42 protein-coding genes are annotated in these 47,350 nt (G+C 71.5%); 22 read left to right on the top strand and 20 right to left on the bottom strand.

The window, feature by feature from the left end; translation table 11 throughout:
• The first annotated feature begins 171 nt into the window (after positions 1-171).
• A complete protein-coding gene (locus ACYVLP_RS18220) occupies positions 172-1,350 on the top strand; it encodes a CaiB/BaiF CoA transferase family protein (protein ID WP_460628752.1) in 1,179 nt (392 codons plus the stop codon).
• A gap of 129 nt (positions 1,351-1,479) precedes the next feature.
• Here the strand turns inward: ACYVLP_RS18220 and ACYVLP_RS18215 are convergent, their stop codons facing one another.
• Both ACYVLP_RS18215 and ACYVLP_RS18210 read right to left on the bottom strand, forming a co-directional pair.
• Positions 1,480-2,169, bottom strand: coding sequence for a response regulator (locus ACYVLP_RS18215; protein ID WP_460628751.1), 690 nt, complete (start codon positions 2,167-2,169; stop codon positions 1,480-1,482).
• Positions 2,166-3,770, bottom strand: a complete 1,605-nt coding sequence (locus ACYVLP_RS18210; RefSeq protein WP_460628750.1) for a sensor histidine kinase — start codon at positions 3,768-3,770, stop codon at positions 2,166-2,168. The genes ACYVLP_RS18215 and ACYVLP_RS18210 overlap by 4 nt, the downstream gene beginning before the upstream one ends.
• An 85-nt stretch (positions 3,771-3,855) precedes the next feature.
• Here ACYVLP_RS18210 and ACYVLP_RS18205 point away from each other — a divergent pair, with 85 nt between their 5' ends.
• Positions 3,856-5,259: a cation:dicarboxylate symporter family transporter gene (locus ACYVLP_RS18205; protein ID WP_460628749.1), complete on the top strand. Its 1,404-nt coding sequence runs from the start codon at positions 3,856-3,858 to the stop codon at positions 5,257-5,259.
• 174 nt (positions 5,260-5,433) lie between these two features.
• Here the strand turns inward: ACYVLP_RS18205 and ACYVLP_RS18200 are convergent, their stop codons facing one another.
• Together ACYVLP_RS18200 and ACYVLP_RS18195 are read right to left on the bottom strand one after the other, a co-directional pair.
• A complete protein-coding gene (locus ACYVLP_RS18200) occupies positions 5,434-6,075 on the bottom strand; it encodes a response regulator (RefSeq protein WP_460628748.1) in 642 nt (213 codons plus the stop codon).
• On the bottom strand, positions 6,072-7,253 hold the full coding sequence (locus ACYVLP_RS18195; protein ID WP_460628747.1) for a sensor histidine kinase: 1,182 nt from the start codon (positions 7,251-7,253) through the stop codon (positions 6,072-6,074). The genes ACYVLP_RS18200 and ACYVLP_RS18195 overlap by 4 nt, the downstream gene beginning before the upstream one ends.
• Positions 7,254-7,404: 151 nt before the next feature.
• Between ACYVLP_RS18195 and ACYVLP_RS18190 the strand changes: the two genes are divergently transcribed.
• Both ACYVLP_RS18190 and ACYVLP_RS18185 read left to right on the top strand, forming a co-directional pair.
• A complete protein-coding gene (locus ACYVLP_RS18190) occupies positions 7,405-8,367 on the top strand; it encodes an SMP-30/gluconolactonase/LRE family protein (RefSeq protein WP_460628746.1) in 963 nt (320 codons plus the stop codon).
• 236 nt (positions 8,368-8,603) lie between these two features.
• Positions 8,604-9,731, top strand: a complete 1,128-nt coding sequence (locus tag ACYVLP_RS18185; RefSeq protein WP_460628745.1) for an ankyrin repeat domain-containing protein — start codon at positions 8,604-8,606, stop codon at positions 9,729-9,731.
• A gap of 11 nt (positions 9,732-9,742) precedes the next feature.
• Here the strand turns inward: ACYVLP_RS18185 and ACYVLP_RS18180 are convergent, their stop codons facing one another.
• A complete protein-coding gene (locus tag ACYVLP_RS18180; RefSeq protein ID WP_460628744.1) occupies positions 9,743-11,260 on the bottom strand; it encodes a PH domain-containing protein in 1,518 nt (505 codons plus the stop codon).
• Positions 11,257-11,742, bottom strand: coding sequence for a PH domain-containing protein (locus ACYVLP_RS18175; protein WP_460628743.1), 486 nt, complete (start codon positions 11,740-11,742; stop codon positions 11,257-11,259). The genes ACYVLP_RS18180 and ACYVLP_RS18175 overlap by 4 nt, the downstream gene beginning before the upstream one ends.
• A gap of 60 nt (positions 11,743-11,802) precedes the next feature.
• Between ACYVLP_RS18175 and ACYVLP_RS18170 the strand changes: the two genes are divergently transcribed.
• Positions 11,803-12,345, top strand: coding sequence for a dihydrofolate reductase family protein (locus ACYVLP_RS18170; RefSeq protein ID WP_460628742.1), 543 nt, complete (start codon positions 11,803-11,805; stop codon positions 12,343-12,345).
• 300 nt (positions 12,346-12,645) lie between these two features.
• Here the strand turns inward: ACYVLP_RS18170 and ACYVLP_RS18165 are convergent, their stop codons facing one another.
• Complete coding sequence (locus ACYVLP_RS18165; RefSeq protein ID WP_460628741.1) at positions 12,646-14,466, bottom strand: ABC transporter ATP-binding protein; 1,821 nt, start codon at positions 14,464-14,466, stop codon at positions 12,646-12,648.
• 83 nt (positions 14,467-14,549) lie between these two features.
• On the opposite strand from ACYVLP_RS18165, the gene ACYVLP_RS18160 reads away from it, so the two are divergent.
• The 4 genes from ACYVLP_RS18160 (at position 14,550) to ACYVLP_RS18145 (ending at position 17,579) form a co-directional block, all read left to right on the top strand.
• Positions 14,550-15,023, top strand: coding sequence for a MarR family winged helix-turn-helix transcriptional regulator (locus tag ACYVLP_RS18160; RefSeq protein WP_460628740.1), 474 nt, complete (start codon positions 14,550-14,552; stop codon positions 15,021-15,023).
• Position 15,024: 1 nt separating this feature from the next.
• Positions 15,025-15,885, top strand: coding sequence for a P-loop NTPase family protein (locus ACYVLP_RS18155; RefSeq protein WP_460628739.1), 861 nt, complete (start codon positions 15,025-15,027; stop codon positions 15,883-15,885).
• Between the two features lie 4 nt (positions 15,886-15,889).
• Complete coding sequence (locus ACYVLP_RS18150; protein WP_460628738.1) at positions 15,890-16,414, top strand: 2'-5' RNA ligase family protein; 525 nt, start codon at positions 15,890-15,892, stop codon at positions 16,412-16,414.
• A gap of 136 nt (positions 16,415-16,550) precedes the next feature.
• Positions 16,551-17,579: an LLM class flavin-dependent oxidoreductase gene (locus tag ACYVLP_RS18145; protein WP_460628737.1), complete on the top strand. Its 1,029-nt coding sequence runs from the start codon at positions 16,551-16,553 to the stop codon at positions 17,577-17,579.
• Here ACYVLP_RS18145 and ACYVLP_RS18140 read toward each other — a convergent pair.
• Together ACYVLP_RS18140 and ACYVLP_RS18135 are read right to left on the bottom strand one after the other, a co-directional pair.
• Positions 17,534-18,247: a response regulator transcription factor gene (locus ACYVLP_RS18140; protein ID WP_460628736.1), complete on the bottom strand. Its 714-nt coding sequence runs from the start codon at positions 18,245-18,247 to the stop codon at positions 17,534-17,536. The genes ACYVLP_RS18145 and ACYVLP_RS18140 overlap by 46 nt on opposite strands.
• Entirely contained in the window at positions 18,240-20,333 is a 2,094-nt protein-coding gene (locus tag ACYVLP_RS18135) for a sensor histidine kinase (RefSeq protein ID WP_460628735.1), read from the bottom strand. Before ACYVLP_RS18135 ends, ACYVLP_RS18140 begins: the two co-directional genes overlap by 8 nt.
• 166 nt (positions 20,334-20,499) lie before the next feature.
• Here ACYVLP_RS18135 and ACYVLP_RS18130 point away from each other — a divergent pair, with 166 nt between their 5' ends.
• From ACYVLP_RS18130 to ACYVLP_RS18120, 3 genes are read left to right on the top strand one after another with little or no spacing between them, the layout of a single operon-like run.
• A complete protein-coding gene (locus ACYVLP_RS18130) occupies positions 20,500-20,970 on the top strand; it encodes a hypothetical protein (protein WP_460628734.1) in 471 nt (156 codons plus the stop codon).
• Entirely contained in the window at positions 20,957-22,480 is a 1,524-nt protein-coding gene (locus ACYVLP_RS18125; protein WP_460628733.1) for a multicopper oxidase family protein, read from the top strand. Before ACYVLP_RS18130 ends, ACYVLP_RS18125 begins: the two co-directional genes overlap by 14 nt.
• An 18-nt stretch (positions 22,481-22,498) precedes the next feature.
• The gene (locus ACYVLP_RS18120; RefSeq protein ID WP_460628732.1) at positions 22,499-23,941 is read left to right on the top strand and encodes a flavin-containing monooxygenase; all 1,443 of its coding nucleotides are present in this window, start codon (positions 22,499-22,501) and stop codon (positions 23,939-23,941) included.
• Between the two features lie 3 nt (positions 23,942-23,944).
• Here the strand turns inward: ACYVLP_RS18120 and ACYVLP_RS18115 are convergent, their stop codons facing one another.
• Both ACYVLP_RS18115 and ACYVLP_RS18110 read right to left on the bottom strand, forming a co-directional pair.
• Positions 23,945-25,210, bottom strand: a complete 1,266-nt coding sequence (locus tag ACYVLP_RS18115) for a DUF4921 family protein (RefSeq protein ID WP_460628731.1) — start codon at positions 25,208-25,210, stop codon at positions 23,945-23,947.
• A gap of 9 nt (positions 25,211-25,219) precedes the next feature.
• Positions 25,220-25,678 carry a nitroreductase family deazaflavin-dependent oxidoreductase gene (locus ACYVLP_RS18110; protein ID WP_460628730.1) on the bottom strand — a complete coding sequence of 153 codons (459 nt, stop codon included), beginning with the start codon at positions 25,676-25,678 and terminating at the stop codon, positions 25,220-25,222.
• Positions 25,679-25,735: 57 nt separating this feature from the next.
• On the opposite strand from ACYVLP_RS18110, the gene ACYVLP_RS18105 reads away from it, so the two are divergent.
• Together ACYVLP_RS18105 and ACYVLP_RS18100 are read left to right on the top strand one after the other, a co-directional pair.
• Positions 25,736-26,704, top strand: a complete 969-nt coding sequence (locus ACYVLP_RS18105; protein WP_460628729.1) for an NADPH:quinone oxidoreductase family protein — start codon at positions 25,736-25,738, stop codon at positions 26,702-26,704.
• Positions 26,705-26,751: 47 nt separating this feature from the next.
• Positions 26,752-27,612: an SDR family NAD(P)-dependent oxidoreductase gene (locus ACYVLP_RS18100; protein WP_460628728.1), complete on the top strand. Its 861-nt coding sequence runs from the start codon at positions 26,752-26,754 to the stop codon at positions 27,610-27,612.
• Here ACYVLP_RS18100 and ACYVLP_RS18095 read toward each other — a convergent pair.
• Positions 27,609-28,001 (bottom strand): TY-Chap domain-containing protein, encoded by a 393-nt coding sequence (locus ACYVLP_RS18095; RefSeq protein ID WP_452270264.1) that lies wholly within the window; start codon positions 27,999-28,001, stop codon positions 27,609-27,611. The genes ACYVLP_RS18100 and ACYVLP_RS18095 overlap by 4 nt on opposite strands.
• A 181-nt stretch (positions 28,002-28,182) precedes the next feature.
• On the opposite strand from ACYVLP_RS18095, the gene ACYVLP_RS18090 reads away from it, so the two are divergent.
• The gene (locus tag ACYVLP_RS18090; RefSeq protein ID WP_452270265.1) at positions 28,183-28,677 is read left to right on the top strand and encodes a SigE family RNA polymerase sigma factor; all 495 of its coding nucleotides are present in this window, start codon (positions 28,183-28,185) and stop codon (positions 28,675-28,677) included.
• Positions 28,674-29,930, top strand: coding sequence for a hypothetical protein (locus ACYVLP_RS18085; protein ID WP_460628727.1), 1,257 nt, complete (start codon positions 28,674-28,676; stop codon positions 29,928-29,930). The genes ACYVLP_RS18090 and ACYVLP_RS18085 overlap by 4 nt, the downstream gene beginning before the upstream one ends.
• A gap of 10 nt (positions 29,931-29,940) precedes the next feature.
• Here the strand turns inward: ACYVLP_RS18085 and ACYVLP_RS18080 are convergent, their stop codons facing one another.
• The gene (locus ACYVLP_RS18080; protein ID WP_460628726.1) at positions 29,941-30,429 is read right to left on the bottom strand and encodes an acyl-CoA thioesterase; all 489 of its coding nucleotides are present in this window, start codon (positions 30,427-30,429) and stop codon (positions 29,941-29,943) included.
• Between the two features lie 76 nt (positions 30,430-30,505).
• On the opposite strand from ACYVLP_RS18080, the gene ACYVLP_RS18075 reads away from it, so the two are divergent.
• From ACYVLP_RS18075 to ACYVLP_RS18065, 3 genes are all read left to right on the top strand, one after another.
• Positions 30,506-34,015 carry a DEAD/DEAH box helicase gene (locus ACYVLP_RS18075; protein WP_460628725.1) on the top strand — a complete coding sequence of 1,170 codons (3,510 nt, stop codon included), beginning with the start codon at positions 30,506-30,508 and terminating at the stop codon, positions 34,013-34,015.
• Between the two features lie 149 nt (positions 34,016-34,164).
• On the top strand, positions 34,165-34,626 hold the full coding sequence (locus tag ACYVLP_RS18070; RefSeq protein WP_460628724.1) for an aromatic ring-opening dioxygenase LigA: 462 nt from the start codon (positions 34,165-34,167) through the stop codon (positions 34,624-34,626).
• 139 nt (positions 34,627-34,765) lie between these two features.
• Positions 34,766-35,386, top strand: a complete 621-nt coding sequence (locus tag ACYVLP_RS18065) for a superoxide dismutase (protein ID WP_460628723.1) — start codon at positions 34,766-34,768, stop codon at positions 35,384-35,386.
• 146 nt (positions 35,387-35,532) lie between these two features.
• Here the strand turns inward: ACYVLP_RS18065 and ACYVLP_RS18060 are convergent, their stop codons facing one another.
• On the bottom strand, positions 35,533-36,552 hold the full coding sequence (locus ACYVLP_RS18060; RefSeq protein WP_460628722.1) for a TetR/AcrR family transcriptional regulator: 1,020 nt from the start codon (positions 36,550-36,552) through the stop codon (positions 35,533-35,535).
• 59 nt (positions 36,553-36,611) lie between these two features.
• On the opposite strand from ACYVLP_RS18060, the gene ACYVLP_RS18055 reads away from it, so the two are divergent.
• The gene (locus tag ACYVLP_RS18055) at positions 36,612-37,541 is read left to right on the top strand and encodes an ATP-binding cassette domain-containing protein (RefSeq protein WP_460628721.1); all 930 of its coding nucleotides are present in this window, start codon (positions 36,612-36,614) and stop codon (positions 37,539-37,541) included.
• A complete protein-coding gene (locus tag ACYVLP_RS18050; RefSeq protein WP_460628720.1) occupies positions 37,538-38,332 on the top strand; it encodes an ABC transporter permease in 795 nt (264 codons plus the stop codon). The genes ACYVLP_RS18055 and ACYVLP_RS18050 overlap by 4 nt, the downstream gene beginning before the upstream one ends.
• On the opposite strand, the gene ACYVLP_RS18045 is transcribed toward ACYVLP_RS18050, so the two are convergent.
• From ACYVLP_RS18045 to ACYVLP_RS18025, 5 genes are all read right to left on the bottom strand, one after another.
• Entirely contained in the window at positions 38,280-39,728 is a 1,449-nt protein-coding gene (locus ACYVLP_RS18045; RefSeq protein ID WP_460628719.1) for a pyridoxal phosphate-dependent decarboxylase family protein, read from the bottom strand. The genes ACYVLP_RS18050 and ACYVLP_RS18045 overlap by 53 nt on opposite strands.
• Positions 39,721-41,106 (bottom strand): MFS transporter, encoded by a 1,386-nt coding sequence (locus ACYVLP_RS18040; RefSeq protein WP_460628718.1) that lies wholly within the window; start codon positions 41,104-41,106, stop codon positions 39,721-39,723. Before ACYVLP_RS18040 ends, ACYVLP_RS18045 begins: the two co-directional genes overlap by 8 nt.
• Positions 41,107-41,330: 224 nt before the next feature.
• Positions 41,331-42,560 carry a galactokinase gene (galK, locus tag ACYVLP_RS18035; protein WP_460628717.1) on the bottom strand — a complete coding sequence of 410 codons (1,230 nt, stop codon included), beginning with the start codon at positions 42,558-42,560 and terminating at the stop codon, positions 41,331-41,333.
• Complete coding sequence (gene galT / locus ACYVLP_RS18030; RefSeq protein ID WP_460628716.1) at positions 42,557-43,678, bottom strand: galactose-1-phosphate uridylyltransferase; 1,122 nt, start codon at positions 43,676-43,678, stop codon at positions 42,557-42,559. The genes galK and galT overlap by 4 nt, the downstream gene beginning before the upstream one ends.
• Positions 43,678-44,463 (bottom strand): DeoR/GlpR family DNA-binding transcription regulator, encoded by a 786-nt coding sequence (locus tag ACYVLP_RS18025; protein WP_460628715.1) that lies wholly within the window; start codon positions 44,461-44,463, stop codon positions 43,678-43,680. The genes galT and ACYVLP_RS18025 overlap by 1 nt, the downstream gene beginning before the upstream one ends.
• Positions 44,464-44,594: 131 nt before the next feature.
• On the opposite strand from ACYVLP_RS18025, the gene ACYVLP_RS18020 reads away from it, so the two are divergent.
• Positions 44,595-46,769 (top strand): alpha-galactosidase, encoded by a 2,175-nt coding sequence (locus tag ACYVLP_RS18020; protein ID WP_460628714.1) that lies wholly within the window; start codon positions 44,595-44,597, stop codon positions 46,767-46,769.
• A gap of 42 nt (positions 46,770-46,811) precedes the next feature.
• Here the strand turns inward: ACYVLP_RS18020 and ACYVLP_RS18015 are convergent, their stop codons facing one another.
• The gene (locus ACYVLP_RS18015; RefSeq protein ID WP_460628753.1) at positions 46,812-47,309 is read right to left on the bottom strand and encodes a transposase; all 498 of its coding nucleotides are present in this window, start codon (positions 47,307-47,309) and stop codon (positions 46,812-46,814) included.
• Positions 47,310-47,350 lie beyond the last annotated feature (41 nt).

Below are 47,350 nucleotides of genomic sequence, written 5' to 3'. Positions count from 1 at the left end.
AGTGAAGAGTCACGCCCGGGATCGTCGAACACAGCCCACCACCAACCAGGCCGCGACGCCATCCTCACAGTCGAGTGAGCGCCCCGTCCCACCAGCCCCACCTCAGCCTGGATGGGAATGGGAGGGGGCGGGGCGGTGCTCGCGGACGGGGGCTGACGGCATACTGACCGCGTGACCGGACCCCTCTCGGACGTACTCGTCGTCGACCTCTCCCGAGCGCTCGCCGGCCCGCACTCGACGATGATGCTCGCCGACCTCGGCGCCCGCGTCATCAAGGTCGAGGCACCTGGGCACGGCGATGACACCCGCGGCTGGGGGCCGCCGTTCGTCGGGCCCGACGAGGCACGCGAGGCCACGTACTTCCTCTCGGCGAACCGCAACAAGGAGTCGATCACCCTCGACCTCAAGGAGCCCGCCGACAAGGACGTGCTGCTCGCCCTCGTCGACCGCGCCGACGTGCTCGTCGAGAACTTCCGCACCGGGGTCCTCGAGCGGCTCGGCCTTGGCATCGACGAGCTGATGCAGCGCAACCCTCGCCTCGTTGTCCTGTCGATCACCGGGTTCGGGCACGACGGACCGGAGGGCGGGCGGGCCGGCTACGACCAGATCGCGCAAGGCGAGGCAGGACTCATGTCACTGACCGGTTCCGGCCCGGACGACCCGCAGCGAGTCGGCGTGCCCATCGCGGACCTGCTGTCCGGGATGTACGGCGCCTATGGCGTTGTCGCCGCGCTGCACGAGCGCAACCGCACGGGTCGCGGTGGCGTCGTCCGCACGTCGCTGCTCGCAGCCGTCGTCGGCGTCCACGCCTTCCAGGGGACGCGGTGGACCGTGGCCGGCGAGGTCGGCCGTTCCGCTGGCAACCACCATCCCTCGATCGCTCCGTACGGCCTCTTCCACTGCCGCGACGGGTTGGTGCAGATCGCGGTCGGGAGTGAGGGACTGTGGCAGCGGTTCTGCACGGCGTTCGGGCTGGACCCCGCGGCCGACGGGCTCGCTACCAACGCGTTCCGGGTGGCGAACCGCGCCGACGTCATCGAGGTGGTCGAGCGGGCCTTCGCCGACTGGGACGCCGAGCCGCTGCTCGCTCGGCTCGCCGAGGTCGGCGTGCCCGCGGGCAGGGTGCGCAGCCTCGACGAGGTGTACGCGTGGGACCAGACCGCGAGCCAGGGGCTGGTCATCGAGGTCGACCACCCGACCCTCGGCCGTCTCACGTTGCCTGGGCCACCGTTGCGGTTCTTCGACGGCGACGGTGCCGAGGTCACCCGCCGCGACCACGCCGCACCGCCGAGGCTCGACGAGGACGGCGCCGCCATCCGCCGGTGGCTCGCTGAAGAGCCTCCCGCCTGACCCAGCCACCCGGATGTCCCGACGCCACCCTTGAGGCCCGACGCCACTCGTCCACGGGTGGCTCGAAGCCCTAGGCGCGGCTCCAACGGGTCAAGGTGGTTCGGAGCTCGCTCCGCGGGACGGGGGAGATCAGCGGCTCCAGAGGTACTCGACCTCGGGGCGGCCGGCGCCGGCATACCTCGAGCGCCGGACGGCCAGCTTGGCGTCGCAGAGGTGCTCGGCGTACCGCCGCGCGGTCACCCGACTGACTCCGAGCGCCTCGCCGATCTCCGACGCCGACCGCCCGCTCGAGGACTCGCGGAGCAGCTTCGACACCCGTGCGAGGAGCTCCTCGCCCATGCCCTTGGGCAGCCGTGGCTCCGTGGCGGCGTGGGCGCCGGCGAACACCTCGTCGACCTCGGCCTGGGTGCCCAGCTGCGCACCGCCGCTGACCTGGTCGCGGTAGGCGCGGTACGCAAGCAGCCGGTCGCGCAGCGTCGCGAACACGAACGGCTTCAGGACGTACTGCACGACCCCCAGCGACACGGCCGCCCGCACGACCTCGAGGTCGCGCGCGGAGGTGACCGCGATGACATCCGCCCGGTGCCCGGCAGCGCGCATCGCGCGGACGACGTCGAGGCCGTGCCGGTCCGGGAGGTTCATGTCGAGGAGGACGACGTCGATCTGCTTGTCCTGCAACGCTTTCAGCGCAGCTTGGGTGGTGCCGACCGTGGCCGCGACGGCGAAGCCGTCGACCCGCGAGACGTATGCCGTGTGCGCGTCGGCCGCGACCGGCTCGTCCTCGACGACGAGGACCCGCAGCACCTTCGGCCCGGTCACGATGACACCCGCACCGGCAGCCGCACCGTGAACGTCGCTCCCGGCGGCCCGGAGACCTCGAGCGAGCCGCCGAGCCGGTCGACGGTCTGGGCCACGAGCGCCAGGCCGATGCCACGCCTCCCGGCGCTGCCCTGGTCCTTGGTCGACCAGCCGCGCCGGAAGGCGTCGGCGACGGCACCGGGCGGCAGTCCCGGCCCGTTGTCGGAGACGTCGAGGACGGCATACCCGTGGTCGACCCGGGAGCCGAAGACGACCCGCCGGTCGGCGCTCAGCCCGGCTCCGTCGCTCGACACGGCGTCGAGGGCGTTGTCGATGAGGTTGCCGACGATGGTGACCACGTCGCGGGTCGGCGCGACGTCGCGTGGCCAGTGTGCCCCCGGCTCGATCTCGAAGGCGATCCCGCGCTCGTGGGCCTCGGCCGCCTTGCCGAGCAGCAGCGCCGTGAGGGCGGGCTCGTCGACGGAGCCGACCACCCGGTCGGTCAGCACCTGGGACACCCTGAGCTCGTCGGTCGCGAACTCGAGCGCCCGGTCGGTGTGGCCGAGCTCGATGAGGCTGACGATGGTGTGGAGCCGGTTGGCCGACTCGTGCGCCTGCGAACGCAGGGCCTCGGTGAGCCCACGAGCCGAGTCGAGCTCTCCCGTCAGGGCCTCGAGGTCGGTGCGGTCGCGCAGCGTCGCGACGTGACCGAGCCGGCGCCCGCGCCACATGGCCGGGCCTCGGTTGAGCACGAGCACGCGCGCAGCGGTCACGTGCAGCTCGTCCTCGTGGGGCTCGTCGTCGGTCAGGGCTGCGGCCAGCGCCGGCGCGAGCCCGAGGTCGGCGACCTTGCGTCCCACCGCGTCCGGTGCGAGCCCGAGCAGGCGGACGGCCTCGTCGTTGGCGAGCCGGAGCGTGCCGTCGAGGTCGGTGATGACGAGCCCCTCGGTGACGGCGTGGAGGACGGCGTCGTAGTACTCGTACATCTCGCGGAGCTGCCGCTCGCCGAGGCCGTGCGTCTGACGCCGGATGCGGCGGGCGACGAGCGCGGTCCCGAGGCCGGACAAGAGGGCGGCGACCAAACCGGCGAGCAGGATGCCCGGCAGCTGGGCGCGGACGCGCTCGCCTACCGCAGCCTTGCGGATGCCGACCGAGACGAGGGCGACGACGCCAGCGCCGTCCTTCACCGGGACCACGACGCGCGACGACGGGCCCAGAGTGCCGGTGTAGTCCTCGACGACCACACCGCCGGCGAGCGCCTCTGCCGTGTGGCCCAGGAACTTTCCGCCGATCTGGCTGGGGTCGGGGTGGGTGAAGCGGACCGCCGAGGGGCTCATGATGACGACGAAGTCGGTGCCGGACTCGAGGCGGACGCGCTCCGCGTAGGGCTGCAGCTCCGCCGTGGGGTCCGGGCCCTGGACGGCACTGACCACGTCGGGGGTCGCCGCGACCGTCTCCGCGACGGCCAGCGCCCTGGCCGTCGCTTCCTGGTCGCCCGCCCGCTGGGCCTGGACGAAGGCGCCGGCGAGACCGGCTGCGACGACGATGACCGCGATGCCGACCTGGAGTGCAAAGGTCTGCGCCGCGACACTCCACCGCCGCGGCGAGAACTCAATGAACACAATCGTGACCCTAGTCACTCACGCGACCAGGCTCAGGGCATCCACCAGCCCGGCACCGACCCGGGCCTCGCCAACGGAGGTCACCGTGAGCCACACCGCCGACAGCGCCGTCGACGCCCAGAAGCCCCCGGCATCTGGCACTCGGCAGAAGCGCGACCGCACCCATTACCTCTACGTCGCCGTCATCGTCGCGATGGTCGCCGGCATCGTCGTCGGGGCGCTGTTCCCCGAGCTCGGCAAGAGCCTCAAGCCCCTGGGCACCGGGTTCGTCAACGTCATCAAGATGATGATCACGCCGATCATCTTCTGCACGATCGTGCTCGGCATCGGATCCGTTCGGAAGGCCGCTCAGGTCGGCAAGGTCGGCGGTCTGGCGCTCGCCTACTTCGTCACGATGTCGACCGTCGCGCTCGCGATCGGTCTCGTCGTCGGCAACATCATCAAGCCCGGCGCCGGCCTCGGCCTGACCGAGGCGACGGCTGCCGCCGGCCAGAGCGCGGCCGGCGGCGGTGCGGAGACGACCGTCGACTTCCTCCTCGGGCTCATCCCCGACACGCTCGTCTCGGCCCTCACGTCCGGCTCGGTCCTTCAGGTCCTCGTCATCGCCCTGCTGGTCGGCTTCGCGCTGCAGAAGATGGGGCCGTCCGGTGAGCCGATCCTGACGGCGGTCAAGTACCTGGAGAAGCTCGTCTTCCGGCTCATGTCGATGATCATGTGGGCCGCCCCCGTGGGCGCCTTCGGTGCCATGGCCGCGCTCGTGGGCGCGACTGGTCTCGGTTCGCTCAAGAGCCTCGGGCTGCTCATGCTCGCCTTCTACGTGACCTGCGCGATCTTTGTGTTCGGCTTCCTCGGCGCGATCCTGCGGACGGTCACGGGGATCAACGTCTTCTCCCTGCTGAAGTACCTCGGCCGCGAGTTCCTGCTCATCCTGTCGACCTCGTCGTCGGAGTCGGCCCTGCCGCGCCTCATCGCGAAGATGGAGCACCTCGGCGTCTCCCGCCCGGTCGTCGGCATCACGGTCCCGACGGGCTATTCCTTCAACCTCGACGGCACCGCGATCTACCTCACGATGGCGAGCCTGTTCATCGCCGAGGCGATGGACAAGCCGTTCACGATCGGCCAGCAGATCTCGCTCCTCGTGTTCATGATCATCGCGAGCAAGGGCGCCGCAGGGGTCAGCGGTGCCGGGCTCGCCACGCTGGCGGGTGGCCTCCAGTCGCACCGCCCAGACCTCGTGCCGGGCGTCGGCATCATCGTCGGGATCGACCGGCTCATGAGCGAGGCGCGGGCGCTGACGAACTTCGCCGGCAACGCCATCGCGACCGTGCTCATCGGCACCTGGGTCGGTGAGATCGACAAGGCCAAGGCGGATCTGGTGCTCGCCGGACGCCTCCCCTTCGACGAGGCCGCGATGATCGACGACGACGTCGCACCTGCGGCGCCGGTGGTCACGCAGGCGGAGCCGGAGCTCGTCGGCGCGGCCCGCTGACAACAGCACCTAGCTGCACTACCTGCAGTGACCTGCACCGAGCGCATCGGCGCGGCCTCATGGTCGCGCCGATGCGCATGTGCCGTCCCGGTCCACCGCCACCCGTGACCTCGCTGACTCTCCAGGTATGCCGTCTGCCCCCTCGGGAGGCCCGATCGAGTGAGCGCCGGGTCCCTACGGGCGGATGATGCGCCGCTCGATCGCCGCCGCCACCGCGCCGGCGCGAGTGTCGACGCTGAGCTTGGTGTAGATGTGCGACAGATGGGACTTGACCGTCGCCTCCGAGACCAACAGCTCGCGAGCCATCTCCCGGTTGCCGAGGCCACGTGCCAGCAGCTCCAGGACCTCGACCTCCCGCTCGGTGACGACCGGGCCGGGCGAGCTCGCGCGCCGCACGAGCGTGGCCGCGACCGAGGGCGCGAGCACCGTCTCGCCGCGGGCGGTGGAGCGGATGCCGGCGAAGAGCTGGTCGGGTGGCGCGTCCTTGAGCAGGTACCCGACGGCCCCGGCGTCCAGCGCTCGCAGCACATCGGCCTCGGTGTCGTACGTCGTCAGCACGAGGATGTCGGGCGGGTCGGGCAGCGCGCGAAGCCGCGCCGTCACCTCCGCCCCGCCCGCGCCGGCGCCGAGGTTGAGGTCCATGAGGACGACGTCGGGTCGCTCCTGCTGGACGACGCGCAGCGCACCGTCGAGGTCGCTCGCCTCACCGACCACTGTCAGGTCGTCCTGCCCCTCGACGAGGGCCCGCAGGCCGGCCCGCACGACGGGGTGGTCGTCGACGAGGACGACACGGACGGTCGCCGGCGCTGCGCTCATCGGTCACCGTCCAGCGGGAATGCCACGGAGACCGCGGTTCCCTCGCCGGGACTGCTCTCGACGGTGGCCCGGCCTCCCAGCCCGGTCGCCCGGTCCCGTATGCCGTCCAGCCCACGACCGCGGTCGCCGCGGTCCCGAGGGCGTGCGGGATCGAAGCCCCTCCCGTCGTCACGCACGTCGAGCAGGACCTCGTCGGGGTTGTAGGTCAGGCTGACCACGGCGCGGCTCGCACCAGAGTGCTCGACGACGTTCGCCAGCGCGCCCCTCGCCGACCGGACGATGGCGCCGGCGACGTCGGACGGCACCGGGACCGGGACCCCGTGCACTCGCACCTGCACGACGATGCCGTGCGTGGTCGTCTCTGCCACTCGTCGCACCGCGTCCGGCAGCGCCGAGGCGGTGTCGGCGCCGTCCGTCTCCAGCCCGGCCGGTGCCAGGTCGCGGACCACCTGGCGCACCTCCTCCAGCCCTTCCCGCGCAGCGTCGCCGGCCCTGTGCACGTGCTGCCGCGCCTCGTCGGGGCGCCGGTCCCATTCCTGCTCGGCTGCGTTGAGCAGCAGCGTGATGCTCGACAGGTCCTGCCCCACCGAGTCGTGGATCTCGCGAGAGAGCCGCGTGCGCTCCGCGAGGGCGCCCGAGCGTCGTTGTGCCGCAGCGAGATCCGCTTGCGCCTCGGTGAGGTCGTCGATCAGGGTCTGACGAGTCCGGGCCTCGCGCTCGAGGGCGCGGTACGACAGCACCGTGACCAGGGCGATGCCGACCGGGCCGACGAAGACCGTCGGGTCGACGTCCTCGGTGATCCTGGCCCACGCCACGCTGACGACCGCGGTCATGAGCACGACGACGCCGACGGCATACGGAAAGGGAAGCACCTGAAGCACGGCGAACGCGACCGGCACCGCCGTCCATGCGAACGAGGGTGCGACCAGGGTCAGAGCGATCCAGAGGACGACGACGAACACCACCCAGACGGTCGGCCAGGCCGGCCGGTCCGCAACGAGGTGACGCGTGGAGTAGGCGACGCCCAAGGCTGCGGCACCGAGGAGGATGAGGACCGCTGTGACGTCGAAGGGGTGGCGCATGAGATACCGCGCCGCGCACGTGACCAGGAGCACGAGGAGCACGACCTGCAGCCACCGGTCGAGCCGGGCGGGAGCGAGGATGCCGACGGACTCCATGACCCGCCAGCCTAGGGACGGCAGGCGGCGGCGGCATCATCCGATCGGCTAGTCAGGAGTGGACGGTTGCCCGACGCGGAAGGGCGGGGCCGCGCACGACAGTGGAATCGACCCCCTGAACCACTCACGGCACCGACCCGAGGAGTCCCACATGAAGCGCACCATCGCCACCCTGTCCGTCCTCACCGCAGCGACCACCCTCGCAGTGCTGGCACCCGCCGCGACCGCCTCCGGCGAGGGCCGTCCGGACCGCTACGTCCTCAGTGGGGACGAGGGCGGGTCGAAGTTCGAGGGCATCGGCGCCGACGAGCGGCGCGGCGTCTTCTATGTCAGCGAGACGACCGGTGGCGAGATCCACCGCGGCACCGCGGGGGCCAGGCAGACGAGCGAGTGGGTCGGCGGCGACGGCACCGACGGCCGCTGGACCGCCCGTGGCGTCACGACCGACTCCGCGGGCCGGGTGTACGTCGCCGGTGGGCCGAACGGGATCGGGCAGCCGGGCCGCCCGGACCTGTGGGTCTACTCGCCTTCCGGCGAGCTGCTCGCGGCTCTTCGGGCGCCGGGTGACAACGTCTTCCTCAACGACGTCGCGATCGGCCCGGACGGGGCGGCCTACTTCACGAACTCCAATGCGCCACAGGTGATCCGGGTCGCCGAAGGGGCGAACGGGTGGTCGGCGGAGCTGTGGGCCGACGCGACCGGCACGATCGCACAGGCGAGCGGCTTCAACCTCGGCGGCATCGTCGTCAGCCAGGACGGCTCGGCCCTCGTCGTCGCGCAGGGGAACGTCGGGCTGCTCTGGCGTTTCGCGCTGGCAGACGGGTCCGTGTCGGCGGTGACGACCGGCTCGGCAGACCTCGTCAACGCCGACGGCCTCGTGCTCCAGGGCACCCGCCTCAGCGTGGTGCGCAACTTCTCGCGCATGCTCGCGTCGCTGCAGCTCACAGCGGACGGCAGGTCGGCCGAGCTGCTCTCGCAGCGGGCGACGGACCCGGCCCGGGTGCTCACGACCGCCAAGGTGCTGCGTGGGCGGACGATGTACGTCGACAGCAAGTTCGACGAGGCCGTCGCAACGCCGCCGTACGAGGTCGTCACCGACCCGTTCGTGCCGTGAGGGCTGCACTGCACGGCCCGACGGACCGCGACGACCGGGTGCAACCACCGGCTCCGATGCGCGGCACGCCCCCTGCGCGACGCCCGTGGCGGTCGGTCGGGCTCGCTCTCGCCTTGGGCGGCGTCGTCCTCGCGGCCTGTGCCACCCCCTCGTCGAGTGAGCGCGCGACCCCAGACGTCACGCGCGACACCCCCTCGTCGAGTGCGCGCCCGACCCCATCCGCCACACTCGACCGGGTGAGCCCGACATCGCCGACCCCGGCAGAGCAGGCGGCCCTCGACGAGGCGCTGCGCGACGCAGCCTGGGCGGACGATGTCGACCGCGCTCGGACCCTCGTGGCCCGCGGCGCCGACGTCAACGCCAAGGACGAGACCGTGCAGTCGGCCTATCTCGTCGCGACCAGCGAAGGCCACCTCGAGCTGCTGCGCCTCACGCTGTCCCACGGTGCCAGGGTCGACGACAAGGACAGCTGGAACGGCACGGGGCTGATCCGCGCCGCCGAGCGCGGGCATGCCCTCGTCGTCGGAGAGCTGCTGCGCGCCGGCATCGACCGTGACCATGTCAACCGCATCGGGTACCAGGCGATCCACGAGGCCGTCTGGCTGGGACGCGACACGACGGCATACGTCGACACGCTGCGCGTGCTCGTGGCGGGCGGGGTCGCTCTCGAGCAGCCGTCCGGCACCGAACGGCTCACCCCGCTGCAGATGGCTCGCGAACGAAACTATCCCCGACTCGAAGGAGTGCTTGTGACGGCGACGACCGCCAAGCCCATCGCCGACCCGGACCGTGAGCTGCTCGCGGCGGCCGAGGCGGGTGACGCCGACCGGGTCGCGCTCGCGCTGCGGGCGGGAGCCGACCTCGAGGCGCGGGACGGACGGCGGCGCACGGCGCTGCTGCTCGCAGCCACCCACGACCGTGTCGACGCCGCCCGCGTCCTCGTCGCGATGGGCGCCGACGCCGACGCGCTCGACGACCGACACGACACCCCGTGGCTCGTCACCGGCGTCACAGGGAGCGTGGCCATGCTCGAAGCGCTGCTCCCGGCGAAGCCTGACCTCACCATCCGCAACCGCTATGGCGGCATCTCGGTGATCCCGGCCAGCGAACGGGGGCACGTCGACTACGTCCGGCGCGTCGTGATGACGGGGATCGACGTCAACCATGTCAACGACCTCGGCTGGACCGCACTGCTGGAGGCGGTGATCCTCGGTGACGGTGGGCTGCGGCACCAGGAGATCGTCCGCATCCTGCTGGCCGCGGGCGCCGACCCGGCCATCGCCGACAAGGACGGCGTCACCGCGCTCGAGCACGCCCGCGCCAAGGGGTACGAGGCGCTGGTCCGGATCCTCGAGAAGGCGTAGCCGCCTCTCGCTCAGGCGAACTCGGCCAGCAGGTCCGGGCTGATCTCCGCGATCACCGCGACCGCACGGTCGACCGGCACGTCGACGACGTCGTAGTGCTGGTCGCCCGCAGCGGTCGTGGCCACCAGCGTGGCCAGGCCCGAGCGGCGCTGGAAGAACGAGCGCCGCACGGTCCAGCCGATGATCCCCTCACGATCGAGGACGACGCGCCGCCGGTCGAGCGATCCCTCGCGCGCAACGAGATGTCCTTCCGTCACGAGGTGCCCCAGGCCCGTGTAGCGGTCGAGCCCGACCCACACCGCGGCGACGAGCAGAACCGGGCCGATGCCCACCCACGGCAGCGGCAGGTCCCACACCAGGCGGAGGAGGACGAGCAACACGACGACCACCGCCGCCGGCACGATGGAGCGGATGAGCCGGCGGCGCCGGGCTGCGGGTCCGTGCTGCGCGGGCGCCGCGAGGATGGCGGCCGCGTCCGGGACCACCTCGAAGGCGACACCGGTGACAACACGTGCAGGTGCCGGCGGGCAGAGCCAGTCGGACCCACCGCGCTCGCGCAGCAGACCCGTCGTGACGACCTTGAGGCGGCGCGCCCCGGCCAGCCGCAGCCCCAGCGGCTCGTCGAGCCGGATGCCGCGCACCCGTCCGTGGTCGATGCTCGTCTCACGGCTCGTGAGCAGCCCGCGTTTGGTGTGGAGGCTTCCGAGCCGGTTGCGCGTCAGGCGGAAGCCCCAGAACGCGAGGATGTATGCCGTCACCGCCAGTCCCGAGACGAGCGCGAGCACGAGCACGGCGTCGATCCACCACGCGAGGCTTCGGACCCACTGGGCCCGCTCGATGATGGTCTGCCCCTCCTCGCCGAGACGCGAGAAGCCCTGCGTGATGAACCCGAGGCCCGCCGCCGCGGTCGCGATGCCCGTCATCGTCAGCGGTGCGTAGCGCACCCACGTCGGGTCGAGGCGCACCAGCTCCTCGTCGAGGGGTGGAGGTGGCGCGTCGGCGAGCACTTCCGCGATCCCGGCATCGTCAACGGGAGGACCCGACGGCTTGGGCAGCGCGGTGACCGACGGGTCGATGCGATGCAGCAGCTCCGCTCGAAGCCGGCGTCCCTCGTCCGCCTGGAGCGAGTCGAGGACGAGCCGGTCGCGGCGGCTGCCGCCGGTCGAGATCTCGACCTTGGCAAGCCCGAGGACGCGGTGGTGCAGCTTGGCTGTGAGGTCGACCGTGCGCACCTTGTCCAGCCGTGCGGTCGTCGTCTGCTTGGTGAGCAGGCCTCGCCGGAGCTCGATCTGGCCGTCGCCGATCCGGTAGCGAGTCGTCAGCCAGCGGAACACCCCGTAGGCGACGATGACGGGCAGCGCGAGGAGCTCCCAGCGGTCGTTGCCGTCGCTGCCGAGGCGGGCGATGAAGATCGCCAGGAGGGCGGGCAGGAGGCGCACCAGGGTCTCGAGCGGGTGGATGAGCAGCATCCGCGGGTCGAGGCGGCGCCACTCGGTCTCGTCGTCGGCCGCGGGAGCCCGGTCGGTCACGTCGCGTCGCCCTTCTCCATGACTGCCGCGGTCGTGAGCGAGTCGACGAGCTGCTGCGCGACGGGCAGGTCGAGCCCGTGGATCTTCAGGGGGCCGGCGGCGGATGCCGTCGTGACCCGCACCGATGCGAGCCCGAAGAGCTGGGCGACCGGTCCGCGTTCCAGGTCGACCGTCTGCACCCGGGACAGTGGTGCGATGCGACGCTCCTGGTTGAGCCAGCCGGTCTGCGTGTAGATGGCGTGCTCGGTCGCCTCCCACCGGTGGACCCGGTAGCGCCAGCGCGGCATGACGATGACGTAGGCCACCGCGACGACGAGCCAGACCAGGGCCACGACCAGGTGGCTCGTGCGGTCGGAGTCGTCGTCGACCAACCACCAGATGACCTGCGCGGCGACGAGGAAGAGGTTCGCGAACAGCGCCTCCACGGTCCACATCCGAACCGCCCTGGGTGAGACGAGGTGCGCCGGCTCGCGTAGTTCCACAGAGCCAACGTTGCCACACCGGGTTGACGGGAAGGCTCGGTGGCCCAAGGGTGGATGCTCATGGGCAGCATCGCAGTTCACGAGTTCATCGCACTTGACGGCGTCTACGAGGACCCGAGCTGGACCTTCGAGTTCGGCTTCGACCCGAAGATGGGTGAGACCCTCGCCGCGATCACCGGCTCGGCCAAGGCGATCCTCCTCGGCCGCAGGACCTACGAGGCGTTCGCGCCAGCCTGGTCGGCTCGCACCGTCGCGGACGACCCTGGCGCTCCGTTCTTCAACGAGACCCACAAGTACGTCGTCGCGTCGCAGCAGCCCGGCGTCGAGTGGGGTCCGTCGACGACGATGCCCTACGACCCGGAGGCGATCCGCGGGCTCAAGGACGGGACCGACGGCATCATCTACGTCTCAGGAAGCGGCACCCTCGTGCGGGCGCTGCTACGGGACGGCCTCGTCGACGACCTGCACCTGTTCGTCTACCCGGTCGCCCGCGGCACCGGGGAGCGGCTCTTCGCCGACGGCGTCGACCCGACGACCTTGTCCCTCAAGGGGTCCGACGTCTACGCCAACGGCGTCGTGCACCTCGACTACGGCCCCGCCTGAGCGGGGTGTCCGCCCTATCTGCGTTGCTCCGCGTGGTGGAGCAACGCAGATAGAGCCAGACCAGAGACACCCCGCGTCCGATGACGCGGAGTCCCGCCTGAGCGGTGGCGTCCGCGCCGTGTGCGTTGCTCCGCGTGGTGGAGCAACGCAGATAGAGCCAGACCGGAGGCACCCCGCTCGACCCATGCCCGCTCGAGCGGGACGCTCGCCTCACTGGCATCCCCGGCTGACCGGCATCCCCGGCTGACCGGCATACCCGGCGCAGCCGCATACCCGCCGCAGCCGCATACCGGGAGCGGGTCAGGCGGCCGGGGCGAGGTCGGCGGCGGCGAGGCGCGCGTAGCGACCGCCGCGGCCCACGAGCGCGTCGTGGTCGCCGATCTCGACGACCCGGCCGTGGTCGAGCACCGCGATCTGGTCGGCATCGCGGACGGTCGACAGGCGGTGTGCGATCGCGATCGTGGTGCGCCCGGCCCTGAGGTGGTCGAGGGCCGCTTGCAGGTCGCGCTCGGTGTCGTTGTCCAGAGCGCTGGTCGCTTCGTCGAGCACGAGGATCCTCGGGTTGCGCAGGAGCGTACGCGCGATGGCGAGGCGCTGCTTCTCGCCGCCCGAGAAGCGATGCCCGCGGGCGCCGACGACCGTGTCGAGCCCGTCGGGCAGGCTTGCGACGAGCGCCGCGACCTGGGCGGCCTCGAGGGCCCGCCAGAGCTCGTCGTCGGGCGCCTCGGGGGCGGCGAGCAGGAGGTTGTCGCGGATCGACGCGTGCACGAGGTAGGTGTCCTGGCTGACGACGCCGACGATGCTGGCCAGGTCACCGGGGTCCAGGTCGCGCAGGTCGATGCCGTCGACGGCGACCGTGCCCGAGGCGGGATCGTGCAGGCGCGCGACGAGGCCGGCGAGGGTGGACTTGCCGGAGCCGGTCTCACCGACGAGCGCCAGGGTGCTTCCGGCCGGGACGCGGAGGGTGACACCGTCGAGTGCGTTGACCCGTCCGTCGTGCGTGAAGGTCACGTCGTCGATGACGATCTCGCCGCGGACCGAGCCGAGGTCGATCGCGACCGGCTCGGCCGGTGGGGCGACTTCGACGGGGAGGTCGAGGTAGGCGAAGATCCGGCTGAACAGAGCCATCGACGTGATCCACTGGGCGCCCACGTCCAGCAGACCCAGCAGCGGCCGGAAGATCGTCCCCTGGAGCGTCGTGAAGGCGATCAGCGTGCCGATCGTCATGCCGCCGGAGGTGGCCGGAAAGCCCGCGGCGAGGTAGATGAGCGCCGGGATCGCGGCGAAGACCATCTGCATCGTCGCCATCCGCCAGCGGCCGGCCAGCTGCGAGCGCAGCTCGAGGTCGATGAGGTCGGTCGAGGTGGCCGAGAACCGATCAGCGGTCGCGTCACCCGCCCCGAGGGTCTTGACGAGGGTGGCGCCGCTGACCGTGAGGCCTTCCTCGACCTGGCTGTGCAGGTCGGCGAGGCGCCGCTGCCGTTGCGTGGTGATGTCGCGGCGCAGCAGGGCTACCCGGCGGGTCATGAGGACGGCCGGGGGGATGACGAGCAGCGACAGCAGGGACAGGCGTGGGCTGATGGCGACCATGGCGATGGCCGTGGCGATGGCCGTCGTGACGTTGCTCGCGATGGACGTGGCCGTCGATGTGATGACCGACTGCATGCCGCTGATGTCGTGGGTGAGGCGCGACTGCACCTCACCGCCGCGCGTGCGGGTGAAGAAGGCGATCGACTGGCGCTGGAGATGCCGGAAGACGTCGGTCCGCAGGCCGTGCATGACGCGCTGGCCGACGGCGGTGGTCAGCCAGGTCTGCACGACCCCGAGCAGCTGCGTGACGACGGTGACCGCGAGCATGCCGCCGACGGCCAGCAGGAGCAGGCGGACGTTCTGGTGGGGCAGGGCGTCGTCGATGACGGAGCGCAGCAGGAACGGCTGGGCCATCGAGATGACCGAGATGACGACGATCGTCGCGGTGACGACGGTGACGACGCCGCCGTGGGGACGGAAGAGGGCGAGGACCCGACGGATCGAGACGGGCGACTCGGCGAGCTGTGCGCGGTCGGCCGGGTCGAGGCGGGTGGGGCCGCGCCCTGCGGTGTGGTGGGGGAGCTCGGGCAAGCGTTGCCTCCTTCGCTAGGGCTTGAGATTTAATGAGGTTACCTCACTTTGAGGTTGCGAGCAAGGTGCCCTATGCTGCTCCCATGCCGTCGCCCCCTCACCACCCCCATCGACGGGGTGGAGTCCCTGGGCAGGCGCGGGACGACGAGCCCGCCGCCCTCGACGAGCTGCTGCTCGGTGCCGCTCGGGCGCTGCGGCGCCGCTGGGCACGGGGCCTCGGCCACGACCTGGCCCCTCACGACGCTCGTGCGCTGAGGGTCATCGGCCACGGCGGCCCGACGCGGCTCGGTGTCGTCGCCGAGCACCTGCGGATCGCGCCACGGTCGGCCACCGACGTGGTCGACCGCCTCGAGGACCGGGGGCTGGTGCGGCGCGCCGCAGACCCGTCCGACCGCCGGGCGACGACGGTCGAGCTGACCAGGGAGGGCGAGGCCGTGCTCGCCGACGTGGAGGCCGAGCGGCGCGCGGACGCTGCCGCATTTTTCGGCACCCTGTCCGATCGCGAGCGGGACTCTCTCGCAGCTATTCTCGGCAAACTTGATCCGAGAGAGGGATGACGTGTCTGGTGTGATCATGGTCGAGGGCCTGCCGGGGTCGGGCAAGAGCACGACCGCGCATGGCCTCGGCCTCTGGCTGGCCGCACAGGGAGTGCGAGCCGAGCACTTCGCCGAGGGCCGGGTCGACCACCCGGTCGACTTCGAGCAGGTCGCTGTGCTGACCAACGACGACCTCGTGGGACTGCTCGGGCAGTTTCCTGCCGACGCGAGCGCCCTCATCGGCGCCGCAGAACGGTCCGGTGACGCCTGGCTGGTGCGATACGGGCGACGGCGGTCCGACCTGCCCCGAGGGCTCGTGAGCCGGCTGCGCGACCTCGACGGCTACGACGGCAGCATCACGCCCGAGCTGCACGCGCGGGTGCTCGCAGACAGCTGGCGACGGTTCGGTCGTGAGCCGCGCGACACCATCCAGATCTGGGAGTGCGTGCTGCTGCAGAACCCGGTCTGCGCCCTCGTGGCCCGGTTCGACCAGCCAGACCTCGTGCTGGAGCGTCACGTCCAGGCCCTCGTAGAGACGGTGTCCTCGCAGTCGCCGGCCCTGGTCTACCTCGATCCCGGTGACCCGGGCGAGATCCTCGAGCGTGCGGCCGCCGAGCGGCCGCAGGAGTGGCTCGACCGGGTGGTCGGCTATCACACGAAGCAGGGGTATGGCCTCGCCCGCGGTCTGCACGGGTTCGAGGGATACGTCGAGTTCATGCGGTACCGACGGCACCTGGAGCTCGACCTGCTCCCACGGCTGGACGTGCCCACGCTGGTGGTGGAGGTCGGCGACGGACGCTGGACCGAGCACACGCAGACGATCCAGTCGTTCGTCGGCGACCACCTGGGCATCGGCCAGCCGGAGCCTCGCGAGGTGGCCTGAGCGAATGCCTGTGCAGTCGGTCGAGGCCCTGCTCGACGCCGGCTCGGACCGCCAGGTCCGAGCCGAATGGGGTGCCCTCGCCGGCGCCGGCCTGCCGAGCCAGGCACATCAGCTCGGTGTCGCCGCGGCTCCGCACCTCACCCTCTCGGTGGCTGGGTCGGTGCCGGACTTCGTCGAGGCCCGCCTTCGCGCCATCGTGCGCGGACAGCTACCCGTGCCCGTGCGGCTCGGCCCGCTCGTGGTCATGGGGTCCCGGCGCTTCGTACTGGCCCGGCTGCTCGTGCCCTGCGCTCGCCTCCTGTCGCTGCACACGGCGATCGCCGAGGCCATGGTCGCCGCCCCCGACGTCCCCGACCAGGTGCGACCCGGCCGGTGGACGCCGCACGTCACGCTCGCCCGCGGGCTCGGCTCCCGCCAGGTCGGCGAGGCGCTGGCCGTGCTCGGCCGGACCCGGCCCATCGACGGCCAGCTCGAGTCGGTGCGCCGGTGGAACCCCATCTCCGAGCGCGCCTGGAACCTCGGCGCCTGACCCGCTCCCACCTGGTCGAGTGAGCGCTCCGTCACTCGCGTCACGCAGCGCATCACGGACGCCTGTGTGACTGGTGGGATGACGCGCTCACTGGACGATGGAGTGGGGGAGGAGGCGGCATACCTACGATGGGCCCATGAGCCTCGAACTCGGCCTGGACACCTTCGGTGACATCGCGAACGGGCCGGACGGGCAGCCGCTCCATCCGGCCGTCGTCATCCGGGAGGTCCTGGCCGAGGGAGAGCTCGCAGACCGGCTCGGGCTCGACTTCATCGGGATCGGTGAGCACCACCGGGATGACTATGCCGTCAGCGCCCCCGACGTCCTGCTCGCAGGGCTCGCGGCCCGGACCGAGCGGATCCGCCTTGGCACCTCCGTCACGGTGCTCAGCTCGGATGACCCCATTCGGGTGTTCCAGCGTTTCTCGACGGTCGACGCGATCTCGCACGGCCGGGCCGAGGTCACCGTGGGCCGGGGCTCGTTCGTCGAGTCCTTTCCTCTCTTCGGGCTCGACCTCAACGACTACGAGCTCCTCTTCGAGGAGAAGCTCGACCTGCTCGCGGCCGTGGTCGCGGAGAAACCCGTCGCGTGGCAGGGCTCGATCCGTCCACCGGTCCAGGTCGACCGGGTCATGCCCGCAACCGAGTCTGGCCGGCTGCCCGTGTGGGTCGGCGTCGGCGGCACGCCGCAGTCCGTGGTCCGGGCGGCTCACTACGGCTTCCCGGTGGTGATCGCGATCATCGGCGGCTCGGCGCGACAGTTCGTGCCGCTCGCCGACCTGTACCGGCGGGCGCTGAAGGAGATGGGCCGGCCCGAGCTCCCTGTCGGCGTCCACTCGCCCGGCTATGTGGCCGCCACCGACGACCTGGCCCGTGACGAGTTCCTCCCGCACTTCCTGCCGTACATGAACAAGATCGGCCGTGAGCGACGCTGGGCTCCGATGACCAAGGAGCAGGCGCTGGCGCAGGTCGGACGCGACGGTGCGGTGTACTGCGGGTCGCCCGAGACCGTCGCACAGAAGATCGCGGAAACCGTTGGCCTGCTCGGTGTTTCACGGTTCCAGCTGAAGTACTCCATGGGCACGCTCCCGCATGTGCAACGCATGGAGTGCATCAGGCTCTACGCCGAGGAGGTCGTCCCGCGCGTGCGCGAGCTCATCGCCTGAGGGTTCTCCGCCTCGAGGAAGGCGAGGACGGCAGCGACGCGGCGATGCACCGGTGCCTCGGAGAGGCCGAGCTTGGTGAAGATCGCGTTGACGTGCTTCTCGACCGTCGAGGACGACAGGTGCAGCGCCTGCTCGATGCCGGCGTTGGTGCGGCCCAGAGCCATCTCCCGGAGCACGTCGAGCTCGCGTGGTGACAGCCCGGCGAGAGGGCTGGTGACCCCCTGGCTGCGGCGGCGCACCAGGGCGTCGACGATCTGCGGGTCGACGACCGACCCGCCCGCGCACACCTCTCGCAGGGCGTGGACGAGGTCCTCCAGGTCACCGACTCGGTCCTTGAGCAGGTAGCCGACGCCCGCGGAGCCGTGCGCGAAGAGGGCCAGGGCGTAGCTCTCGTCAGTGTGCTGCGAGAGCACGACGACACCGGTCGACGGGTATGCCGCCCGGACGGCGTGCGCTGCCTCGATGCCTTCCATCTGGTGGGTCGGCGGCATCCGGATGTCGGTGAGCACGGCGTCCGGCGCGAGCCGCCGCACGGCGTCGAGCAGCTCGGTCGCAGTGCCGACGCACGCCAGGACCGTGACCTCACCGGAGTCCTCCAGCAGGCGGCGCACGCCCTCCCGGACGAGGTAGTTGTCCTCGGCAATGACCACTCGCAGCGGCTCAGGCATTCGCGGGCTCCGGCGTCGGCGACTCCGTCACCGTCTCGGGCTCGATCGGCAGGTCGACGACGATCTGGGTGCCGCGTCCCGGCGCGCTGGACACGTGGAGGTGGCCGTGGACTGCCGCGACGCGGTCGCGGATGTTCGCGAGCCCGGCATGGGCATCGACACCGGCGCCGGGGTCGAAGCCCATGCCGTCGTCCGAGACCATGACCCGAAGCCTAGTCTCGTTGCGGCTCAAGGCGACTCGGACCCGGGACGCGTTGGCGTGCTTGGCGACGTTCGAGAGCGCCTCGCGGATGGTGTAGAACGCGACGGTCTCGACGTCGGGGTCGAACCTCCGCGAGCGGAGCTCGTCGTCGGCCTCGATGGTGAGCGGCACCGGGAAGCGGGTCGTGCGCGACTCGATCGCAGCCACCAGCCCGCTGTCGCTGAGCACCTGCGGGTGTATGCCGTGTGCCAGCTCCCGCAGGTCCGCGAGCGTCTCGCGGGCCTGGTCCTGCAGCTCCGACAGCTCCTCGCGGCGAAGCGTGCCACGGTCGAGGCGGTTGCGGGCGAGGCGCAGGCTGGCGATGAGCGCGACGACGTTCTGCTGGATGCCGTCGTGAAGGTCGCGCTCGATGCGCCGGCGCTCGGCGTCCTGGGCGGTGATGAGGCGCACCCGGGACGCCGTCAGCTCGTCGAGCTGCTCGGCGAGCTGGGCCGTGAGGTGGACGTTGGAGACGGCCGTCGTGGCCTGCCGTGCCACGGTGCCGAGCAGGGTGAGCTCGGCGAGGCTGTAGTCGCCGTGCCGACCCGGGCCGACCTCGATACGGCCGAGCCGCGCGTCGCCCTGCGTGAGGTCGTGCACCACGACCGGATCGCCCAGCGTCTCGCCCGCGACCCCGAGGGACGAGTCGGTCACCTCACCGTCGGAGCCGAGGAGCCGGATCCGGACCCAGGTCGCATCGAGCCCGTCGCGCAGCGACTGCGCCAGCCTGGTCAGCACCTCGTCGAGCTCGACGGCCTGCTCCAGGCGCGCCCCGAGCTCGCTGAGCAGCGCGAGGTGGTGGTCGCGGTCACCGAAGACCGCGCGGTGGATGGCTCGCTCGAGCCACCCGCGCACGGGGAGCAGAGCCACGGCCAGGACTGCCGACAACAGCGCCGCGCTGACCGCCGTGAGCTTGTCGCTGATCAGCACCACCGGCGCGGCCACCGCGATGCCGTACAGGACGGTGATGAGCACGGTCGACGAACGCACGACGGCCCGGCCCCGGTCGGCGAGGGCGATGTCGAAGGCGCCGTAGCGCAGGATGCCGTGGATGCAGGCAGCGGGCAGCATGAAGAGGCCGACGAAGACCGCGACCTGGCTGATCCAGCCGAGGGGCCCGCCGTCCAGCCCGAGTTCGGGCACTTTCGCCCATATGCCGAAGGCGACGAGCGCGAACGTGGCCGCCCAGGCCAGGAGCCTGAGCTGGGCCCGGGTCTTGGGAGTGCCGAAGAAGGCTCTGCTGTACAGCACGCCGATGCCCAGGACGAGCGCCGGGCCGGCCTGGACGAGCAGTGCGTCGACGACCGGCGCCGCCCACTCGAGTGCGGGGACGGCATACGGGTTCGGGATGGCGGCCTGGACGCCGATGTACTGCGTCATGACGACCTGCGGGGTCGTCAGCAAGGTCAGCGGTGCGACCAGCGCCTGGAGCCAGAGCAGTCGGCAGGCAACGCGCTGCCACGCGTGCTCGAGCACGCCGTTGGGGAAGGTCGCGATCATGAGCAGGAAGCCGATGGTGGCCAGGGCGTCGGAGGTCAGGCCGATCGAGTTGAGCAGCGGGAAGCCGCTCCAGGTGAGCACCTCGGGATTGCGCTCGACCGCCGTCTCGTAGGCCGCACTGACCGCCATCGCGGTCGCCCCGAGCGCGACGTAGACCGCGAAGCGCGACGAGGTCGCCGTGAGCAGCCAGAGGCCGAAGGCGTAGAGGGGCAGTACGCCGACGAGTGGCCAGCCCAGACCCTCTCCGGGGAGCGGGCCGACGTCGACGAACCCTCGCACGACGAAGACATAGAGCAGCGACGCGGTGCCGACGGCACCGAGCGTCACCAACCAGCCTCGCCTCACGAACACACTTCATGATCGGCCCTGGGCCGGTCGCGCGTCACCGGGTAGGCCACACGCGGCTATGGGGGAGAACCTCCATCGACTGTGAGGGCTGCCTGGTTACCGCGCTGTCCCGGCCCGCGGATCGTGGAGGGAACTCATCCGGCATCCGCGAAAGGACCCTCTGATGCGCAAGACCTACATCGTGCTCGCCTGGATCGTCGCCGGCGGGGTGTTCGTCCAGGCGGCCGCGATCGCTTTCGGCTTCGGTGGGATGTCGGGGTACGTCCAGGGCGGGGGAGTGGTCGACAAGGCGCTCGTCGAGAGCCGCAGCGGCTCGAACTTCACCGGCGAGCTCGGCTTCCCGATCCACGCGATCGTCGGCGGGATGGTGATCCCGGTTGTGGCGCTCGCGCTGCTCGTCGTCTCCTTCTTCGTCAAGGTGCGGGGCGCGCGGACCTGGGCGGGCATCGTCTTCGGCCTCGTCTTCCTGCAGACCATGCTCGGCTACTCGATCAAGGACGTCCCCTATCTGGGGCTGCTCCACGGCGCGAACGCGCTCGCCGTGCTGCTCGCGGCCGTCCACGCCGCGCGCCGAGCCGGCCGGGTCGAGGCCGCCGACGCGGCGTCGGCCCCGGGCAGCCGTGTCCCGGTCTGACCCGTGGTCCGACCTGCCTCCTGAGCCCGGCCGGACGTCCCGGCGAACGCGTCGCCTCGTCGCGGCGGTCGGTCTGGCCGGGGCGCTCGGCCTCACAGCCTTCGCCTGGACGTCGAGCCGGCTCGGCGAGTACTCGGTCATGACGATGGGCCACGACGCGATGGGCCACGATGCGCATGGTGCCGGGCCGGTCGCCGCCGGGCAGGTCAGCGTGACGTCCCTGACTGCGGACCCGGCGCGCAGGGCGGACGTGCGCGTCGAGCTCGTGGCGCGCAGTGGCACCGTGACGATCCCCGGCGGTCGCCCGGTCGAGGGCTACACCGTCAACGGCACGTCGCCGGGCCCGACCATCCGGGCGCGCCAGGGCCAGCTCGTCGAGGTCACCTTCGTCAACGAGTCGGTGCGCGACGGCGCGACGCTTCACTGGCACGGCGTCGACGTGCCGAACGCGGCGGACGGCGTCGCCGGCATCACCCAGGATGCCGTGCCGGTCGGCGGGCGATACGTCTACCGGTTCGTGGTGAAGGACGCCGGGACGTACTGGTACCACTCCCACCAGGTGTCGCACGAGCAGGTCGAGGGCGGCCTCTTCGGGGCGCTTGTCGTCAGCCCGTCCGGGGCCCCCGCCGACTCGGGCTCGCGGAGCCCCGTCGACATCGTGGCGCTCCTGCACGTGTATGCCGGCCAGCACACGTTGGGCGGACGCGCTGAGGACGAGCGGGTCGTGGCCACCCCGGGCGAGCCCGCCCGCATCCGGGTCGTCAACACCGACCAGGGAACGGCGACCGTGTGGTCGTCGGAGCCCTACCGGGTCGTGGCGGTCGACGGCCACGAGGTCGTCGGGCCCACCGAGGTCGTCGACCGTTCGGTGCTGGTCCCGGCGGGCGGGCGCGTCGACCTGATGGTCACCGCACCGGCCGACGGATCTGCTGCCCGGGTGCACGTCGGCGGCGCTCGCAGCGTCATCCTCGGGCCGGCAGCCGCCGCGACGCCCGGCCCCGTCACGCAGCCACGCGAGGTGCTGGACCTGCTGGACTACGGCCGCCCCGCACCGCTGGGCTTCGACCCGTCGCACCCCGACAAGACGTTCGACTACACGATCGGGCGCCGGATCGGACTCATCGACGGCCGTCCGGGGGTGTTCTGGACCGTCAACGGCCGGCTGTTCCCTGACGTCCCGATGTTCCACGTCCGCGAGGGTGACGTCGTCGTGATGCGCCTGACGAACAACTCGGACGAGGTGCACCCGATGCACCTGCACGGTCATCACGTTGTTGTCCTGTCGCGGGACTCCGTTGCGGCCCAAGGGAGCCCATGGTGGGTCGACACGCTCGACGTGCGGCCTGGCGAGACGTACGAGGTCGCCTTCGTCGCGGACAACCCCGGCATCTGGAGCGACCACTGCCACACGCTGCAACACGCCGTGGACGGTCTCGTCGCGCACGTCATGTACGACGGCGTCACGACGCCGTTCACGATCAACGGGGTGGCCGGGAACCAGCCTGAGTGAACCCCGCACAATGGGGGCGTGACCGAACATCTCGACGTGCTCGTCGTCGGCGCCGGCCTCTCCGGCATCGGGGCCGGCTACCGGCTCCAGACGATGTGCCCGACGAGGTCGTACGCCATCCTCGAGGCGCGCGACGAGCTCGGAGGCACGTGGGACCTGTTCCGCTACCCCGGCGTCCGGTCCGACTCCGACATGTTCACCCTCGGCTTCCCGTTCGAGCCCTGGCAGGACGCCGACGCGATCGCCGACGGCGACAAGATCCTGCACTACCTGCGGTCGACGGCACGCAAGTACGGCATCGACCGGCGAGTTCGCTTCGGGCACAAGGTAGTCGCTGCCTCCTGGTCGAGCGTCGAGGCGCGGTGGACGGTGACCGTCGAGCGCGGCGACTCGGTCCGCGAGGAGCTGACCTGCGGGTTCCTCTACCTGTGCAGCGGCTACTACGACTACGAACGCGGCCACGACCCGGTCTTTCCGGGCCGCGAGCGGTTCGAGGGGCAGGTCGTGCACCCCCAGTTCTGGCCGGATGCGCTCGACGTGGCCGGGCGCAAGGTGGTCGTCATCGGCTCCGGCGCGACGGCCGTGACGCTCGTCCCTGCGCTCGCCGACCGAGGCGCCGACGTGACCATGCTGCAGCGCACGCCGTCCTGGGTCACCGCCCTGCCCCGCCGCGACCGGGTGCGTGAGGTGGTCCGCACCGTGCTGCCGGGCCGGGTGGGCGACGACGTCGTCCGGTACAAGAACGTCCTCGTGTCGCTGGCGTTCTACCAGCTGAGCCGCCGCCGGCCCGAAGCGGCAAAGGCGTTGCTCACCAAGGGCGCCCAACGCGCGCTCGGGTCGCCGGAGATGGCTGGCGAGCACTTCACGCCCGACTACGACCCGTGGGACCAGCGCCTGTGCATCGTGCCCGACGGTGACCTGTTCCGGGTCCTGCGGGACGGGACGGCGCACGTCGTCACCGACACGATCGAGACGTTCACGCCTCACGGCATACGGCTGACGTCAGGGGGCGAGCTGGAGGCAGACGTCATCGTCACGGCGACAGGCTTGCGCCTCAAGGTCGGCGGCGGCATCGAGTTCGTCGTGGACGGTGAGCGCCGGTCCACACGGGAGCTCTACGTCTACCGCGGCATGATGTTCGGCGACGTGCCCAACCTCGCCGTCTGCGTCGGGTACGTGAACGCCACGTGGACCCTGCGCTCCGACCTGGCCAGCCGCTACGTGTGTCGGCTGCTCAACCACCTGTATGCCGGAGGGTGGCGGGTGGCCGTCCCGCGCGCACCTGAGGGGATGGCGGGCAAGCCGCTGCTCCCACTGACGTCCGGGTACGTCCAGCGGGCCCTGCACGACCTGCCGCGGCAGGGCGACGGAGCGCCGTGGCTGATGCGGCAGAACTACCTGCTCGACCGGCGCGACATGCTGCGCGGTGACGTGACCGAGGCGATGGAGCTGCGTCGCTGACCGTCAGCCGAGCGTGATGCGCTCGGACACCGCGCCCTCGTCGAGCAGGGTCCGCAGGCGCGTCACGGTGCGGTCGTGCATCGTCCACGGGTCGATGGTGTTCACATAGATCTTCGTCCCGCCCTCGAAGCCGGCCAGCGTGGAGATCCGCCACTTGAGGACGACGCGCAGCGGCATCGGCAGGTCGAGCGTCGGTGGCCGGTGATGCCACTCCTCATTGGTGGGCACGTCCGCTCCGGTGGCGGCATGACAGGCATGCAGCAGGTCGGAGAGGTCGCGCACCTCGTCGGCACCGAGCTCCCACGGTGCGCGGTGGGTCTCGGTCGTGTGGACCTCGAGGGAGGGGAAGCGGTGCCCGACCCCGACGAGAGCGACGGCGGTATTGGTGCGCGCGACGACAAGTCCGTGCGCAGCGGCATACTCACGTCCCCAGCGACGGTAGAGGTTGGGCTCCGCCCGGAGCCGCTCCGCCTCCCGCTCGACCTGGGGACCCAGCTCGTCGATCGCCACGACCTGCTTGTGCAGGTGGTCGAACGACGCCCCGGCGGGGCGGAGCCAGTTCTGGAAGACCGACACGAACCGCGCACACGGGTTGCCGTGGTAGAGGTCGCGCATGGCTGTGATGGCGAACTCGGTGTACTTCCAGTGCTCTTCGGGCGTCAGCGACCCTGATGACGCGCTCTGGGTGTCGTCGGTGGCGCCGTCGACGAAGTGGCGGCGCGCGACGATGACCTGGTGGTTCCCGGCGAACAGGCCAACCGACTCCCGCTCGAGGTCGTCCTCGGCGAGCGGCTCGGCGTCCGCCCCTGCGGTGCCCCGCGCCCGCATCCTGATCCGCGCGAGCGCAGCGACGTGCGCCCGCCCCTCGGGCGTGGCGAGGTATGCGCTCCGGCGGCCCTGCGCCTCCGGCGTCGGCTCGAAGCCGTGCGTCAGGTGCCAGTAGTCGTAGGTGAGGATCTCGAAGAGGTTGGGAATGAGGCGGAACTCGGGCACGGTGTCGTCGAGCTGTTCGGCCCGAAGGCCACGGATCTCGCGCCACCGGCCGTCGTCCCTGACGACCCGTGCGATCTCCGGGGTGGTCTCGATCATCCGCCCTGTGCAGAAAGCACAGCAGCGGTCGAGCAGCTGGGGATCGAGCGGGTGCCGCTCGGACGGGACGATCCCGAGCGGGCGGGCGCCCCGGCCGGGGAGAGTCCAGACCTTGGTGCCGGTGAAGGGGTTGACCTGCTTGATGGTCCCGTCGGGCAGGCGCGTCAGCGGCTCGGTCACCCCGTCAGCCTATGACCCGGGCGTGGCGGCGCTGCGGGTCAGGACGGCGAGCGGCAGGGTGCGCGTGCCGCCCTTGCGCTCGATCTTGGACTGGTAGTCGGCGAAGTGCGGTGAGAGCTCGAGCAGCCGTGCCCACAGCCGGTCGTGCTCGGCGCCGGTCGCGACGTGGACCTCGACGCCGAACTCCTCGTCGCCCTTCTCGACGTGCGCACGGTCGGCCCGGCGCAGGTTGCGGAACCACTGAGGCTCGTCCACCATGCCGCCGGCACTTCCGCACACCACGAGGTCGTCGCCGTCGGTGAAGTACGCCACCGGCGTGGTGTACGGGGTCCCGGACGTGCGGCCGGCGACGGTGATGAGCAGGATCGGCAGGCCACGCGCCGAGCGGAACATGGGCGTGTCGAAACGGCGGTACAGAGCGCTCATCGTCTCGTTGCCCCAGCGACCTACGCGGCTCATGACAGACATCGGTGCCTCCTTGCGACTCGATACCTCATTGTCGACCACGCGGGTAGGGTCCGCGTCATGCGCGCTGCACGTGTCACGGCACTCGAAGGTCCCGGATCCGTCACTGTCGACGACGTCGACGAGCCGGACCTGCCGCCAGGGCACGTCCTGGTCGACGTCCACGAGGCGGGCGTCAGCTTTCCCGACGTCCTGCTGAGCAAGGGCCTGTACCAGATGCGCCCGGACCTGCCCTTCGTCCCGGGAGCCGAGTGCGCGGGGGTCGTGCGGGAGGCCGGAGCCGGAAGCACGTTCGCGCCGGGCGACCGGGTCGCGGCGTTCCCGGTCCTCGGGGCGTTCGCCGAGACCGTCGCCGTCCCCGAGGCGATGGTCTTCCCGCTCCCCGACGGTGTGTCGTTCGAGGTCGGTGCGGCGCTGCCGATGAACTACCTGACCGTCCACTTCGCCCTCACCCGGCGCGGGCGCCTCGAGCGGGGCGAAGTCGTCCTCGTCCACGGTGCGGCCGGCGGGATCGGCACCGCAGCAGTGCAGCTGGCACGGGCCATGGACGCTCGCGTGATCGCGGTCGTCTCGTCGGAGGACAAGGCAGAGGTGGCGCGTGAGGCAGGCGCCCACCATGTCCTCATGGCTCACGAGTTCCTCACTCGCGCAAAGGAGCTGACGGACGGAAGGGGCGTCGACATCGTCGTCGACCCGGTCGGTGGAGACCGCTTCACCGACAGTCTGCGCAGCCTCGCACCCGAGGGCCGTCTCCTGGTCATCGGCTTCACCGCCGGCCAGATCCCCGAGGTCAAGGTCAACCGGCTCCTGCTCAACAACATCTCGGTGGTCGGGGTCGGCTGGGGCGCCTTCTGGACCCCGAACCCCGCCTACCTGCAGGAGCAGTGGGAGGCGATCCTGCCGCTGCTCGAGGCGGGCCTGCTCGCACCCCCGATCGGCTCCCGCCACCGGCTCGCCGACGTCGCCGCGGCACTCGCCGAGATCGACGAGCGCCGCGCGCTGGGCAAGGTCACGCTCACGGTTCGCTGATGGCTGGGTGGGGTCCTGGCTCGGGCACCCGACGTAGGTTGGTCGGTATGCCGCTCCGCTCATCTCACACGCCCACCTCCTCCCAGCGGGTCCTGGTCACCGGCGCCGCCTCCGGCCTCGGGCTGGCCCTCGTCACCGCGCTGGCCGCGCGGGGTGACCGCGTCCTGGCTACGGACCTCGCACCTGAGCGCCCGGACACAGTCCCGGCGGGAGTCGACTACCTGTCGCTCGACGTGCGTAGCGACGGCGACTGGGCCACGGCGCTGGAGCACGTCCGCGCGACGTGGGGCGGGCTCGACCTGCTCGTCAACAACGCCGGCGTCGCAGCCGGCGGGCGGATCGATGTCGCGACGATGGACGAGTGGCACCGCATCGTCGACATCAACCTGCTCGGCGTCGTGCGCGGGTGTCGCACGTTCACGCCGCTGCTCAAGCAACAGGGCAGCGGACACATCGTCAACATCGCCTCGCTCGCCGGACTCGTCCACGCACCCGGGATGGCGGCCTACAACTCGGTGAAGGCGGGGGTCGTGGCGCTGAGCGAGACGCTGTCCCACGAGCTGGCGCCCTTCGGGATCGCGGTCTCCGTCGTCTGCCCGTCGTTCTTCCGCACCAACCTCGGCGCATCCTTCCAGGGCGCAGACACCGAGCTGGAGGACGCCGGCAAGAAGATGGTCAGCGGAGCGCGCCGCACAGCGGATGGTGTCGCTGCGGCGGTCGTACGCGGGATCGATGCACGCAAGGACGTCATCCTCACGGATATGGACGGCCAGATCGCCTGGCGGGCAAAGCGGTTCGTGCGGCCGGCATACACCGCGGTGATGCGTCGGGCGGCGCTCCGCGCACCTGGGGCGGGGGATCCTGGCGCTGCCGGCGCCGCCCAGCCCGGCGAGCGCGTCCGGTCCTAGCCGAGGTCCCGCCTGCGCACGTCGACCTCGTCGGGCGTGCCGGCGCCGAGCACGTCGCGGAGGGTCGCAGCGACCAGCTGGGCGGCCGACGTCGTGTCCTCAGGCGCGAAGGTCCGCTCGTAGTCGGGGTCGTCGCCGTCCTGCTCCCAGCCGAGCTCGACGAGCGCGGACTGCTGGGCCGCGGTCAGGTCGGTCAGCCCCTCGAACTCGGTGTCGGCGATGCACTCGAGGGCGAGCACGCCTTCGAGCGGCCGAGCCTGCACGAGCACATCGGCGACGGACGCTCCGACGGGTGCACTGTCAGCGCGCACCGTGAAGGTCAACCAGTCGCCGCCCGAGAGGGCCGCCAGGTCGCCGGAGATCCGCTGCACCCATGCGTTCCACGTCACCGACCAACCGTAACTGTCCTCCGCGCGCCCGGGGCGTCGGTGTGGCGCGCGTAACCGGCCGGCCTGCGCCATGGTGGTGGCTGGCGGCTGTCCCTGGCGATCGGCGGCACGATGCCGGACAACCATTTCGCCCTCGTCCGCGTATGAATGGCAGCCACCTTCCGAGACAGGGGACACCTCGATGGGCGACACAGAGCGCCAGGCCGACTTCTCGGCCTATGTTGAGGCGCGCCAGCGCCGGCTCGTCCGCTTCGCCTACCTGCTGACGGGCGACGCCCACGAGGCGGAGGATCTCGTGCAGGCGGCACTTCTCAAGGTCTACCGGCGATGGCACTCGGTGTACGGGTCACCCGATGCCTACGTGCGTCGCGCGATCGTCAACGAGCACCACAGCTCCTGGCGCCGTCCAAGCCGTCGCCGCGAGGTCGCCGACAGTGACCTCGTCTCCTTCACCAACCCGGCTGCTGCACCCGACCATCACGACGACCACGAGCTCCGTGCGCGCATCGCGGCGCTGCCGAAGCAGCAACGCGCGGTCATCGTCCTGCGCTACTACGAGGACCTGACGGAGGCCCAGACAGCAGACGTGCTCGGCTGTTCGGTCGGCACCGTCAAGAGCCATGCGAGCCGCGCCCTCGCCGCCCTTCGCGTCACGATGAAGGAGACCCTCGCATGACTCCGACCGAGCGCGACCTGCGCGCCTTCCTCGATGGCGAGTCGGAGCATGTCGACGTCGTCGGTAGCTTCGCTGCCGCTGTCGTCGCCACCAAGCGACGGAGCGACCGCCGCCGGGTGGTCGCGGGTGCCGTCACCGCGATCGTCGCGGTTGTCGTCGCCGTCCCCCTGCTGTGGTCGAAGCCTGCTGGCCGGCAGATCCACGTCCCGGCGACCACCCCGGTCACCGTGACTCCCACGCCGCGACCGTCGACCACGACGCCGCAGCCGGCGGTGACGACGACCGTCAGCATCAAGGATGCGGCCGCCGTCGGCGACCCGAGGCTGAGTGCGAGCGCGCCCTTCGTCGATCCCGGTGTGCCGTATGCCGTCCGGGGCACCTTCCACGACGGCGCCGCGGCGCCCGTCGACGGGCCACTCCGGGGCGGGTTCCCGACCTTCGAGCGGCTGGACCACGGCGGGTTCATCATGCAGGGCAAGTACGGCACGAACCAGGGCGACTTCATCGTGTTCACCGACCGGACCGGCACGGTGCTCAAGGCCGCGGCGGGCTTCGTCGTGTCGGCGGACCGGAGCCGGATCGCCTGGAGCGACGGATCGGCCATCAACGCGCCCGGGGAGGGCACCATCCACCTCGCCGACAGCCGTGGAAAGGAGCTCTCGATCATCAAGGTCGATGCGGCACCGACCGCGCTCGTGGGCCGCATGCTCTATGCGGTCAAGGTCGGCGGATACGACTATCTGGGAGAGTCGCTGCGCATCGACCTGGACACGGGTCGCCAGACCGTCATCAAGGGCAATGTCATGGACGTCGATGCCGACCGCGGCCTGGCTCTTGCCGTCGGCGGCCTGCACGGCGAACCGGGCGCGCCCGTCTGCTACTCCGTCCTCGACGTGCGGGGCGACCGGCCAGTCACCCGGCTGTCCTCGTGCGGCAATGTCGTGCCGGAGGCGTTCTCACCCGACGGCCGGTTCCTCATCGCCGGGTCCGGCGCGCAGGTGGTCGACGTCAACACCGGTCAAGTCGTGCTCGACGCCATCGGCACGTCGAGGCTCAACCCCGTGGCCGGCCGCATGACGGACGACGGGTCCGCTCTGGTGGTGTCGGTCAGCTCCGCCGACTACAGCAGGAGCGGCCTCATCCGATGCACCCTCGACGGCGCGTGCGCACAGGTCGGCGGGCCGAGCATCGCCGAGCCTCCGGACAGCGACACCGACAGCCCGCGGGGCGCCTACGCCGTCTCAGGGAACTGAGCCGACGCCTTCAGACGCCGTCGACCCGCCTCTGCGCTGAGCGCATCAGAGCGCGCAGCTCGTCCGGGATCGGCGTGGGCCGGCGCGTCGCGGTGTCGATCTCGACGTGGACCCAGTGCCCGAAGGCCTTGATGGACGGGTCGGCGCCGGGCTCGCGGTCCGGGTCGACGAACAGGCCCAGCTCGTAGGTGACACTGCTCGTGCCGAGGCGGGCGACGCGCAGCCCGACGACCAGCGCGGTAGGGAAGGCGACCTCGCCGTAGAACGTGCACCCGGACTCGGCGACGACGCCCTGCGTCGCGTCGGTCGTGGGGCTCACCGGGACGTGGGCGCTCTGCCAGCCGTTGATCGCGGAGTCGAACAGCTCGTAGTAGACGGCGTTGTTGAGGTGGCCGTACATGTCGTTGTCGGACCAGCGGGTCGTGACGGGCTGGTGGACCGGGAAGTCCTCGAGCGTGAGGCTGCGCGGGTCCGACGACACGGGCGACGGTTCGGCCATCGGGCCATCCTGCCGCACGCCGTCTCCTGTGGACGGAGGTGTCGGGGATGTCACCTGCGCGACCTAGAGTCGGAGGGTGGCACTGAGCGTGGGTCGAGCGAAATGGGTCGGTGAGGTCACCGACCCTGATGTGACCCAGCAGGTCGGCACGCGCACGTTCGAGCGCGGGCGGGCCTATGCCGTCGAGGGGCGCGTCCGCACGATCGCGACGCGTGCCGACGGCCTCATGGTCCTCGGCACGGTGCAGGGCAGCCAGTCGGACACCTACCAGACGATCATCGAGGCTCGGCCGCACCCCAAGGGTCGCGCTCACCTGTGGAGTGGGCGCTGCTCCTGCCCGGTCGGCGAGGACTGCAAGCACGTCGTCGCGCTCCTGCTCACCGCACGCGACATCGCTCAGGGCCGGGCGCCTGCTCACCCGCCCGTGACCGGCGCCGATCTCGGAGACGACGACGGCCGCTCGACCCCGACCCGGCCGACCACGCCCACGCGCACCCACTGGGCCGACGTCCTCGGGCACGTTCGTCCCGCGCGTGCCGAGGGCGACCACGAGACACCGGCCGCGCGGCCCGCGCCACGCGGGGACCTCATGCCCGCAGGCCTTTTCGTCGACACGATCTACCGCGACCAGCGAGGCCGCAGGGGTGTGCCCGAGCCCAGCTACGGGCTGCGGCCGACCAGGTGGACGCGCGCAGGGACGTGGCACGGCACGCTGTCGTGGCACGACGCGCTGCCGCAGTGGCGCCCCGGCATCCGGTTCCTGCCCGAGCACGAGCGGGTCATGAGCCGCCTGCACGACGTCGCGCGACACGGCTCTGGCAGCACCACGTACTTCACACCGGTCCCCCCATTGGCCCTCGACTCGACGCCCGAGGTGTGGCCCCTGCTGCGGGAAGCCCGCCGCATCGGCATCGAGATCATGCCGGGCGAAGGCGTCGCCGGTCCCGTCGAGGTGTGGTCGGAGGCCACGACTCTCACGCTGTGGGTGCGTCGCTCCGATGACGGGTCGGGCGATCTCGACGTGTCCGCGACGGTCGACGGGATGCCCGACCTCCTCGGCGAGGTCGTCCCGCTCGGCGACCCCGTCCATGCGCTGGCCGTCGACGGAGACGACGGCACCCTCACCTTCGTCCCCCTCGACCAGGATCTCGGCCTGGGGCGCGAGGCTCTGGTCCAGGCGATGGCCGGGCTGCGCGTGCCCGCCGACGAGCGGGCCCGGTTCCTCGGGTCGGTCGTGCCGGGGCTGCGTCAACGGGTCGCGATCCGGTCCGACGTGCCGCTGCCCGCACCCGAGGCCGGCCGGGACGGCCCGGAGCCGGAGCAGGTCACCGTGCACGTCCACGTCGTCCACACCGTGCCCGGTGAGGTCCGCCTCGACCTGACCCATGCCTATGACGGCACCCCGCGGGTGTTCTCCACCGCCCGGTTCGGCACCGTCGGCGGTCGCGACCGCGAGGCCGAGGCCGCCGCCACGCAGGCCGCGACGTCCCTTCGCCTCGTGCCCGGAGCCCTGCGCGGGGACCGCGAGGACGCCGCCTACCTGGTCCCCAGGGTCGTGCTGGTCGGCCTCGAGGCAGCCACCTTCGTGGCCGACGTGCTCCCCGCACTCGAGGCCGACGACCGCGTCACGCTCGAGGTCGACCGCGACCTGCCGGCATACGAGGAGCTGACGTCCGCACCGGTCGTCCACCTCGGCGCGACCGACCCCGGCCCCCGGGAGGCCGACGAGCGTGAGGGCTCGTCACGTGACCGCGCGCGGCGCAACGACACCGGGGAGCCGAAGGACACCAGGAACACGGGCGACGCGGGCGACTGGTTCGACCTGCGGGTGTCGGTCGAGGTCGACGGTGAGGACGTCCCGTTCGAGCCGCTCTTCTCCGCGATCGCCCGGGGCGCCGAGGTCATGTTCCTCGACTCCGGATCGTGGTTCCGCCTCGACCGGCCCGAGCTGGTGCGGCTGCGGTCGCTGATCGAGGAAGCACGCGAGATCGCCGACCCCGAGTCCGACGGGCTGCGACTGAGCCCACACCATGCCGACCTGTGGGCCGAGCTCGTCGAGCTCGGGGTCGTCGACGAGCAGAGCGCCCGGTGGGCTGCCAGCGTCGCCGCGCTCGGATCCCCCGATACCACGGCGGCCGCGCAGGTCCCGGCCGGCCTGCGGGCGACGCTGCGGCCCTACCAGCTCGATGGGTTCCGCTGGCTGGCGCGCCTGTGGGATGCCCGGATCGGCGGCATCCTCGCGGACGACATGGGCCTGGGCAAGACGCTCCAGGTGATCGCGGCGCTGGCGCGGGCCCACGAGCGGGGCGAGCTCGGGGCTGACGGCCCGGACGCCCGCGGGCCGGTCCTGGTCGTCGCGCCGACCAGTGTCGTCGGCACCTGGATGGGTGAGCTCGAGTCCTTCGCCCCACACCTCGCGGCGGTCGCCGTCACGGCCACCGAGCGCAAGCGCGGCACGACACTCACCGACGCGGTCGCGGGTGCGCAGGTCGTCATCACGTCGTATGCCGTCCTGCGCCTGGACGACACCGCCTTCCACGGCGTCGACTGGGGTGGTGTCGTCCTGGACGAGGCTCAGTTCGTCAAGAACCGCCAAGCCAAGACCCATGTCGCGGTGCGCCGTCTCGGTGCGCCTTTCACGCTCGCGGTGACCGGCACGCCGCTGGAGAACTCCCTGATGGACCTCTGGTCCCTGCTGTCGCTCACGGCGCCCGGGCTCTACCCGCGGCCCGACGTCTTCACGAAGAGCTACCGGCGGCCGATCGAGTCGGGAGAGCGCCCCGAGCTGCTCGACCACCTCCGGCGGCGCATCCGGCCGCTCATGCTGCGGCGCACCAAGGAGCAGGTGGCGATCGACCTGCCGCCCAAGCAGATTCAGGTGCTGCCGCTCGACCCCCACCCGACCCATCGGCACATCTACGACCAGCACCTCCAGCGCGAGCGGCAGCGCGTGCTCGGCCTGCTCGATGACCCCGATGCCAACCGGGTCGCCATCCTCGCGGCGCTGACCCGGCTGCGCCAGCTCGCGCTCGATCCCTCGCTCGTCGACGACGCGCACGCGGGCTCGGCCACACCCGCCAAGATCGACTACCTCATCGACCAGCTGCGCGAGCTCGCTGCCGAGGGTCACCGCGCCCTCGTCTTCAGCCAGTTCACCGGCTTCCTGCGCCACGTCGAGACCGCGCTGGATCGCGCCGGCATCGAGACGGCATACCTCGACGGCAGCACCACCGACCGGCAGTCGGTGATCCGAGGCTTCCGCGAGGGCGACGCGACGGCCTTCCTGATCAGCCTCAAGGCAGGCGGTTTCGGTCTCACGCTCACCGAGGCCGACTACGTCTTCGTCCTCGACCCCTGGTGGAACCCTGCCGCCGAGGCGCAGGCGATCGACCGCGCGCATCGCATCGGGCAGCGCCGGCCCGTCACCGTCTACCGCCTCGTCTCGGCGGGCACGATCGAGGAGAAGGTCGTCGCGCTGCAGGAGCGCAAGCGCGACCTGTTCCAACGCGTCGTCGACGACGGCGGGGCACTTTCTGGTGCGATCACGGCCGACGAGATCCGCGACCTGCTGTCGTTACCCTCCTGAGCAGGGCGTTTCTGCGCTCACCGCGCCCCCGGATCACCCGAAAAGTGTCATCTGAGCGTGACCTGGCGGGCCTACCGTGAAACGTGGCGCCGGGCCAGCGTGGGCGGGTGCCAGGCCAACTCACCATGCACCGCTTTGGGAGGCTTTGAATGACAAGCACTGTGCGGCAGACAAGCGGCACGACAGCAGGGGGTCTGCGCGGCGTCGCCGTGATCGGGCTGCTCCTGATCATCTTCGGTGCGATCCTCGGGGTCGCCGGCGTGGGCACCTGGATCGTCGTCACGAACCAGCTGTCCGCGGAAAACATCACGGTGTCCGAGGACGCTGACCACTTCGCGGGCCAGTCGGTCAACAGCCCCTGGACGGCATACGCCCAGGCTCAGGTGATCAACAAGCACGCGCTCGAGGCGAGCGGCGGCAAGACGTACGCCGAGATGGCGCAGGACGACCCGAAGCGCCAGACCGTGATGACCGCATCGTTCCTGCGGGCCTCGCTGTTCACGTCGGTCGTCTCCTACGGGGTCGCGCTCATGGCGGTGGCCCTCGGCGTGGGGTTCGTCCTCGTCGGGATCGCCTTGCGAAGGGTCGCCAGAGGCGCGGATACCGTTTGACCTCAAGTCCGCTCGAAGTCGGAGGATCGGGGATGTGGGTAAGGGACCCACATCCCCGGCTCCCGGACACCCTGTCGGGCCCTTTTGCCCCCGGCATAGAGTGGTCGGCAGCCGGATGGTCTGACGAAAGGAACGACAAGTGGCCTACACGCTCCCCGACCTCGACTACGACTACGCGGCGCTCGAGCCGCACATCAGTGCCCGCATCATGGAGCTGCATCACAGCAAGCACCACAAGGCGTACGTCGACGGTGCGAACGCCGCGGTCGCCAAGCTCGAGGAGCTTCGCGAGTCAGGTGACTACGGCGCAGTCAACGGCGTCGAGAAGAACCTCGCCTTCCACCTCGGCGGGCACACGAACCACTCCGTCTTCTGGAAGAACATGAGCCCGGACGGCGGTGGACAGCCCGAGGGTGAGGTCGCCGCCGCGATCGTCGAGTTCTTCGGGTCGTTCGACAAGTTCCAGGCGCACTTCAACGCCAACGCCAACGCGATCCAGGGCTCCGGGTGGTCCATCCTCGCGTGGGACACGCTCGGTCAGCGGCTCAACATCATGCAGCTGTTCGACCAGCAGGGGAACATCCCGGTCGGCCAGATCCCGGTGCTCCAGCTCGACATGTGGGAGCACGCGTTCTACCTGCAGTACGAGAACGTCAAGGCTGACTACGTCAAGGCCTGGTGGAACATCGTCAACTGGCAGGATGTCTCGGCTCGCCTCGACCGCGCCCGCGCGACGCAGGGCCTCATCGTCCCCGCCTGACGCGCACCTCACTCCCCACATCGAGTGAGCGCCTCGTCACTCCAGTCACTCCAGTCACGTGACGGATGGGACGGGGCGCTCACTCGACTGGTCTGGGGCGCAACCCCGTTCACGTCGAGTGAGCGCCCCGTCACTCTGGTCACTGCTCAGGTATGCCGTTCGCGGGCCTCTCGCAGCGCCTGCCGTTCGTTGCGGCGCGCCTCGCGCAGCTGCTTCTCGGCCTCGCGGGTGCGGCGCTGCGCCTCCTTGAGCTTGGAGTCCCGGCGGACCGGCTCCGGCTCGGGCTCGGGCCACGACGCAGCCGGCGCCGGCCGGGCACCGTCGCCCTCGCGGGCCGCTATGACGGCGCCGAGGCCGTCGAGCAACCGGTCCAGACCCCAGGCGAACGGGTCGTCGTCGGACCGGAACACCCCGGCTCGGGCCAGCGGCTCGAGGTCGGGGAACTGGTCTGCGGTGATGAGCGCCTCGAGAAGGCCCGCCTCCTCGGTCCAGCCCGCATCCGCATCGGCCGACGCCGACCTCGAGCTCGACCCGGATGCGGCGCCCTTGGTAGGACCACCCGCGAATCCCATTGCAGCCCGGGCGGCTTCGGCATAGGCCCGGGTGACGTTGGCTTTCCACCGGACGTGGCCGGCGAGCATCAGGGTCGCTGCGACCCGCTCGCTGGGCGTCAGCTTCGTCCTGGCGAGCGCGTGAAGGCCGGCATCCATCCACGCGAGGTTGTTCGGCGTGATCGTCACGCCGGTCACCGGGATGTCCAGGAGCCACGGATGGCTCTCGAAGACCTCGGACTCGGCGGCATACAGCCGGGTGAGCGCCTCGCGCCAGTCGTCGGTCTCGCGCACGTGCTCGGGCGGGACGCCGACCCCTTCCTCGAACATCAGCACGAGCAGGTCGTCCTTGGCCGAGACATAGCGATAGAGCGACATCGGGGTGAACCCGAGGGCCGACGCGACGCTGGACATCGAGACTGCGGCCAGGCCCTTCTCGTCGGCGATCTCGACCGCTGTCTCGACGATCCGCTCCACGCTCATCTCGCGCTTCGGCCCGCGCTGAGGGCTCGCCGCGACTCCCCACGCGAGGGCGATGCCGCGGGGCAGGTCGAGGTCAGGGGTGTCGTCGGCGGGCATGGTCTCCGGTCCGTCTCGGCTCGTCGTTGACGCCATCCTAGAACTGTGTATACCTTAAACGACGTATACGGCATAAACAGTAATGGGAGGGCGTCATGCGCCAGGCCGGCAACCAGACCATCACCCGCGCGGCGCGCGACGCCGCGCAGGAGACCAGCCACTCGGGCATCCGAGTCCGCGGGCTCGTGAAGACCTGGGGGGAGACCCGCGTGCTCGACGGCGTCGACCTCGACGTCGGCCGGGGCCAGGTCGTCGCTCTGCTCGGCCCGAACGGGGCCGGCAAGACGACGACCGTCAACATCCTCACCGGGCTCGTGCCGCCCGACAGCGGCACCGTCGAGGTCGCCGGCGTCGACGTCGTCGCTGACCCCGTGACGGTGCGCAGCCGGCAGGCCCTGACCGGCCAGTCGGCCGCGGTCGACGGCCTGCTGACGGGTGAGGAGAACCTCAGGATGATGGCCCGCCTCTGGGGCCTCACCGCAGCGCAGAGCAGGGAGCGTGCCGCACGCCTGCTCACCGAGTTCGACCTCCTCGACTCTGCTCGGCGCCAGGTGCGCACCTACTCGGGCGGCATGCGCCGGCGGCTCGACCTCGCGATCAGCCTCGTCCGCCGGCCCGAGGTGCTCTTCCTCGACGAGCCCACGACCGGGCTCGACACCCGGAGCCGCAGGGCGGTCTGGGACATCGTCGAGGGACTGGCGCGAGCCGGCACGACGGTCCTGCTGACGACGCAGTACCTCGAGGAGGCCGACCGCCTCGCCGACCGGGTCGTCGTGCTCGACGGGGGCAGGGTCGTCGCGGAAGGCACTCCGGACGAGCTCAAGGCCCGCGTCGGCGGCGAGGTGGTCGAGCTCGTCGCTGCGAGCGGCGAGGTGGTGACCAGCGCCCGCACCGATGGCACCCTGGAGGGCCTTCGCAGCGCTGTCGCCGAGCTTTCCGCGACCGGCCTCGTTGGCGAGGTCGAGCTCCGCCGGCCCAGCCTCGACGACGTCTTCCTCACGCTGACGGGCGGTGGTTCGCGATGACCACCTCGACCTACCAGCCGCAGCTCGCGACCCGCCCGGCCGTTATCGCGACCTTCGTCCGCCGCAGCGTGCTGCACTCGGTCCGCAACCTCGAGGCGCTGCTCATGGCGGTGCTGCTGCCCGTGATGCTCATGCTGCTGTTCACCTATGTGTTCGGTGGCGCGCTCTCGCCCGACGGCGGCTACGTCACCTATGTCGTGCCCGGCGTCATCGTGCTCTGTGCCGGCTTCGGCGCCGCGTCCACCGCGGTCGAGGTCGCCGACGACATGTCGACCGGGATCATCGACCGCTTCCGCACCATGCCGATCCCGGGTGCGGCGGTGCTGACCGGCCACGTCGTCGCCAGCCTGCTGCGCAACCTCGTCGCGACAGCCGTGGTCATTCTCGTCGCCATGGCCGTCGGGTTCCGTCCCGACGCCAACCTGGTCGAGTGGCTGGCCGCCGCCGGCATCGTGGCGCTCTACATCCTCGCGATCACCTACGTCTTCGCGGCGATCGGCCTCGCGGCCTCGAGCCCGGAGGCGGCGAGCGGCTACGGCTTCGTCCTGCTGTTCCTTCCGTACCTGTCGAGCGCGTTCGTCCCGGTCCACACGATGCCGACCTGGCTGCAGTGGGTCAGCGAGCACCAGCCCGTCACGCCGATCATCGAGACGATCCGGGGCCTCCTCACCGGCACGCCGATCGGCTCGAACGGCATCATCGCGCTCGCGTGGTGCGTGGGCATCCTTGCCGTCGCGGTCACGTGGTCGGCGTGGCTGTTCCATCGGAAGGCCGGGCGAGGCGGTCGATGACGCCGAGCAGCAGGGCCTCACGCAGCGCAGGTGGCAGCACATCGAGCAGCGCGTGGACCGGCGCCATCCGCTGTGGCAGCGCGATCCGGCCGTCCTCGCCGCCGAGTCCGGCCGCACCGAGCAGGGCGGTGAAGGTGGCGTCGTCGAGCGTCGCCGGGTCGAGCGCGGAGGCCATTGCGGCGAGCTCGGTCGAGACCACGACCGGCCCGGCGGTCCGGGCAGCCTCGGTCGCCGAGGCGAGGTCGGCCGCGATCTCGTGCGACGCAGCAGCAGTCGCCGCACTCATCGTGAAGTGCAGCGTGGCCGGCAGCAGGCTGAAGCGCATCTGCGGCTGGACGAACCAGCCACGCGCCAGCATCTCGTCGCTGATCGTGAAGACGTCGCAGGAGCCGTCCGTCGTCAGGGCGAGGAGCGTCGAGTCCGGTTGTGCCGCAAGGGAGATGCCGGGTATGCCGTCCACCTCAGCCGCGAGGTCGAGCGTGGCCCGGCGCGCGGTGCGAGCGAGCACGGCATAGCCGTCGTCCCCGATGTGGTTGACGACCGCCCAGGCGGCGGCCAGCGGGCCACCCGACTTCGTCGACTGCACGGTGGTGTTGAGCATGGTGTAGCCGGGCCAGCGTGCCGAGGCGAAGAGGTGGCCACGGCGCAGGTCCGCCGAGGCGTGCAGCAGGATGGACACACCCTTGGGCGTGTAGGCGTACTTGTGCAGGTCCAGCGAGACGCTCGTGACGCCTTCGGCCGCGAACGTCCACATCGGTTGGTCCGGCTCCACGGCTCGCAGGTGCGGCAGGACCCATCCGCCGATGCACGCATCCACGTGGCAGCGCACTCCGGCTGCCTTGGCCGCCGAGGCAATCGGCTCGACCGGGTCGATGACCCCGTGGGCGTAGGAGGGTGCCGACGCGACGACGATCACCGTCCGCTCGTCGATGGCGGCTGCCATCGCCTCGGGCACGGCTCGCTTCGTGATCGGGTCGACGTCGACGAGGACGGGCTCGACGCCGAGATAGTGGGCGGCCTTGTGGAACGCGGCGTGGGCGGTGGTCGGGATGACCATGCGGGGGTGCGCGACCTCGGGCCGTGAGTCGCGAGCGGCGAGGACGGCGAGCAGGATCGACTCGGTGCCGCCGGAGGTGACGACGCCGGCGAAGCCGTCGGGGGCGTCGACGAGCCGCCCCGCCACGCCGACGAGGTCGTTCTCCATCTGCAGGAGGGACGGGAACGCCGTGGGGTCGAGGCCGTTGGTCGACGCGAACGCGGCCAGCGCCTCGCGGCCGATCGCGTCGGCCGCGGCCAGTCCCGAGTCATAGACATAGGCGAGCGTCCGGCCGCCGTGGGTGGGCAGGTCGTGAGCCCGCATCGCCTCCAGCCGCGCGCGGATCTCGGTCTCATCCATCGGTGCCTCCAGGGTTCGTGGTGAACGCGTCCGATGCCCCAGCGCTGTCGTGCCCGGCATCACCACGGTCGGGCGACGGAAGGCGATACGCGCGAAGCGACAGGAGGGAGACGGCGACGAGGACTGCCGGCACGAGCGAGAAGCCGAGCGCGATCGCGGTCAGCGCCGAGTCGCTCTGCGCCACAGTCGAACCCGTGGAGGACACGTAGCCTCCGAGAGCAAGGGCCGCGGCATACACGGCCGGTCCGAGAGCGAGCCCGAGCGTCTCCCCGGCGGTCCAGATCCCGGTGTAGAGCCCCACCCTGGTGCGCGCCTCGCCCGTGCGGCTCGCGACGTCGGGGAGCATCGCCATCGGGAACATCTGCGCCCCGGCGTACCCGACGCCGACGACCGCGACGCACGCATAGACCGCGGCGGTCGGCATCGACCGCAGCAGCACGAGCACGAGGGCTCCACCACCGAGCAGCAGCGACGCGAGCAGGTAACTGCGCTTCTTGTCGCGGCGGGTGCCGTACCGCTGCCACAGCGGAGTCACGACGAGCGCCGGAGCCACGAAGCACACGAACAGCAGCGTTGCCGAGATCGTGGTGCCGATGATCCAGCGCGAGACGTAGTCGACACCGGCGAGCATCGCGCCGGTCGCGAGCGCCTGGAGGACGAAGGTGGTCAGGAGCAGGCGGAACGGCCGGTCGGAGCGGACGAGCCGCAGCTGGTCGCCGAACGTCGCCGCGGTGGACTCCCCGTGGGACATCCGGGCGCTGCGCGTGCCACGCCACGCCCCGAACGCCCCGAGCGCGATGAGAGCGGCCACGAAGAACCCGACGGCGCGGTAGCCCCACTCCGGGCCGAACGCGTCCCGGATGACCGGCGACGCGCCCCCGCTGACGAGGATCGCAAGCGCGAGGATCGACACGCGCCACGTCATGAGACGAGTGCGCTCGTCGTAGTCGTCGGTCAGCTCGGCCGGCATCGCGACGTAGGGCACCTGGAAGAAGCTGTATGCCGTCGCGCACGCGAGGTAGGCGACCGCGACCCAGCCGGCCGCGAGCCACATCGGCGACGACGGGCCGAGGAAGAGCAGGGCGAACGCGGCGGCGAGCAGCAGGCCGGCGCGGATCAGGAACGGGCGGCGCTTCCCGTCGGGGTGCGTGGACCGGTCTGAGATCCGTCCCGCGATGGGGTTGAGGATGACGTCCCAGGCCTTGGGCGCGAACACGATGACGCCGGCGGCTGCGGCGGCGACGCCGAGGTGGTCGGTGAGGTAGGGGAGCAGGAGCAGGCCGGGGACGGTGCCGAACGCGCCCGTCGCCACCGAGCCGAGGCCGTAGCCACGCCGGACCGCGGGGGCCAGCGGGGTGGGCGTCGTCGCCGAGGTCATGGACGCACCCTAAGCCAGCCCGCCCACCCGTCGAGGCGTCACTCGGATACCGGCCCGCCCCCGTCGAGTGGCCACATCGACACATTTTCTGGCCTGAGCCCGCGTGACCAAACGGCCACTCGACCTGAGCACCCAGTCGAGTGGCCCCTTTGTCACAGGCCCCCCGCGCCTGCGCCCAACGGGCCCTGTGTCAAAGCGGCCACTCGTCTTGAGGGGAGTGGTGGTCAGCTGTCACGGCCGGCCGGGCCGGACGCCGTCACTGCGAACGACACCGGCGGAGCGAAGCCCTCACGCGCGAAGGCCGCCTCGATCGCATCCGCCACCTGCGCGATGTCGTCGCCGGCGACGATCGCGATGCACGAGCCGCCGAACCCGCCGCCGGTCATCCGGGCGCCCAGCGCACCCTCGCGCCGGGCCGTCTCGGTCGCCACGTCGAGCTCGGGCGACGAGATCTCGTAGTCGTCCCGCATGGACACATGGGACGCGTCGAAGAGCCGGCCTACCTCGTGAAGATCGTTGGCGCGCAATGCTGCTGCAGTCTCTCGAACCCGCTCGATCTCCGTCACGACATGACGGACGCGGCGTCGCACGACCTCGTCGTCGAGTCTCGCGAGGGCGTCGTCCAGGTCCTCGGGCGACACCTCGCGCAGGCTCTTCACGCCGAGCCGGCGAGCGGCGGACTCGCACGCCTCGCGCCGGGCGGCATACTGCCCGTCGACGAGCGCGTGCTCGGCCCGCGTGTCGGTGACCAGGAGGGCATGGCCGCCGGCGGCAAGGTCGAACGGGACGTCCTCGGTCTCTCCCGACCGGCAGTCGAGCAGCAGGGCGGACCGCTGCGTGGCGAGCAGTGCCGCCGACTGGTCCATGCCGCCCGTCGGCGCGCCCGCGATGACGTTCTCGGCGTCGACGCACCGGGCGGCGAGGCGGACTCGCCCCTCCCGGCTGTCGGCGAGGCCGAGACCGTAGAGGTCGCTGACCGCGACCGCGGCGCCGCACTCGAGGGCGGCCGAGCTCGACAGCCCGGCGCCGACCGGCACCGTCGAGTCCACGAACACGTCGAGCCCGCCGACCGCGAAGCCGTCCTCGCGCAGCGCCCACAGCACGCCGGCGACGTATGCCGCCCACCCACCCGGCCGCTCCGGGCTGATCTGCTCGATCGCGACCTCGACGACCCCGTCCCGCTGGGCCGATGCCACCCGGAGGGTGCTGTCCGCGCGGCGGGACACGGCGGCATATGTCCTGTGCGGCAAGGCGATCGGTAGGCAGAGGCCCGCGTTGTAGTCGGTGTGCTCGCCGATCAGGTTGACGCGGCCCGGGGCCGACCACACCCCCTCGGGAGCCGCCCCGAAGGTGCGCTCGAAGCCAGCCCGCGCGGCTGCTGCGACGTCGGCTCCGCTGCGCTCCTGGGCCTCACCTGTCCCGCTCGTCCCGCTCGTCCCGCTCACCTCGCTCATGCCGCGACCTCCCGCAGTCGGGCCGCGGTCAGCTCGGGACCCACGTCGTTGACCCAGCCGCCGACGCCGGACTCGGAGCCGGCCAGGTACTTGAGCTTGCCGGGCCCCCGCAGCACCGACATGACCTGCAGGTGCAGCCGCGAGACCTCTCGGCCGACGCGGGCCGGAGCCTGCTGCCAGGCGGCGATGTAGGGCAGCGAGATCGGCGACCCGTCGGCCGCGACGTAGTAGCGGTCCAGCCGCTGCAGCAGGTCCTTGTAGACGACTGCGAGCTCGTCGCGCTCGTCGGGCTCCAGCGCGACCAGGTCGGGCACGTCGCGGTGCGGGACGAGGTGCACCTCCACCGGCCAGCGCGCCGCGAAAGGGACGTATGCCGTCCAGTGGGCTCCCTCGGCGACGATCCTTGCGCCGTCGGTGCGCTCGGCGGCGAGCAGGTCCGCGCCGAGCAGACGCCCGGTGCGCTCGTGGTGCCGCTCGGCCGCGGCCAGCAGCCGGCGGGTGCGCTCGGGGAGGTAGGGGTAGGCGTAGATCTGGCCGTGCGGGTGCGGCAGCGTCACGCCGATCTCGCGGCCGCGGTTCTCGAAGCAGAAGACCTGCTCGACCTCGGGTCGGGCGCCGAGCTCGCTCGTGCGCTGGGCCCAGGTGTCCACGACTGTGCGGATCCGCTCGACCGGGAGGTCCTTGAAGGATGACTCGTGGTCGCTCGTGAAGCACACGACCTCGCATCGGCCGACGGCTGGCAACACGTCGAAAAGCCCTGCGGGATCAGGCGTTTCGACGCCGGCCGCCTCGACGGCATACGACGGGAAGCGGTTCTCGAAGACGACGACCTCGTAGTCGCTCTCGGGGATCTCGGAGGGCACCGAGCCCCGCCCGGCCGGGCACAGCGGGCACTCGTCCTTCGGCGGCATGAAGGTGCGGTGCGAGCGGTGCGAGGCGACCGCCACCCAGTCGTCGACGAGTGCGTCGCGGCGCAGCTCGCCCGACCGCACGCGCTGCTCGGTGGGCCGCGGGTCGGCTGCGACACGCGCGGGCGCACCCGGCCCGTCGACGTAGATGATCTCCCGCCCGTCGGCAAGGGTGCGACGGGTGAGGCGGTGGTCGGTGACAGTGGCCATCAGGCCTCCACGATCTCGAGTGAGCCGACCGTGTCGGCGAGGGCGGACCGGGCTCCGGGCGGCAGGCCGGAGTCGGTGATGAGGACGTCGACGTCCGCGAGCTCGGCGAACGTCGAGAGGCCGACCGTTCCCCACTTCGAGGAGTCGGCGAGCACGCAGACGTCGCGGGCGGCGGCGACGAGTGCTCGGTTGGTCTCGGCCTCGACGAGGTTCGGCGTCGTCAGGCCCGCGCGAGCGTCCATGCCGTGCGCTCCGAGGAACAGCAGGTCGACGTGAAGGGTGCGCAGGGCGCCGACGGCGACCGGGCCGACGAGGGCGTCCGAGGGCGTCCGGACGCCGCCGGTGAGCACGACCGTCTGGCCGGGGGCGCCGGACTCGTGCAGGAGCTGGGCGACCGGGACGGAGTTGGTCACCACGGTCAGGTCGGGAGTGTCGCGCACCAGGCGCGCGAGCTCGAAGGTCGTGGTGCCCGCGGAGATGCCGATCGTGCTGCCGGGTGCGAGGTGTTTCCGGGCGGCCGCGGCGATGGCGCTCTTCTGCGCGAGCTGAAGGGTCGACTTGGCCGAGAACCCGGGCTCCTCGCCGGTGGGTGCGCTGGGGCTGGCGCCGATCGCGAGCGCTCCGCCGTGGACCCGCTCGAGCAGGCCGTCGGCGGAGAGCCGCTCGATGTCGCGGCGGATCGTCATGTCGGAGACCCCGAGGCGCTCGACGAGATCGGCGACGCGCACGGCCCCGGACTCCTCGACGAGAGTGAGGATGAGCGACCGTCGCTGGCTGCCGAGCATGTCACGACGATGACGGACCCGGGAGCATTTGTCAAACAACAACAGTCATCTTCGAACACAACTCCCCATCGACAACCCGAACCAGGCGTGGCACCATGTGTGCGAACCTGTTGGCTTCGACGAGGGATGACGTGTCCGACACCCGAGCCCCGATCTCCGTCCACATCGAGTCCGCCGGGACCGCGCTGGCTGTCGCGCCCCGCGCCGACGGTCTGCCTGAGGTGCTCCACTGGGGCGCTGCGCTCGCCGGCGGTAGTGCGGCATACGACTCGCTGGTCGAGACGACGGTCCCCGCCGTCCCACCGAGCAGCTTCGACGCGCCCTGGCAGCTCACCCTCCTGCCTGGCGAGGCCGACGGCTGGTCGGGCACCCCGGGATGGTCCGGCCACCGGGGCGGGGGAGCCGGTGCCGTGCGCTGGTCCGGCGTCACCTTCGAGTCCGACGGGGCCGTCCTGGTCACGCGGGCGAGCTCGGCCGCCGGGCTCGCGCTCGAGCTGCGGCACGCGCTCGACGCGCACGGCGTGCTCCGTGTCAACGCCACCGTCACGAACACGAGCGACGACCCGCTGCCGCTCGATGTCGCAGCCCTGCGCTCGATCCTGCCGCTGCCCACCCGCGCGGACGAGGTGCTCGACCTCACCGGTCGCTGGTGCCGCGAGCGCTCACCCCAGCGCAGCCGCCTCGACCATGGCACGCACCTGCGTGCGAGCCGTCGAGGGCGCACCGGGCACGACGCGACCCTCCTGCTCGTCACGGGGACGGCCGGCTTCGGCTGGCGCAGCGGCGAGGTCTGGGCCGTCCACACGGCCTGGAGCGGCAACCACGAGCACTTCGTCGAAGCGCTGCCTGAAGGAGCCGGGCGCCACCACGCCGTCCTCGGCGGGGCCGAGCTGCTCGCCCCCGGCGAGATCCGGCTTGCTCCTGGCGAGTCGTATGCCGCGCCGACGGTCGTCTTCGTCCACGCGACCGACGGACTCGACGGCCTCACGCGACGGCTGCACCGCAGCCTCCGGGGCCGCCCTCATCACCCGGGCCGGCCGCGCCCGGTCGTGCTCAACACGTGGGAGGCGGTCTACTTCGACACCGATCTCGACCACCTGCGAGCCTTGGCCGACGCGGCGGCCCGCATCGGCGTCGAGCGCTTCGTCCTCGACGACGGGTGGTTCGGTGGTCGTCGGCACGATCGGGCCGGGCTCGGCGACTGGGTCGTGTCCAGCGAGGTCTGGCCGGAGGGCCTCGCGCCGCTCGTCGACCACGTCCGGGGGCTCGGCCTCGAGTTCGGGATCTGGTTCGAGCCCGAGATGGTCAACGAGGACAGCGACCTCGTCCGCGACCACCCCGGCTGGGTGCTTCGGCCCCGGGCGGGCTCGCCTCGCGAGTGGCGGGTGCAGCAGGTGCTCGACCTCACGAACCCCGACGCCGCGGCATACCTGGCCGACCGGATCAGCGCGGTCGTCGACGAGTATCGCGTCGCCTTCATCAAGTGGGACCACAACCGCGACCTGCACGAGGCCGTGCACTCCATCGACGGCCTCGTCGACGCGCCCGCCGTCCACCGCCACACCCTTGCCTTCTACGCGCTCCTCGACGAGCTGCGAAGGCGCCACCCGGCGCTCGAGATCGAGTCGTGCGCGAGTGGCGGCGGCCGGGTCGACCTCGGCGTCCTCGACCGGACGGACCGCATCTGGACCAGCGACACCAACGACGCGCTCGAGCGCGCGACCATCCAGCGGTGGACGACGCTGCTCGTGCCGCCGGAGCTCATGGGCACGCATGTCGGCCGGGCAGTCGCGCACACCACTCACCGTCACGTCGACCTCGGGTTCCGGCTGCTGACGGCGCTGCAGGGTCACGCCGGGATCGAGTGGGACATCACCCAGTGCGACGACGGCGAGCTCGCGGCGCTCACCGCCTGGACCGCGCTCGTCCGGGAGCTGCGCCCGCTGCTCCACTCGGGCGACCTGGTGCGGGCCGACCTGCCCGACAGCACCCTCCAGCTCACGGGCACGGTCGCGGCCGACGGCGGGAGAGCGGCATACGTCGTGGCGAAGCTCGCGACCTCGCGCGACGCGCACCCCGGCGCCGTGCCGCTGCCAGGCCTGGACCCCATGCGGACGTATGCCGTCCGGCTGCGTCCCGAGGCCGGGCTCCCGGCCGTCGTGCAGGAGGTCGCGCCCGCGTGGTGGTCTCGGGCTCTCGAGCCGGGCGGGCTCACGGTCCCGGGGTCGGTGCTGACCGGGGTCGGGCTGCCGGTCCCCGTGCTCGGCCCCGCCCAGGGATACCTGCTCGACCTCCGCGCCGTCTGACCAGGCACCGCCCGACGCCCCCCTTCGTGGTCGAGTGATTCCCTATGGAGGATCGGGTTTCAAGGGGCTGGTTGTTTGACGCCTGTTGCGGGGATGGTCAGGATCGTGGGTGGGGAAGGTCGCCTCGTGTGCTGGCGCCGTGGGGTGTCTGGCCGTGCTNCGTTCGGCGAGGTGGCCGGCGACCACGCAGGTGGCCTTGAGGTGGTTGGCGCCGCGCTCGACCATCTGCTGGTGGTAGACCCGCGCCAGTTGCGGGTCCTGTTTGCGGGCCGTGTCGGCGGCCCGGACCAGTGTCGCTCGCAGCAGGTTGGGGCCGGCCTTGCTCATTGGCTCGCCCTTGCGGTCGGTCTGCCCGGTCTCGCTGGCCTTGGGCGCGAGCCCGGCGAAGGACTTGAAGTGGGCGCCGCTGGGGAACCTGCTCGGGTCGCCGATCGCGGCGGCCAGGACCGGGCCCCCGACCTCGGCCAGACCGGGCAGGGTGCGGGCCAGCTGGCCGATGTCGACCCACCGGTAGGCATCCTCCCGGGCGGCGGCGTGCACGGCCAGCTGCTCCTGGACCGCCCGCAGCAGCACGACCTCGG

The sequence above is a fragment of the Intrasporangium mesophilum genome (assembly GCF_054783095.1).
The sequence above is the reverse complement of the archived record's forward strand: the minus strand, read 5'-3'. Positions and strand labels throughout refer to the sequence as shown.

Excerpts from the sequence above, each read along its gene's own strand:
- galK (WP_460628717.1), bottom strand. The coding sequence starts at position 42,560 with ATGAGCGAGGTGAGCGGGACGAGCGGGACGAGCGGGACAGGTGAGGCC.
- ACYVLP_RS18110 (WP_460628730.1), bottom strand. The coding sequence starts at position 25,678 with ATGTCTGTCATGAGCCGCGTAGGTCGCTGGGGCAACGAGACGATGAGC.
- ACYVLP_RS18200 (WP_460628748.1), bottom strand. The coding sequence starts at position 6,075 with ATGAGCGCAGCGCCGGCGACCGTCCGTGTCGTCCTCGTCGACGACCAC.
- ACYVLP_RS18100 (WP_460628728.1), top strand. The coding sequence starts at position 26,752 with ATGCCGCTCCGCTCATCTCACACGCCCACCTCCTCCCAGCGGGTCCTG.
- galT (WP_460628716.1), bottom strand. The coding sequence starts at position 43,678 with ATGGCCACTGTCACCGACCACCGCCTCACCCGTCGCACCCTTGCCGAC.
- ACYVLP_RS18145 (WP_460628737.1), top strand. The coding sequence starts at position 16,551 with ATGAGCCTCGAACTCGGCCTGGACACCTTCGGTGACATCGCGAACGGG.
- ACYVLP_RS18130 (WP_460628734.1), top strand. The coding sequence starts at position 20,500 with ATGCGCAAGACCTACATCGTGCTCGCCTGGATCGTCGCCGGCGGGGTG.
- ACYVLP_RS18040 (WP_460628718.1), bottom strand. The coding sequence starts at position 41,106 with ATGACCTCGGCGACGACGCCCACCCCGCTGGCCCCCGCGGTCCGGCGT.
- ACYVLP_RS18150 (WP_460628738.1), top strand. The coding sequence starts at position 15,890 with ATGCCTGTGCAGTCGGTCGAGGCCCTGCTCGACGCCGGCTCGGACCGC.
- ACYVLP_RS18050 (WP_460628720.1), top strand. The coding sequence starts at position 37,538 with ATGACCACCTCGACCTACCAGCCGCAGCTCGCGACCCGCCCGGCCGTT.
- ACYVLP_RS18070 (WP_460628724.1), top strand. The coding sequence starts at position 34,165 with ATGACAAGCACTGTGCGGCAGACAAGCGGCACGACAGCAGGGGGTCTG.
- ACYVLP_RS18045 (WP_460628719.1), bottom strand. The coding sequence starts at position 39,728 with ATGGATGAGACCGAGATCCGCGCGCGGCTGGAGGCGATGCGGGCTCAC.
- ACYVLP_RS18140 (WP_460628736.1), bottom strand. The coding sequence starts at position 18,247 with ATGCCTGAGCCGCTGCGAGTGGTCATTGCCGAGGACAACTACCTCGTC.
- ACYVLP_RS18190 (WP_460628746.1), top strand. The coding sequence starts at position 7,405 with ATGAAGCGCACCATCGCCACCCTGTCCGTCCTCACCGCAGCGACCACC.
- ACYVLP_RS18170 (WP_460628742.1), top strand. The coding sequence starts at position 11,803 with ATGGGCAGCATCGCAGTTCACGAGTTCATCGCACTTGACGGCGTCTAC.
- ACYVLP_RS18085 (WP_460628727.1), top strand. The coding sequence starts at position 28,674 with ATGACTCCGACCGAGCGCGACCTGCGCGCCTTCCTCGATGGCGAGTCG.
- ACYVLP_RS18025 (WP_460628715.1), bottom strand. The coding sequence starts at position 44,463 with ATGCTCGGCAGCCAGCGACGGTCGCTCATCCTCACTCTCGTCGAGGAG.
- ACYVLP_RS18055 (WP_460628721.1), top strand. The coding sequence starts at position 36,612 with ATGCGCCAGGCCGGCAACCAGACCATCACCCGCGCGGCGCGCGACGCC.
- ACYVLP_RS18105 (WP_460628729.1), top strand. The coding sequence starts at position 25,736 with ATGCGCGCTGCACGTGTCACGGCACTCGAAGGTCCCGGATCCGTCACT.
- ACYVLP_RS18090 (WP_452270265.1), top strand. The coding sequence starts at position 28,183 with ATGGGCGACACAGAGCGCCAGGCCGACTTCTCGGCCTATGTTGAGGCG.
- ACYVLP_RS18060 (WP_460628722.1), bottom strand. The coding sequence starts at position 36,552 with ATGGCGTCAACGACGAGCCGAGACGGACCGGAGACCATGCCCGCCGAC.
- ACYVLP_RS18080 (WP_460628726.1), bottom strand. The coding sequence starts at position 30,429 with ATGGCCGAACCGTCGCCCGTGTCGTCGGACCCGCGCAGCCTCACGCTC.
- ACYVLP_RS18160 (WP_460628740.1), top strand. The coding sequence starts at position 14,550 with ATGCCGTCGCCCCCTCACCACCCCCATCGACGGGGTGGAGTCCCTGGG.
- ACYVLP_RS18195 (WP_460628747.1), bottom strand. The coding sequence starts at position 7,253 with ATGGAGTCCGTCGGCATCCTCGCTCCCGCCCGGCTCGACCGGTGGCTG.